This is a genomic window from Acinetobacter sp. AC1-2 (genome assembly GCF_016124155.1).
Classification (GTDB): Bacteria; Pseudomonadota; Gammaproteobacteria; order Pseudomonadales; family Moraxellaceae; genus Acinetobacter; species Acinetobacter calcoaceticus.
The window spans coordinates 1-45,174 of sequence record NZ_JABFFO010000010.1; the positions used below are offsets into that span (position 1 = coordinate 1).

General features: G+C 39.3%; 38 protein-coding genes and 1 pseudogene. 17 read left to right on the forward strand and 22 right to left on the reverse strand.

Annotated features, from left to right (window positions below; translation table 11 throughout):
- Nucleotides 1–1,252: 1,252 nt before the first annotated feature.
- The 5 genes and pseudogenes from HL290_RS18900 to HL290_RS17850 all read right to left on the reverse strand — a co-directional run.
- A pseudogene (locus HL290_RS18900) lies at nucleotides 1,253–2,212 on the reverse strand (BapA/Bap/LapF family prefix-like domain-containing protein); the annotation flags it as partial.
- A 378-nt stretch (nucleotides 2,213–2,590) separates the two neighbouring features.
- Nucleotides 2,591–3,787 carry an HlyD family type I secretion periplasmic adaptor subunit gene (locus tag HL290_RS17835; protein ID WP_198497160.1) on the reverse strand — a complete coding sequence of 399 codons (1,197 nt, stop codon included), beginning with the start codon at nucleotides 3,785–3,787 and terminating at the stop codon, nucleotides 2,591–2,593.
- Complete coding sequence (locus tag HL290_RS17840; RefSeq protein ID WP_198497161.1) at nucleotides 3,784–5,922, reverse strand: type I secretion system permease/ATPase; 2,139 nt, start codon at nucleotides 5,920–5,922, stop codon at nucleotides 3,784–3,786. The genes HL290_RS17835 and HL290_RS17840 overlap by 4 nt, the downstream gene beginning before the upstream one ends.
- Nucleotides 5,919–7,451, reverse strand: a complete 1,533-nt coding sequence (locus tag HL290_RS17845) for a TolC family outer membrane protein (RefSeq protein ID WP_198497162.1) — start codon at nucleotides 7,449–7,451, stop codon at nucleotides 5,919–5,921. Before HL290_RS17845 ends, HL290_RS17840 begins: the two co-directional genes overlap by 4 nt.
- Nucleotides 7,452–8,075: 624 nt before the next feature.
- Nucleotides 8,076–8,969 (reverse strand): PhzF family isomerase, encoded by an 894-nt coding sequence (locus HL290_RS17850; protein ID WP_198497163.1) that lies wholly within the window; start codon nucleotides 8,967–8,969, stop codon nucleotides 8,076–8,078.
- Nucleotides 8,970–9,194: 225 nt separating this feature from the next.
- Between HL290_RS17850 and HL290_RS17855 the strand changes: the two genes are divergently transcribed.
- On the forward strand, nucleotides 9,195–10,058 hold the full coding sequence (locus tag HL290_RS17855) for a LysR family transcriptional regulator (RefSeq protein ID WP_198497164.1): 864 nt from the start codon (nucleotides 9,195–9,197) through the stop codon (nucleotides 10,056–10,058).
- A 267-nt stretch (nucleotides 10,059–10,325) separates the two neighbouring features.
- Here HL290_RS17855 and HL290_RS17860 read toward each other — a convergent pair whose 3' ends face one another.
- On the reverse strand, nucleotides 10,326–10,760 hold the full coding sequence (locus HL290_RS17860; RefSeq protein WP_198497165.1) for an N-acetyltransferase: 435 nt from the start codon (nucleotides 10,758–10,760) through the stop codon (nucleotides 10,326–10,328).
- A 709-nt stretch (nucleotides 10,761–11,469) separates the two neighbouring features.
- Entirely contained in the window at nucleotides 11,470–12,069 is a 600-nt protein-coding gene (locus tag HL290_RS17865; RefSeq protein WP_198497166.1) for a TetR/AcrR family transcriptional regulator, read from the reverse strand.
- 121 nt (nucleotides 12,070–12,190) lie between these two features.
- On the opposite strand from HL290_RS17865, the gene HL290_RS17870 reads away from it, so the two are divergent.
- Nucleotides 12,191–12,520 carry a darcynin family protein gene (locus HL290_RS17870; protein WP_198497167.1) on the forward strand — a complete coding sequence of 110 codons (330 nt, stop codon included), beginning with the start codon at nucleotides 12,191–12,193 and terminating at the stop codon, nucleotides 12,518–12,520.
- 110 nt (nucleotides 12,521–12,630) lie between these two features.
- Here HL290_RS17870 and HL290_RS17875 read toward each other — a convergent pair whose 3' ends face one another.
- On the reverse strand, nucleotides 12,631–13,332 hold the full coding sequence (locus HL290_RS17875) for a hypothetical protein (RefSeq protein ID WP_198497168.1): 702 nt from the start codon (nucleotides 13,330–13,332) through the stop codon (nucleotides 12,631–12,633).
- Nucleotides 13,333–13,425: 93 nt separating this feature from the next.
- Here HL290_RS17875 and HL290_RS17880 point away from each other — a divergent pair, with 93 nt between their 5' ends.
- The 3 genes from HL290_RS17880 to HL290_RS17890 are packed head-to-tail and all read left to right on the forward strand — an operon-like array spanning nucleotide 13,426 to nucleotide 15,722.
- Nucleotides 13,426–14,112, forward strand: a complete 687-nt coding sequence (locus HL290_RS17880) for a type IV secretion protein Rhs (protein WP_198497169.1) — start codon at nucleotides 13,426–13,428, stop codon at nucleotides 14,110–14,112.
- A 33-nt stretch (nucleotides 14,113–14,145) separates the two neighbouring features.
- Nucleotides 14,146–14,925, forward strand: coding sequence for a hypothetical protein (locus HL290_RS17885; RefSeq protein WP_198497170.1), 780 nt, complete (start codon nucleotides 14,146–14,148; stop codon nucleotides 14,923–14,925).
- A gap of 17 nt (nucleotides 14,926–14,942) precedes the next feature.
- The gene (locus tag HL290_RS17890) at nucleotides 14,943–15,722 is read left to right on the forward strand and encodes a tetratricopeptide repeat protein (RefSeq protein ID WP_198497171.1); all 780 of its coding nucleotides are present in this window, start codon (nucleotides 14,943–14,945) and stop codon (nucleotides 15,720–15,722) included.
- Nucleotides 15,723–15,733: 11 nt separating this feature from the next.
- Here the strand turns inward: HL290_RS17890 and HL290_RS17895 are convergent, their stop codons facing one another.
- From HL290_RS17895 to HL290_RS17920, 6 genes are all read right to left on the reverse strand, one after another.
- The gene (locus HL290_RS17895; RefSeq protein ID WP_198497172.1) at nucleotides 15,734–16,261 is read right to left on the reverse strand and encodes a hypothetical protein; all 528 of its coding nucleotides are present in this window, start codon (nucleotides 16,259–16,261) and stop codon (nucleotides 15,734–15,736) included.
- A 171-nt stretch (nucleotides 16,262–16,432) separates the two neighbouring features.
- Nucleotides 16,433–16,987: a TetR/AcrR family transcriptional regulator gene (locus HL290_RS17900; RefSeq protein ID WP_198497173.1), complete on the reverse strand. Its 555-nt coding sequence runs from the start codon at nucleotides 16,985–16,987 to the stop codon at nucleotides 16,433–16,435.
- Nucleotides 16,988–17,669: 682 nt separating this feature from the next.
- Nucleotides 17,670–18,161 (reverse strand): flavin reductase, encoded by a 492-nt coding sequence (locus tag HL290_RS17905; RefSeq protein WP_017392354.1) that lies wholly within the window; start codon nucleotides 18,159–18,161, stop codon nucleotides 17,670–17,672.
- 187 nt (nucleotides 18,162–18,348) lie between these two features.
- Entirely contained in the window at nucleotides 18,349–19,392 is a 1,044-nt protein-coding gene (locus HL290_RS17910) for a methionine synthase (RefSeq protein ID WP_005048816.1), read from the reverse strand.
- A 21-nt stretch (nucleotides 19,393–19,413) separates the two neighbouring features.
- Nucleotides 19,414–20,400, reverse strand: coding sequence for a DUF1852 domain-containing protein (locus HL290_RS17915; protein WP_005042907.1), 987 nt, complete (start codon nucleotides 20,398–20,400; stop codon nucleotides 19,414–19,416).
- A gap of 367 nt (nucleotides 20,401–20,767) precedes the next feature.
- Nucleotides 20,768–21,640 (reverse strand): LysR family transcriptional regulator, encoded by an 873-nt coding sequence (locus tag HL290_RS17920; protein WP_198497174.1) that lies wholly within the window; start codon nucleotides 21,638–21,640, stop codon nucleotides 20,768–20,770.
- Between the two features lie 255 nt (nucleotides 21,641–21,895).
- Here HL290_RS17920 and HL290_RS17925 point away from each other — a divergent pair, with 255 nt between their 5' ends.
- A complete protein-coding gene (locus HL290_RS17925) occupies nucleotides 21,896–22,504 on the forward strand; it encodes a LysE family translocator (RefSeq protein ID WP_198497175.1) in 609 nt (202 codons plus the stop codon).
- 84 nt (nucleotides 22,505–22,588) lie between these two features.
- On the opposite strand, the gene HL290_RS17930 is transcribed toward HL290_RS17925, so the two are convergent.
- A complete protein-coding gene (locus tag HL290_RS17930) occupies nucleotides 22,589–23,614 on the reverse strand; it encodes a fatty acid desaturase (RefSeq protein WP_198497188.1) in 1,026 nt (341 codons plus the stop codon).
- 216 nt (nucleotides 23,615–23,830) lie between these two features.
- Between HL290_RS17930 and HL290_RS17935 the strand changes: the two genes are divergently transcribed.
- The gene (locus HL290_RS17935; protein ID WP_198497176.1) at nucleotides 23,831–24,838 is read left to right on the forward strand and encodes an AraC family transcriptional regulator; all 1,008 of its coding nucleotides are present in this window, start codon (nucleotides 23,831–23,833) and stop codon (nucleotides 24,836–24,838) included.
- A gap of 62 nt (nucleotides 24,839–24,900) precedes the next feature.
- On the opposite strand, the gene HL290_RS17940 is transcribed toward HL290_RS17935, so the two are convergent.
- Nucleotides 24,901–26,268 carry an amidohydrolase gene (locus HL290_RS17940; protein ID WP_198497177.1) on the reverse strand — a complete coding sequence of 456 codons (1,368 nt, stop codon included), beginning with the start codon at nucleotides 26,266–26,268 and terminating at the stop codon, nucleotides 24,901–24,903.
- A 33-nt stretch (nucleotides 26,269–26,301) separates the two neighbouring features.
- Nucleotides 26,302–27,687, reverse strand: a complete 1,386-nt coding sequence (locus tag HL290_RS17945) for a long-chain fatty acid transporter (protein ID WP_198497178.1) — start codon at nucleotides 27,685–27,687, stop codon at nucleotides 26,302–26,304.
- 298 nt (nucleotides 27,688–27,985) lie between these two features.
- Here HL290_RS17945 and HL290_RS17950 point away from each other — a divergent pair, with 298 nt between their 5' ends.
- The 6 genes from HL290_RS17950 to tcuB all read left to right on the forward strand — a co-directional run bounded on the left by HL290_RS17950 (nucleotide 27,986) and on the right by tcuB (nucleotide 35,078).
- Nucleotides 27,986–28,915 (forward strand): LysR family transcriptional regulator, encoded by a 930-nt coding sequence (locus tag HL290_RS17950; RefSeq protein ID WP_004641378.1) that lies wholly within the window; start codon nucleotides 27,986–27,988, stop codon nucleotides 28,913–28,915.
- 278 nt (nucleotides 28,916–29,193) lie between these two features.
- Nucleotides 29,194–30,504 (forward strand): MFS transporter, encoded by a 1,311-nt coding sequence (locus HL290_RS17955; RefSeq protein ID WP_132072173.1) that lies wholly within the window; start codon nucleotides 29,194–29,196, stop codon nucleotides 30,502–30,504.
- An 85-nt stretch (nucleotides 30,505–30,589) separates the two neighbouring features.
- On the forward strand, nucleotides 30,590–31,384 hold the full coding sequence (locus tag HL290_RS17960; RefSeq protein ID WP_017392363.1) for a substrate-binding domain-containing protein: 795 nt from the start codon (nucleotides 30,590–30,592) through the stop codon (nucleotides 31,382–31,384).
- A gap of 131 nt (nucleotides 31,385–31,515) precedes the next feature.
- Nucleotides 31,516–32,445, forward strand: coding sequence for a LysR family transcriptional regulator (locus HL290_RS17965; RefSeq protein ID WP_017392364.1), 930 nt, complete (start codon nucleotides 31,516–31,518; stop codon nucleotides 32,443–32,445).
- Nucleotides 32,446–32,548: 103 nt separating this feature from the next.
- Nucleotides 32,549–33,955, forward strand: coding sequence for an FAD-dependent tricarballylate dehydrogenase TcuA (tcuA, locus tag HL290_RS17970; protein ID WP_022575920.1), 1,407 nt, complete (start codon nucleotides 32,549–32,551; stop codon nucleotides 33,953–33,955).
- Nucleotides 33,945–35,078: a tricarballylate utilization 4Fe-4S protein TcuB gene (gene tcuB, locus HL290_RS17975; RefSeq protein ID WP_198497179.1), complete on the forward strand. Its 1,134-nt coding sequence runs from the start codon at nucleotides 33,945–33,947 to the stop codon at nucleotides 35,076–35,078. The genes tcuA and tcuB overlap by 11 nt, the downstream gene beginning before the upstream one ends.
- A gap of 78 nt (nucleotides 35,079–35,156) precedes the next feature.
- On the opposite strand, the gene HL290_RS17980 is transcribed toward tcuB, so the two are convergent.
- Complete coding sequence (locus HL290_RS17980) at nucleotides 35,157–35,690, reverse strand: HPP family protein (protein ID WP_198497180.1); 534 nt, start codon at nucleotides 35,688–35,690, stop codon at nucleotides 35,157–35,159.
- 99 nt (nucleotides 35,691–35,789) lie between these two features.
- Here HL290_RS17980 and HL290_RS17985 point away from each other — a divergent pair, with 99 nt between their 5' ends.
- A complete protein-coding gene (locus HL290_RS17985) occupies nucleotides 35,790–36,338 on the forward strand; it encodes a TetR/AcrR family transcriptional regulator (protein WP_080028156.1) in 549 nt (182 codons plus the stop codon).
- A gap of 14 nt (nucleotides 36,339–36,352) precedes the next feature.
- Complete coding sequence (locus HL290_RS17990) at nucleotides 36,353–37,012, forward strand: VOC family protein (RefSeq protein ID WP_198497181.1); 660 nt, start codon at nucleotides 36,353–36,355, stop codon at nucleotides 37,010–37,012.
- Nucleotides 37,013–37,099: 87 nt separating this feature from the next.
- Here the strand turns inward: HL290_RS17990 and HL290_RS17995 are convergent, their stop codons facing one another.
- From HL290_RS17995 to HL290_RS18005, 3 genes are all read right to left on the reverse strand, one after another.
- A complete protein-coding gene (locus tag HL290_RS17995) occupies nucleotides 37,100–38,329 on the reverse strand; it encodes a CaiB/BaiF CoA transferase family protein (RefSeq protein WP_198497182.1) in 1,230 nt (409 codons plus the stop codon).
- 52 nt (nucleotides 38,330–38,381) lie between these two features.
- Nucleotides 38,382–39,704, reverse strand: a complete 1,323-nt coding sequence (locus HL290_RS18000) for an MFS transporter (protein ID WP_198497183.1) — start codon at nucleotides 39,702–39,704, stop codon at nucleotides 38,382–38,384.
- A gap of 226 nt (nucleotides 39,705–39,930) precedes the next feature.
- Entirely contained in the window at nucleotides 39,931–41,151 is a 1,221-nt protein-coding gene (locus HL290_RS18005) for an acyl-CoA dehydrogenase (RefSeq protein ID WP_198497184.1), read from the reverse strand.
- A 245-nt stretch (nucleotides 41,152–41,396) separates the two neighbouring features.
- Between HL290_RS18005 and HL290_RS18010 the strand changes: the two genes are divergently transcribed.
- On the forward strand, nucleotides 41,397–42,344 hold the full coding sequence (locus HL290_RS18010; protein ID WP_198497185.1) for a LysR substrate-binding domain-containing protein: 948 nt from the start codon (nucleotides 41,397–41,399) through the stop codon (nucleotides 42,342–42,344).
- Nucleotides 42,345–42,448: 104 nt separating this feature from the next.
- Here HL290_RS18010 and HL290_RS18015 read toward each other — a convergent pair whose 3' ends face one another.
- A complete protein-coding gene (locus tag HL290_RS18015) occupies nucleotides 42,449–43,624 on the reverse strand; it encodes a zinc-binding dehydrogenase (protein WP_198497186.1) in 1,176 nt (391 codons plus the stop codon).
- A gap of 402 nt (nucleotides 43,625–44,026) precedes the next feature.
- Between HL290_RS18015 and add the strand changes: the two genes are divergently transcribed.
- On the forward strand, nucleotides 44,027–45,019 hold the full coding sequence (gene add / locus HL290_RS18020; RefSeq protein ID WP_198497187.1) for an adenosine deaminase: 993 nt from the start codon (nucleotides 44,027–44,029) through the stop codon (nucleotides 45,017–45,019).
- Nucleotides 45,020–45,174 lie beyond the last annotated feature (155 nt).

Genomic DNA, 45,174 nt, shown 5'->3' on the forward strand with positions numbered 1-45,174 from the left:
TCAGAGTCACTGTCAGAATCAGAGTCGCTGTCAGAATCAGAGTCACTGTCAGAGTCGATCGCTGTCAGAATCCGAATCGCTGTCCGAATCCGAGTCGCTGTCCGAATCCGAGTCGCTGTCAGAATCAGAGTCGCTGTCAGAATCAGAGTCCTGTCCAATCCGAATCACTGTCCGAATCAGAGTCGCTGTCAGAATCAGAGTCGCTGTCAGAATCAGAGTCACTGTCCGAATCAGAGTCGCTGTCAGAGTCAGAATCGCTGTCAGAATCAGAGTCACTGTCCGAATCAGAGTCGCTGTCACTATCCGAATCGCTGTCCGAATCAGAGTCGCTGTCAGAATCAGAGTCGCTGTCAGAGTCAGAGTCGCTGTCGCAATCCGAATCAGAGTCCGAATCAGAATCGCTGTCAGAATCAGAGTCACTGTCCGAATCAGAGTCGCTGTCCGAATCAGAGTCGCAGTCGCTGTCGCTATCCGAATCAGAGTCCGAATCAGAATCGCTGTCAGAATCAGAGTCGCTGTCAGAGTCAGAATCGCTGTCAGAGTCCGAGTCGCTGTCACAGTCCGAGTCACTGTCAGAGTCAGAGTCAGAATCGCTGTCAGAATCCGAGTCGCTGTCAGAGTCAGAGTCGCTGTCAGAATCAGAGTCACTGTCCGAATCAGAGTCGCTGTCAGAATCAGAGTCGCTGTCAGAATCAGAGTCGCTGTCAGAATCAGAGTCGCTGTCAGAGTCAGAGTCGCTGTCAGAGTCAGAATCGCTATCAGAGTCAGAATCGCTGTCCGAATCAGAGTCACTGTCAGAATCAGAGTCGCTGTCAGAGTCGGAGTCACTGTCAGAGTCGCTGTCAGAATCAGAGTCGCTGTCCGAATCAGAATCACTGTCAGAATCAGAGTCGCTGTCCGAATCCGAGTCACTGTCAGAGTCCGAATCAGAGTCAGAGTCGCTGTCAGAGTCAGATTCGCTGTCGGTATCCGAGTCGCTGTCAGAATCCGAGTCGCTGTCAGAATCCGAATCGCTGTCAGAGTCAGAATCACTGTCCGAATCCGAGTCACTGTCAGAATCAGAGTCACCGTCAGAATCCGAGTCACTGTCAGAGTCAGAGTCAGAGTCGCTGTCAGAATCAGAGTCGCTGTCAGAATCTGAATCGCTGTCAGAGTCAGAATCACTGTCCGAGTCAGAGTCGCTGTCGCTATCCGAGTCGCTGTCAGAGTCCGAGTCGCTGTCGCTGTCAGAATCCGAGTCACTGTCAGAGTCCGAGTCACTGTCAGAATCAGAGTCGGAGTCACTGTCAGAATCAGAGTCGCTGTCAGAGTCAGAGTCGCTGTCAGAGTCAGAATCACTGTCAGAATCCGAGTCACTGTCAGAGTCAGAGTCGCTGTCAGAATCAGAGTCGCTGTCAGAATCAGAGTCGCTGTCAGAATCAGAGTCGCTGTCAGAATCAGAGTCACTGTCAGAATCCGAATCGCTGTCAGAGTCAGAGTCACAGTCAGAGTCGCTGTCAGAGTCAGAATCGCTGTCCGAATCAGAGTCACTGTCCGAATCAGAGTCGCTATCAGAGTCCGAATCGCTGTCGCTGTCAGAGTCCGAATCGCTGTCAGAATCAGAGTCCGAGTCACTGTCAGAATCAGAGTCCGAGTCGCTGTCCGAATCAGAGTCGCTGTCAGAGTCAGAATCGCTGTCGCTGTCAGAGTCCGAGTCACTGTCAGAATCAGAGTCGCTGTCAGAATCAGAGTCGCTATCAGAGTCAGAGTCGCTGTCAGAGTCGTTATTTAAATTATTATTTTTATCGCTGTCATGTGCCCACCACAGAATTCCTGCTGCGGTTAGCGGTACAGATAACCATGCCCATGGAGATGCAGCTCCATCATGGTAAAGCAGCGGTTCTATACTATCGATATAACTATAAGTGATATGATCTAATAATACCCCATTACTGTCAGTAAACTGTACCCACAATAACTTATGATTATTATCTTCAAAAACCAAACTATTATCGGTTGAATAATTACTACCGTTAAAGAAATCAATTATTACTATTTGTTCACCATTTTTTAAAGTAATAATTGCATTTCTACCGTCCTGTCTAATTTCAGAAACATCATCTTTATTTACTTTTATTAAAATAACTGATGCTTCGGAAAGAGAGACTGTATCCTTAGTCGTAGTTTCTAAGGTTTCATGACTCTCCTTAGAAACTACCCTTATCTCAGACATATTTATTCCCCTTCGTAGGATTATTTAATTAAACCAATCCAATTTAGAGCTCTTAAATTTTATTAAATAAGAAGAGCCCAAATTAAGGAATAAATTAGATAAAACAAAGGTCAACCTCAACGCACAAAGTAATTGTAAACATGAATTGCATCACAAAAAATGCAGCAACAACTAGTTTATTTATTAATCAAATAAAACTCAAAAATAATAAATATTGTTTTTCAAAAACTTACTAACAAATAATACTTAAAATATGCTTTTAATATTTTTATGTTTTAAAACACAACTAATAAAAACCACACATTTAAAACAAAATCTTATCTTTATTAATATCTATATAGCTTTTAAATATTTAAAAGCTATATAGATATACATTTATTATCTTTCTCGTAATGCTTCTTTGGCTTTATTGAATGGTTTAAGTAAGTAATCCAGCACCGTCTTTTCACCCGTACGAATATCTACCGTTGCCACCATACCCGGTGTAATACTGTATGCCTTACCCTCTTTATTATAAAGTTTGTCTGAATCGGTTCGAATATAAACACGATAATAGAATTGATCTTGTTTAACTTCATCACGAATTGTGTCTGGGGAAATAACCGTAACCTTACCTTTTAACCCCCCATAAATTGAATAGTCATAGGCGGTAATCTTAACCAGTGCTTCTTGCCCCGGTCGAATAAACGCAATGTCACGCGGTAAAATACGCGCTTCAATAAGCAGCTGTTCATCAATCGGTACAATGGTCATCAACTTGCCATTTTGCGGAATAACACCGCCATGAGTTGTAACCGCAATTTCTTTTATGACACCACGTACTGGTGCTTTAAAGACTGCGCGATCCAAGCTGTCACTACGACCCAGTACGACTTGTTGTTGCGTTTCAATATCAGTATTGGCTTTAGATAACTCTTCACGAGCCTGCACAAAATACTGGTTCTGTACATCATTCATTTTATTTTGCAAATCATTTGCTTCACGACGTAATCGTAAAACCTCAACCTCACTGGCTGCACCTTTAGCAACTAACGGTTCAGTCATTGCCAGTTCTTGTTGTACCAGTTGCAAAGCCTGTCTAAAACCTGCAAGTGTTTGTTCTAGATTGGCTCTGCGGGACGCATATAATGCCGTTTCTTCATGTACAAGTTTTGGTTCTTTCAGCACAATTTCAGGAAAAGCCAATGGTGTGCCGTTTACCTCTGCACGTAAGCGTGCTGAAGTTGCCTGAGCAGAGATCAGTAAAGATCTTGATTCACCGACATTCGATGCAAAACGGGTTGGATCTAATTGCGCAAGAATTTCGCCCTTTTGAACAATATCGCCTTCTTGTACATTCAGCTTGGTTAAAATACCGCCTTCTAAGGACTGGATGACCTGCTCTTTAGACGATGGAACTACTTTACCCGTGCCGGTAGAGACTTCTTCAAGTTTAAATACCCATGCCCAGATAAAGAAAATAACTAAACCAATCCCCACAATCCAGATCACTAAGCTGGCACGTGGTAATGGTGGTTCAGTATAAGAGACATTCATTGAACGGGTGAGTTCTTGTTCTTGTTTTGGTTCGCTCATGAATTACCCCCTTGCACTTGTCTTTGTTGGGCTGTTGATTGATTAAGGACCTGATCTCTTGGACCATCCATCACGATTTTGCCATCGTTAACGACAATGATACGGTCCACCAGTTCTAAAACAGCGCGGCGGTGAGTCGCAACCACCAAGGTTCGATGGGCCAGCCATCCTTTTAAATGATCAATCAATTGTTTCTCTGCCACATCATCAATCGCTGCTGTTGGTTCATCGAGTAATAAAATATTAGGTTGACGAATCAATAGACGAGCCAATAACAACGCTTGTTTCTGACCACCAGAGAAACCAACCCCACCTTCTAAAATTAGGTGGTCTAGTCCTTCTTTTTTCTCTTGGACAAAAGGTAATGCACCTGTCACCACTAAAGCTCGAAGAATCTCTTCATCAGTTGCAAGCGGTGCACCCAAAGTGAGGTTCTCGCGAATCGTACCGTAGAAAAGATGTGCGTTCTGGTTAAGTAAACCCATATCACGACGTACATCAGATGGGTCAATTAAAGAAAGATCTAAGCCATCTAAATGCACTGAACCTTGAATAGGAAATTGCATGCCAGATAGGAGCTGAAGCAATGTCGATTTACCTGCTCCATTACGCCCTAAAATTGCGACTCGTTCGCCCGCACGAATTTTTAAGTGCCGAATTGCAAGGCTTGGACGTGGTTCATCTTCACTGTATTGGAACAAGACATTTTTTAATTCGTAGTCGCCATTTAAAGCAGCCTTATGTACCAGATGCGAACGCTCTGGCTGATCGATTGGGCGTTGCATGAGTTCATCCAGACTTTGTTTGGCAACTTTCGCCTGCTGTAAACGTCCTAAAACACCCGTAATTTGTGCAATCGGTGCCAACATGCGTGAAGATAAAATTGAACAGGCCACTAATGCACCCGTAGTCATTTCACCATCCATCACCGCAAAACATCCCACCAAAACCACAAATGCGTAGGTCAAGCCTTGAATCTTTTGAGTCCATGCCATTAAGGTACCGACAATTTTACGTTGTTTCATACCGATATCGGCTGAAACTTCATTCATGTGGTTCCACTGGTTCTGAAAACGCGATTCAGCACGCAACAACTTGATATCTTCAATACCCTGCACCGCTTCAACCAGAATAGCATTACGGATTGAAGATTCTCTCATACCCTCTTGTGCGAGTTGCGCTAGCTTCTTCTGTACCAGAATACCCGGCAAAATCATAAGCGGTACAACCAGCAACATCACCCAAAACAGTTTCCCGCCAATAATGGCAAAGATGGTCAGGAACAGGAAAAAGAATGGAAAATCGGCAATTGCACTAATGGTGGTAGAGGTCACCAGTTCACGAACACCTTCGAGCTCACGAATCTGCGAAATAAAACTACCTGTAGATTTTGAACGATCTTTATTTTTGATTCTTAAGGCATGACCAAATACACGGTCAGAGACAAGTAAATCTGCTCGTTTACCAATAATATCGGATAGATAAACTCGGGACACACGTAAGATAAACTCAAAAATAGCAGCAATAAGCACACCACCAGCCAGCACCCATAAGGTTGGAACAGACTGTGAAGGCACAACGCGGTCATAGACCTGCATTGAGAAAACAATAGTTGCCAGTGCCAAAATATTGGCAATGAGTGAGGCAAACATAATATCAACGTAGCGCTTCCAGTCTCTTAGAACAATTGACCAGAACCAGCTTGCTTCATAGGGTTTGATATATTCATCAATACGCGCATCGGGAATAGAGCTTTCAGGACGCAGGATATAGACATTCTTAATGGTATTTTTTAAGACATCTAGGCTTAAATTTTGAGAAAGTCCCTGATCCCCACTAAACTGGATACTGACATTTCCTTGAGTATCGGCTTTATCGACAACACCGACCTGCCCGTCATGAAACTCGACCAGAACAGGTAAACGCCACGGATTAAGTAAATCTAATGAAAAAGGCACCTTACGCAGATTTAGCCCAACCTGACGTGTCATTAACTGTAAAACATCATCAAGGTTTTGATTCTGGTTCCAGTCAAGTTGTAAACGGATTCTTTCTTCGGAAGGCTCAATTCGATAATGTTTAGCAATCGTTAAGACCGCCTGTAACCAGGGCTGGTAATTTATTTTTGTCATCATGGTTGTACTTCGAACCCCTGAATTGAAATATTATTTAAGCCATAGGCTTGGCGGGAACGTCCTGTTGCCGAGATGTATTGCACAATACTGTTGTAGATGTCATAACGTGCGGTTTCGAGTTCTGAATTGGCACTATGAATAGCCTGCTCTGCATTTAATAAATCGACCAATGAGCGTGTACCAAGTTTGTACTGCTCTTGATAAAGTTCACGTGTACGAACAGTCGTGGCCTGACGATTGGTCAGTACCTGCATTTGGCGTTGTTTATTTTCAATTTGCTCACGGCTGGTTCTAATCTGATCAAGAACATCCATATAAACTGAATTGACCTGAGATTTAGCTGCTTCTTCTGCATAGCTTGCCATTTTGACCTGAGAAGAAACTGCCCCACCTTGATAAAACTGGCTGGTTGCTTCAAGCATGACAGAACTATATAAGCCGTCATCTTTATCATTATTTGGGTTTCTGCCATTAATGGCCTGACTTAAAGAACCTTTGACCGCCAAAGTCGGATAACGTGTTAAACGAGTCTGTTCCTTTTGTGCTTTAGCAACTTCAACACCCGCTTGCGCTGCAATCATTTTTGGAATGGTATTAAACTCAGGCTCATTATAGAGACCAGATTGCTTTACCAAATCATCAGGAATGACCCATACCTTATTAAAAACATCTACTCCTACCAGAGTTCTTAGATGTTGCTGGTACTGACGTAATAAAGATTGTTGAGCAATGAGTGTCGACTGTGCAGATTCTAAATATGTTTGTGCCTGAACTGGGTCAGCTTGGCTACTAATACCGGCATTTGCACGTAAATTGGCAATTTCCTGAATTCGCTGAATCCCGGCAATTTGCTGTTCGGCAATCTTATTTAATTGAAGGTAACGCTGAATATTGACAATCGACTGCGCCACATCAAGTGCAATATCATCAATGCTGACCAGCACATTGGCCTGCTCGACTTGTACTTTGGCACGCTGAACCGATACACCTGATTTTACTTTGCCAAAATCAAAAAGCATTTGAGTCGCAGATAACGTGAGTAACTGTCTCCCCCGCTCACCACTACCCAAATCACCTGTCGTTATTCCACCTGAAAGCTGGGGATAATAACCCGCCTTGGCATAATCAATACCTGCGTTTTGGCCAGCTAAAGTTGAAATGGCTTGAGAAATATTAGGGTTTCGTTGAACCGCATATTGAATCGCATCAATTAAACTGACTTGATTGCTCCACATCGCAGTAGACGTCGGTAAATAGTTCCCATCATTTCCTAGTCGTTGAAATTGGCTCTGATCAAACCCTAAATTGCTTAATTTTTGGAAATCGACAGATCGGTAGCTTTCATCTGGCGTGGGTTTAAAGAGTTGAGAAACTTTTTTTGTTAAGCTTTTTCCCGAGTTAACAGACGCGGTCTCTGCCTTTGTAATTGATATTGATACACTAGAAGCAATACAAAAATATAAAAAAAACTTCGTACCTGATCTGATTATAAGTTGGAAATCATTGTGGGAAAAAGGCAATTTACTCATTAGAAGATCTAATCTCTTGAAATATTGTAAAACAATCCAAAACTCAGTTAAAAATTATCAAAAATATTAAATTCCATACTTTAAATAAATAATTTTCAGAATAATTTTCTTTGCGAAAAAATAAAGTAAAAAATGATTAATTTTTAGAACCAGCAACTAAATATCTAATTTATTTATAGTTTAAATTATAAAAATGAGTTTTAAACACATATATTTAAAACCAATTAAACACCTACAAAAACTATAAAATTCAATTATTAGAATAAATAATTCCCATAAAAAAAACCTACCTCTTGGGGAAGTGGTAGGCTATAAACTCTAAAAAATCATATTATTAAAAATATATTATTTATTTAAATTCATCAATAATGATTTATTTAAAATAAAATTAAAACACATGATTAAAAGCATATTAAATGCATAAAATATTTTCTATTTATATTAGAGCACAACACATTTACTTTAAAAACGTTGCCAATAGTAGCCCTTTTACATTTACATCTTTATAAAAATATATGATCTTTATGTGAGATCCAAATAAGCAAATACAGCCTTTTCAACTCGCTGCTGTAAAGAAAAGAACTTCTTTTAAACTAGCAAGATGTCATAATTTCTTAAATATAATCAACCTTTTCCCGAGTACAAAACTGAGCCAACTAAAACCGCTTGTCCTGCAATGCTGACATGTAATATTGAATCTGTTTTCTCAACTGTCACTAGAACTCGTCCCGGTTTTTTTATTGCGAGACCTTGATACCCCCAATAACTTACTTTCTGGTCACATTCGATTAAATCGTGATGAACAAGGTACGCTCCTGCTGGACCATTTGCATTACCAGTTACAGGATCTTCATTAATACCGATTGCAGGTGCGAACATTCGACCATAGGTAATAGGTTCTTGCTTACTACCTTCCAAGGCAAATGGGAAAAAACCATTGCAACCTATTTCAGCGCTAATAGCTTTCAGTTTTTCATTGTTAGGAATTAATTCATCAAGCTTACTTCTGCTCAGCATTGGCACCATCACCTTGGAATGCCCCGTCGTGACAACTTGTATTGGCAAGTCCGCAAAATCGCTCTCGCTTACACCCAGTGCGCTTGCAAGTTCAGCCCTTTGATTCGCATTAAAAGGTGGTAAAAACTCTACGCGACCTTGAGTCATTTTCACCAATAATGCTTCTGGACTTCCAAATATTGAAACGGGTAAATGACCTGCCCCCGTTTTTGCGATTAATGGATAGTCTGATTGGTGGCCTGTAGTTGCACGTAAAAAATGAGTAGCGATCGTCGCATGTCCACATATTGGGACTTCATTTGTTGGCGTAAAATATCGAACATGTATGGCATGGCTTTGATCTTTAGGTAACAAAACAAAGGCTGTTTCTGAATACCCTACGAATGCAGCAATATCTTGCATCTCTTGAGTTGTAAGATGGTCAGCGTCTAGCACAACCCCCGCTCGATTTCCTGTATTTGGTTTGGTGGTAAATGCATCAACTACATAAATGGTCGTCATAGCAGAACTCCTCTGTTGTTAACATTGTGATCTCAGAAATAGCTCCCGCCATAACCAGAAAATCTTATTTAATTGCAGCAAAACATGTCATAGCTCTAAAAGGTTTATAGTCGTCTCATATCATTAGTTTTTGAGTCTCTGTAGTGGTTATTTGAATTGTATAAATCTAAACATCGGGGATACTATAGTTTTTATTGCAAACGCATTTTCTAAATATGGAAAGGTATGAACTGGGACGATACTAAAATTTTGTTAGCTATTGGGCGAACTGGCGGGTTGAGCCGCAGTGCAAAATTGCTTGGTATTAGTGTTTCTACCGTACATCGCAGAGCTGTTGAACTGGAGAAAAGTCTCAATGCGATTCTTTTTTCTCGAGACAGTGATGGCTATACACTCACCCACGTTGGAAAACATTTTTTTGCTTTGGCTGAAAAAGCAGAAGAGCATTTAATAGCGATGGAGCGTTACAACGATCAAGGTCAACAATCATTGTTCCGCATTGCTTTACCTGAGTTAATCGGGCAACAGTTGCTCCAATCAAAGCTAACAGCATTGCAACTGAAGCACCCAGATTTACAATTAGAAATCTCAACGAGTGTCGTTCCTGTTGATTTTTCCCGACGGGAAGCTGACATTATTCTTCGACTTGTTCGACCAGAAAGCGGGCGTTACATTATTCGGCGACTTGGCCAACTGGAGTATGGACTTTATTGTAGTAAGGATTATCTCGCCAGTTTCGCAGAGCATGCTGAAGCGGCTGATGATTTACTGAATCATCGTATAATCGGTTGGGACCGAAGCCTTCAATATACTTTCTTAGCACAATGGATGCGTGAACTCACTCAAGATGCAGCACCTGCCTTGTCTTTTGATAACATGCACTCGCAACTTCGAGCAGTCATTGAAGGACAAGGAATTACAGCCCTGCCTTGTTTTGTTGCAAAAGCTTCAGGTTTAATGCAAATACTACCTGAGCAAACTTTAAAACAAGAAGTGTGGTTAATGCGTCATTTAGATACGAAGGATAGTGACTATTCAACGTTGATTAGTGAAACGATTGAAAAAGAACTACAAGAATATCTGTCGTGATAAAAATTAGCTTTTATTCTAATTTTGAATTCGAAAAAGAAATTTTATGTTAAACCGAGTTAGGTCTCGCTCAAGTTGTACAGAGTGATTTTTAGTCAAAATGATTGGCGATAACTATCAAATCTGCTCATAAAAAAGCCGATTTGTGTCAAAATCAGAATTTTGCTTTTTTTGTAGTAGATAAAAATTCTTACCACTATGATTTTAAATTTTTTTTTAAATATGGTTTCAGATAACGGCCATTATGTTAAATAGGTTTCAAAACGATCATTCCCATCGCATTAAAAACTCTTTTGATTCAGTTTCTTCATCTAAGGTTTCTTCTAAAACTTTAAAACCAACAGACTCATAAAATCTGACGCTGTTAGTATTTTGTTGATATACATTTAATTCTAGATTGTTTCTAATTCCCTTAGCATGATTAATTAGTAGTTTACCTATCCCTTTACCTTGCTGCTCGGGAGATACGAAAATTGCAGCTATCGTATTTTCTACTAAAGCGATAAATCCATAAATGTTAGTTGTATCTTCTACAAGGTAAACCTCTGACATTGGAAGATAGATATTTTGCATTTGTACTTTATTATTTTCCCAATATATTTCCGGAATAAAATTATGAGCTTTAACTGATGCATTAAACCATATCTCTGTTAACCCACTAAAATCATTAGTATTTGCCTGTCTAATAGTTATTGAGCTCATAACGTTTTACTCTTAAATTTATTAAAATTATTATAATACACCTTATGCGAAATCTAAAATGGGAGCTATATACCATATTTAAAACGAGTCACAATCATATCTGCGACCGATACGGAGTGCATACTTGAATCAGAGGTTGTGCACAGTAAGGCATATAAACTTGATCAGACCAACTCTTAATTTCATCCCAATCCATTGAGATACTTTTATGTGTTTGAGGAATGGGTTTTCCTTGACAATCTTGAATTAAGTTATCCTGTAACATCACAACAACTCCATGTTATGAAAATAACATTCTTCTAAGTTTCTTTAGGTCGTTACTTTTGCACTAATATAAACTATTTAGTTTAGTGTTTCTAAAATTAACATAATACAGCTTATGCGAAATGTATTTTTTTCTAATATAAATCATAGTTTTATTTTTTAAAAAAGCCCGACTCATAGTACTTGGGCTTTTTTAATGATTTGTCACCTTTCAGGATTACTTATTGATCAACTCTCCACAATTTCATGTAATCTCTATTAATTCTAAAGCACACACATATTCAATGTTCTAAATAGTTATAAGATGACTCACTGCCCTTATCGTACACACATAAGCTTAAGTAATTCGAGTATCTAAAAGCATCTTCCAAAGAGTTTATAACATCTATATGCTCTTTCTTCATAATGACATGGGTTGTGCCGCTGTAACCATGGCTTATGTCCGCTAGCTCAAACCCAAATAACCAAATACAGCCTTTTCAACTCGCTGCTGTAAATAATTTAAATTATTTTCCTCTGCTATGCCTGCCGCGTTAATCATTCCTTTGCTTAAAGCAATCACATCTTGTGCGGCTGTCTGTGCATGTGAAATGCCAGAACGTATAAACAGATCCGAAATTATGGTCTCAAGCTCGTGTTGAAGTTCACTTTCTTCAATGTCTTTTCCAATGAGTTCGGAAGCAAACTCTAGAGTTCGTGCCAACTGCGGACGGCTCAATTGATGTTGCACAGCAGCCTGTATGATCAGTTTTAGTTTATCTTTTAAGTCTGCGGCGTCATGTTGCTGAATGTCTTCAACAATACGACTTGAAAGCTTGGCACGCTCACGTCGAATTAACTCGACGATTAAGGCATCTTTAGATGGAAAGTATTGATATAGGCTACCAATGCTTACACCAGCAAGTTCAGCCACGGCATTTGTGTTAAATCCAGCAAAGCCTAAAGACTCTAAAATGCGAGCAGCCGCCTCTAGAATTGCTTCAAAGGTAGCCACTGAGCGTGCTTGGCGCGGGCGTTTACGTGGGTCTGGAAGTATTTCTGACATGAGGCGAAATGCGAGTATGTAATATGAGTAATCACTCATATAATGACTGAGTCATGTTGATATGACAAGCAAATGATGTTTTTTCAGTTGAACTACAACTCGGCTCAGTCATGGAGTGGTTATGTCTAGAACCTATACTTTTTTTATTCATTTAAGAGCTTTGCCTGCTTGGTTGGCATTACCTCGTGAAAAGCGGGCTGAGTTTAGTGCACAGAAGCTTGAGCCTATTTTTGAGAAGTACCCGACTGTAAAAGTTCGATGGTATGACGTTGAAGCGTTTAGCACTAAAGCCAGTGATATTGCTGTGTTTGAGACGAAATCTCTGCAAGATTATTATTTTGTGATTGATGCAATTCGAGACTCTGAATTCTGTACAGTACCCTACTTTGAGTTTGTAGAGATTATTCCTGCAATTGAAGATGGGTATGTGGAATATGAAAGTTCTTTATAAAATACGTGTAACTTTTTATCAAACCAGTGATGCTTTAAGCCAGTAATTTTATGGCTATGCCTAAGGTAATAGCCATCGTAAAATCTAGCTTTATTTCGATTTTTTTATATCTATTTAATATAGCTATTCTTTTTAAAAACTTGTTGAAAACTTAAAGGAATATTTTGTGTATTAGGTATATGTCCAAACAAATGCTCATCTTTTGTTTGAAAAAAGATATCAAAGCTTTGACTCATAAATGGATCGATTTCACTTTGTTTTTGATAAATTGGTGTAAGCCTATTGATATAATAATTGATCCAATCAACTTGTGTTGAAAATAGAGAATAATCTCTGAGATCAGAATAGAGCCTCTTCAAATTATCTGCAATCAAGTCTACATTTGGGTGAAACAACCAAATAATAATCTCCATGGGAGAAACTTTTTTCAGTGTATGCTGAGATGTTTTATCAAATCTTTCAATTTTATATAATTGCGCGCCAGATTGACTATAACTAGAACAAAGTAGTTTTCCATTATGAACTTGATCAAGGTCTTGACCTAATTCTAAGGTACGTATTCTCTTAGAAATATCTAGACATTCAGGTAAAGTTATTAATTTAGATTTTGCTATATTTTTAAATATATCAACTGATTGCTGAACCACTCTTGATTCGCCAGTACCAGTAATAATACCTTGCTCCCAAGCGTATAACTTCGAGTAATGTGTAGTAGAAAGCTCCACATCTAAGGTTTCATTTACAGTTACTCTTTTATTGTCAACTGCAACAATAATGCTATCGTTTAATTGAATAGCTAAGATGAAAGTCATATTTTACGTAAAATAACGAGACATTTGATATACATTTATTTTAGGCTATATCAGTGCAAAATTCTGAATATTTTTATAAAATTGAGGTTATTAATGGCTGGTGGTTCTCAAATCATTATTAATAAAGATGGTATTACCCTGATTACACCAGGAAAATTTGAGCCGAAAGCTGGACAACACCTTTTTAAAAGTGGTGAAAAGGCTAATTTTTCTTTGCCAGAAATCCCTAATGTTCAATCTCCTTTTAGTAATAAATTAGATGTTTATAATCTATTTAAGGAAACATCTAATATTAAATATTCTGTTTTACATTCAAATGGACAAGTAAAAACTGGCTTCCTTGACCAGTATGGTAGGACTGGACGTATCAGATCACAGGAACAGGAAAAAGTTAAAGTTTTGATTGGTGGCGATGAATGGCACTATTATATTAGCCGTTTCGGTGGAACTATTGAGGATAATACTTATATTAAATTCCTAGATTTTGTAGGAGATCCTATACCAAATTTAGAATTTAACTTAAGCGATGATAATAATAAAACTCTTATGGAATGTAGAACAAATAATGATGGTGAAGCAGTATTTGTATGTCCTAAAGATGACTTTCCAATCCTATCCGTTAAAAGTTTAATTACTAATGAATTTAAGCCAATACTAAGAATAGAAAATAACTTAGTAAGAGAGATAATTTTAGTAAGCCCTAAAATTTTGAAAGAAATTGATTTATTACAAGAAACAGATGAGAAAGGCGATTATTTAAGAAGTAACTATCATAAATAATTGAATATTCAAAAAGTATTGTGAGTGATAAAGATGGCAAATGAACAGAAAGATTTACAACAGAAAGTAAATCAAAATGGAAGACCTGTTTCAGTTTTTACTAAAGAACATCTTGAAACTGCGGGTAATGTAGCTGCAAAAACTTCAGATGTATTAGGTTATTTAAAAGATGGAACATCAGTTGTAGACAATTACAATTTTAGATGGGGTCTTGTTCATTCAAAAAATACGCCTTTGTTTAGTAAAGAAAGGTTGGAAAAAGCTAAGGAATTCCGATTTTATAAAGAAAATCCCCAGACAGGACGAATTTTCAAAGGTAATCAGCATACAAAAGTATTTGATACTAAAAAATTCGGTAGCAAGGTTGATAAATTAGGATCAAAAGCAGGAAATTTTGCAGATGGAGTAGAGTTAACATTAGCTATAGTTGACAGAAACCCAGAAGCACTTGCAACAAAATCTTCTACATTAGTTTTATCTAAAGCTGGTGAAAAGACAGGTGAAATAGCTGGGCTTGCTGCTGTAGGGAAATGTACTAAAGTAGCAATAAAACGGCTTGATCCTAGAAAAGCTACAGTTGTTGGTCTCACCTGTGCTGGTGCAGCAATAGGTGTGAAATACTGGTTAAAAGGCAAAGGAGAAGAGTTAGGAAATACGGTTGGAAAAACAAATACTGCCATCCAGACAGCTCAAGGCGTTCTTGATGCAATAGATATGGTAGATGAACTTGAAACAAAAGCAGCTGAAAAAGAAAAGCAAGAGGCGATCAAAAGAGATCCAATGCTAGAATGGCATATAGTTGGAGCAGATTAATTTAAAAGAGATATATTATGAATTTAAAGTATTTAATGATTTCTAGCCTCATAAGTATATTTTTATTAGGTAGTGCAGGCTGCTCAGAACCTATTCCCCCACAAAATAAGACTCAAAGTGAAGCAAGCCAATTATATGAACAAGGCGGTAAATATTTCTTAGGTAAAGATGCTCCTAAAGATTATCAAAAAGCTTTTTCTTATTTCCAAATGGCAGCTGAAAAAGGCTTACCTATTGCACAAAATGATTTAGCAGGAATGTATTCCAAAGGAATAGGCACCCCGAAAAATGAAGAAAAAGCTTACTATTGGTATGAGAAAGCTACTAAAAACAACTTTCCGGAAGCTCAATATAATTTGGGTTTGATGTACGATAATGGCTATTATGTAAATAAAGATAGATCAAAAGCTTTAGAATTTTATAAATTATCTTCTGATCAAGGATATGCTAAAGCTCAATATAATTTAGCAAATGCTTATCTTTCAGGAAATGGAATAAAAAAAGATATTAATTTAGCTTTGGAATTATATAAAAAAGCTGCTGATCAAAATTTTTCTGAAGCTCAATATAATTTAGCAAATATCTATTCTGATGGCAGTCTGGTTAAACAAGATAATGCAAAAGCTCTAGAGTTATATACAAAAGTAGCAGAAAAAGGCATACCTGAGGCTCAAAATAATCTAGCCTATATGTATGCTAATGTTTACTCAGATTATGAAAAAGCTAAATATTGGTTCAAAAAAGCTGCCGACAATGGATATGAGCCAGCAAAAGAAGCTTTAGAACAGTTCCAATAGTTCTAAGTAATTTACTTCTTAGAAGTCACTATCAAATATATAATTAATCCAATTAAGACCAAGAATATTAACTGAATTTCTAAAAAAAGGTTTATCATCCATGAGTTTCTAAATGATAAACCTTTTTTTGTTATTAATATTTTCGATTTTTTTGTGTCTGGTGAAATAAAAACTTTTATTTCATTATTTTTCTTTATTTCATTAAATATAGATATATTTTGGTCCTTCATATCATTACAATTTTCAAAAATTTTTAATCTATATAAAACTAAAAAATCTTCTTTTTCTGATGTATATGCACTATTTTGATATGTATATTGATACTTTATATCTCCACGAGCATTCCTATCCATTCCTCGTCGCCAAGGTTTACTTGAGCAGTAAACCTTGTAATCTAAAATTTTATAATCTTTTACTTCAACCCAGTCAGGATTAAATAATTTAAAAATTTTTGATTGCAGATTAAACGATGAAGTTATAAATAAGAGAATAAGAAAAATAACTGCTAAAGATAAAATAATTTTTATAAATAATTTCATTATCAAAATAACCTTACTAAAATCATATAATCCAAATAGTGACAGTCACATTAACCCATCAAATACTATTTAAATATAATTTATATTTAACATATCCTTAGCATACAAATACTAGCATAAAAACAAAATTTTATTGAATAACCTTAAGTATAGTCACCGTATACTATTTTATTATTTCCCCCTCCCCCAAAACCGCTCCAACACCACATCCCGTTCATCCAAACTGTTAGAGCTTAAAACCTGTAGCATCAAGCCATCAATTAAGTTTAAAACCATGTTGGCATCGGGTTTGAATGCGCTGGTTTCTAGACTAAAAACCAAATCAAAAAGCTCTCGAAGTAGCCATTTTCGATATTCAACGGCCATGCGGTAGGCCCTTGGATAAAACTGTTTTATTTCAAAAATGGCTTTAAACAAAAGGTGGTAAAGGCTATTTACATCGACATGTAAACGCACAATTTCTTTAAGTTTATCGGTTTGGCTTGCGTAACGGTGTGAGTAGACAATTGCCAGCACTTCTTCTTTCAGTCGGCTTTTTTGAAAGCTTATGCATGTTTCTATGAGGCTTTCTTTGGAGTGAAAGTAGTTATAAAGCGTGGCTTTTGGAATTTTAGTTTCTTTGGCAATCAGGTCTACGCCCGTATTGTGAAATCCATAGAGATTAAATAGATCTACTGCGCTATGGATAACTTTTAATTTTTTTGAAGTCGTTTCTAAAGTTGGCATAGTTTTACCGTTTAAATTCTTGTTGTTTCTAAATGAGATAAAAAGCCTGTGCCCTTTCTGGGAGAAAAAAAGGCACAGCAAAGCCGTAAGACGGTGCTTGGCACATCTCAAGTTTTATTGTTGATATAAGTTTTTAGCCGTAATGACTTAAAGTCTGAAAAGCGGTTAAGCCGTCAAACTTTTTAAAGATAAATTAAGTGGTGTCGTTATAGCTTTTGGCACTGAGGGCCAAGAAATAATGGATGTGCATAGCCAACTCCTGATTTTGGGAGTTCTGCCAAAGCATTCATTTGGAATTATGGTGGCAGAACGAAAGAGGGTTGACAGACTGGCCTTAAGATCCCAGCACACCCGAGGGTGTCCCCCTTCCGTCCTACCGCTACAAAAAGGGGGACGAGTGAGTCTACATCAAAAAAATGAATTTTTTCAATGCTCTTAAGGACGGCCTGTCAAAGCCGGCTGGCAATGTAGGCCAGCACGCAAAGCATAATCTTAGAGTTTAGGGGTGTCAATGTAGCTTTTATGACAAGTATTTAAATTTATTATTATTTTTCATTAGATTAACTTAATTATTGTTTTAGATATTATATTTAATTATATTTTTAAATTAAATGAAGCGATCCATGCTTATTTATTTCTATCTTTTAACTTTTAATGTGAGAGTACACAGCAGAACTTCGGTTTAGACAATCTCGGTCTGCCCCACTTGGTGATAAGCACGATTAAAATAAACCAAACTTTGGTCATGCTCGCTTTGTTTAATCGCCACAATCGGACAAATAAGAATAGTGTGTGTGCCGACTTGTTGAATTTGATCAATCTCGCAATCGAAACTTACCAAAGCATCATCTAACACAGGTGAACCTGTTTCTAACTCAATCCATGCGCCATGTTTAAAGCGCTCTTCTGGTGTGAGCTTAGACGAAAATGCTTTTGAAATATGTTCGTGGTGTGCGCCTAAAACATTCACAGTTAAGATTTTGTTATCTAGGAAATGTGCATGTGAACTCGCAGATTGGTTCATACACACCAATAATGTCGGAGGTGTGTCAGTCACACTACAAACAGCAGAGGCAGTAAATCCAAAACGACCAGACATGCCTGCCGTAGTCACAACACTAACCGCACTTGTGAGTAAAGACATTGCATTTCTAAAGTCTGTTGCTTGAACCATGACATTATTCCTAAATTGAACCGTACCTTGTCCTGAGTGTTTGCTATACCGCCCAACTCCATCAGGAAGGTACTTTATCGACATGCGTTCTGCGTAGAACGACATGTAGTAAGTAAAATGAGGGTTACTTGTTTGATTATCAACTGCCATCAAAAAAGTAACCCTTTATACCACTTATTGGTAAAGATTAAGCAGAGAGTTCAAAACCCGTAAGTTCTCTACGAACAATTTCTGCACCAGCACTTAAAGCATTTAACTTGCCACGTGCCACTTCACGTGAAAGAGGCGCCATGCCACAGTTTGTGCAAGGGTAAAGTTTGTCGGCATCTACGAACTGAAGCGCTTTACGAAGTGTGTTAGCTACTTCTTCTGGAGTTTCAATCTGGTTAGATGCGACATCAATTGCGCCAACCATGACTTTTTTACCGCGAATGAGTTCGAGTAAATCGATAGGCACATGTGAGTTGTGACATTCTAACGAAATGATATCGATATTAGATTTTTGCAGTTTCGGGAAAGCTTCTTCGTACTGACGCCATTCCGAACCTAATGTCTTTTTCCAGTCAGTATTGGCTTTAATGCCGTAACCATAGCAAATGTGGACCGCAGTTTCACATTTTAGACCTTCAATTGCACGCTCTAAAGTCGCAACACCCCAGTCATTTACTTCATCAAAGAATACGTTAAATGCAGGTTCGTCAAACTGAATGATGTCTACACCAGCAGCTTCTAATTCACGCGCCTCTTGGTTCAAAATTTTAGCAAATTCCCAAGCAAGTTTTTCACGGCTCTTGTAATGACCATCGTAAAGCGTATCAATCATAGTCATTGGGCCAGGTAATGCCCACTTAATTGGTTGATTAGTTTGCTGACGTAAAAACTTAGCATCTTCAACAAACACAGGCTTTTGACGAGACACAGCACCCACGACAGACGGTACGCTTGCATCGTAACGGTCACGAATTCGAACGGTTTCGCGCTTCTCAAAATCTACGCCATTTAAGTGTTCAATAAACGTAGTCACAAAGTGTTGGCGGGTTTGTTCGCCATCGCTCACAATGTCGATGCCAGCAAGTTGTTGTTCGTGCAACGCCAAACGTAACGCGTCTTTTTTACCTTCAATCAGGCCTTCGTTTTCGAGTTTCCAAGGCGACCAAAGCTTTTCAGGTTCTGCAAGCCAAGACGGTTTAGGTAAGCTGCCAGCAGTTGAAGTTGGTAATAATTTTTTCATGATCAATGACCCGTATGTTGATTAATTAGGAGCGTAATTAGCAGACCACTGCTCAAGAATCGCTTGGTATGGTTTGATAAATTGCTCTTCAACAAACTTCCCCTGCTCAATAGCCAAACGGCTACGTTCTTCTCGGTCATACACAATTCGAGTAAGTGAGTAATCTTCATTTTTCAAGCTTGGCTGATAAGATTTTCCAGCAACTGAATTTGCATTGTAAATTTCAGGGCGGTAAATCTTTTGGAACGATTCCATGGTGCTGATGGTGCTGATCAACTCAAGGTTGGTGTAATCACTCAACAAATCACCAGTAAAATAGAACGCCAAAGGTGCAGCACTGTTTTTCGGCATGAAATAGCGAACTTTTAAGCCCATTTTTTGGAAATATTCATCAGTTAATGAATAGTCTTCTTGCTTATATTCCACACCCAAAACTGGATGTTCGTTTTCAGTGCGGTGATACACTTTAGTTGTCGAAACGCTTAAGCAAATCACTGGCGCTTTTTTAAAGTTTGCTCTGTAAGTTTCAGAGTTAATAAAGCTCTTAAACAAGTTACCGTGCAATTCGCCAAATTTCTCTGGTGTGCTAAAAGTAGACTGATTTTTATTGTGGTCTAACAAAAGCACACTAAAGTCATAGTCACGTACATAAGACGAGAAGTTATTACCCACAATGCCTTCAATGCGTTCATTGGTCTTTTTATCAACAATATTGGTTTTCAATATTTCGATTAAAGGAAGCGCACTGTTATGGCTTGCAGCATCAACATTCATTTCAACTGAAATGATTTCAAGTTCAACCGCATAGCGATCGCCTTTAGGGTTGTCCCAATGAGCTAAGGTATTAAAACGATTGTCGATCATCTGTAATGTGTTGCGCAGATTCTCTTGACGGCTCATCCCTCTCGCTAAGTTAGCAAAGTTGGTTGTAATACGCGTATTGTCTGCTGGACGATAGTTTTCATCGAAACAAATACTCTTAATCGTAAATGTAAATTCTTTACTCATTTTGATCAGTACCCTAATTTCTGAGATAAACCTAAAAATATTTCGAGCTCTTTTTAAAACTTTCCAGCCTTGTCAGATTTGTGCCTTTTGGTCTTATCAAAACTGAATTACCAGAACGCTTCAGAGCGTGAATAGATTTATACCGCAATCACAACATGAATAAAAATGATTTAGTCTCATTCAAAACTGAGTGAAATTCATGTTTAGAGTTTAATAAAGAAGTATGAAGTTAAATATTTTTCATCTTTGGGGATTTTAGACAGTAGAAATTCAATATACGACGGACGTGTAAAGCCCTTACCAATTTTAAAATTTATTATTATTTTCAATATATTAATCCATAAAAACTTAGGGAGAATGGCTAGACCTAAAGTAATTTATACTGACTCTCGCTCATCTCTGTTTTTAGCCATTCTAGAAATATGGTTTTGCGTGAATCTTCCTCGAAAGTGCTATGAGAAAGTAAAAAATAGGCTGAACCGTCTTGTACGACTGGTGAAATTTTTTGCAGTAAGTTCCACTCTAGCTCTTTTTCAATCATATAAATTGAGATCACGGTTGCGCCGAGTCCAGCTAAGCAGCCTTCTAAACATAGATAAAAATGTTCGAGTTCGACTTTAGCGTAGCCTTTTAAACTCTGCTTTAACTCAGCAATGCGGCTAACGCTTTTGAAAAAATTCGGTCTAGAGGTCGAAATGAGTAAGTCGTTTGTTTCAGATGGCTTGGTTGCTTGAATCATTGCGATGTATTCATCGGCAATTTTTTCGCTAAAGATATGCTCTCCCCAAACAAAATCATTTCTGCGAATCGCGATATCAATATTATCTTTTTCAAAGTCGACCACCCCACCTGCTGTGAGTAACACCACCTCAAAATCATGACCAAGCTTTTTAAATTTTGAGAGCCGTGGAATGAGCCATTTCATGGAAAGAGTCGGTTCACAGGACAAGACCAGTTGTTTATTGTGAGTTTTAGGCTGGCTTAGTTGTATTAAACATTCATCGAGTTGACCAAAAACCTGATGGCAACAACTCAATAAAATTTCGCCCTGCTCAGTCATCACAAGTGTTTTATTTTTTCGGTCGAACAAAGTCGTATTTAAAGCTTCTTCTAAGTTATAAATCTGTTTACTGACCGCACTTTGCGTCACAAATAATTTCTTTGCAGCTAAAGTGACGCTGCCATACTTCGCCACAAAATAGAAAAATTTTAATGAATTCAGCGATATTCTTTCGATCATTCCAAAAACTCATAAGTGGTTAGTCGTTTTTATCGATTTTTATTTCTAGGTTTTTGTTCAAAATAAAAATCATCTTTATTAAACCCTATTTTAGATGATAAAAAACATATTGAATATCGATATCTATCTGCACAACCATATCGATACGACTTCTTATTCTGAAAAAATAGCTGCTTTGGGTAATGCTTTCACCTTTTTAAATACATTCCAAAAAGTACAGATTAGCTCCCTTATTTTCAGTGATGGGACAAGATAATGGCAGAGTTTATTGCGGTTATTCTCATTACGATTTTGGCGGTGGTTAGCCCCGGCGCTGACTTCGCGATCGTGACCAAAAATAGTTATCTGTACGGCAGAAAAATAGGTGTGTTCACTTCACTTGGAATATCGCTTGGGGTGTTGGTGCATGTGACCTATACATTAATTGCTGTTGCGTTTGTGATGACTTATACGCCGCAAATTTTGAATATTGTTAAGTATATTGGTGCGATTTACCTAATCTATATTGGCTATAAAACCTTTACTCAAAAACCAGTTTTAGACACTGCCGCTTTAACTTCTATAGGTACTTTTCAAGCCATAAAATACGGCTTCTTTACCAACGCCCTCAACCCGAAAACTACGCTATTTGTGATCAGTACTTATACCCAAATTGTAAGTTTAACCACGCCTAAAACCGTTCTTTTAGCTTATGGCTTTTTTATGTCATTTGCCCATTTTGTCTGGTTTTCACTAGTGGCTGTGCTTTTTTCATCAATGCTGTTAAGGCAAAAAATGTTAGCCAAGCAAGTGCAAATTAATAAGGTGATTGGTTCAATTTTATGTGCATTAGGCGTTATTCTTCTTTTTACTCAGTTTCAATAGAGCCAATGAATTTTAAGAAATAGAGTGTGGACTGAGTCCTATCTGTAGAATTCAGTCCATTCAAGCGAGTTAAGAATCTATTTTTTAAGTATTCGATTCAGATAAATCATTTACATTCCAACGATTCGCTCTTTTAAAGGTGCCGACATCGTTAAATCGAACACCCATATCACGCATGACTTTATGCGCAACGGGTGCAGTCATTTGTCGAATGTAGAATGGTTCTTTCACCACAAAATGATGGATGGCATGCGTCGAACCAAAGTTAAAGCAAAAGAGTTGGAACGGCATCATCCACCACGGTGTTAACACTTGCGTTTGTTGAATCACATTGCCTAATTCAACATCACCATAGTAATGCATATTGCTTGTCACAAAGTGCAGGCAGAAAGTACGCAGCACATTTGGCGCAATCCACACCACAGTCAGAATATTAATCACATGCATAACATTTAGGGTTGTATCTGACCATGCGATCGGTGCATTTGCCAAGCTTGAAACCATATCAACTGCATGGAACCCTAAGAAGATATACCAAAGAGACCAATGAATAATTCCAAGTGGAAAATAAGCTAAGAACGCACGTTTAAAAATAACTTTTCTAACAGTCCAATTACTTGCAGCAATAATGCGTAGCAAAACTGCAAAGCCATTATCACCAATCGCGACGAGTCGGCGTATGCTCCACTGCTCTCCATTGGTGAGCGCTCTTTCTTCTAAATCAACTTCAGTGCCTGAATTTTTATGGTGATTAAAATGAAGCTCACGGCGTTTCCACGGGTTAATGGTACTTGGGCGAGCTAACCACACTAAGCCCATCATTAAATGATGTGCCCATGGTTTTTTTCTAAAATACATCCAGTGAATGAGGTCGTGTTCTAACTCATGGGTAAGAGATGCAAAAAACGCAATAATTGGAATTGCGAACCACGCTGAAAGCTGATGATTAATATAGAGTACAGCCGTAGCAATCATTCCAACGAGCGAAACAAATAGAATCATCGCTCCTATTGCGTTTTGATGGTTCAAAATCGGATGGTGCTTGCGTAAAGCCACACCTTCCGCTGTAACTACTTTTTTAATGTGTTCCGTTTTCTCGCTATCACTCATTCCAGCAGGATTTTTATATATGTAGGTCATCCGTTATTCCTCAGTTTTCTCATATCCCTACTTTATTTATATCTATCTTTGTACGCTTAGCTCGAAACGCCAATCTATTGGCTATGGATGCCAAAATAGTAAGATTCAAAACAAACAAAAGATTTTTTAGTTTTGAATCTTTTATACTGCTCACAGGAATATGAATCACAAGTTATAGGACATAACATGCCACAGACAGCAACGGCACTGGCTAGCTGGGTTAAAGCGATTCAAAAAGCGCTTGAGAAAGCAGGTGTGGATAGCCAACCTTTATTAAAACAAGCAGGTTTAGATGTTCAGGCCCTAAATGATCCAGATGCACGCTATTCATTAAAAAACACAGCAACTTTATGGAAATTAGCCGTTCAAGCGACTCAAGACTCGTGCTTTGGCCTTAAAGTTGCCAGCCAAGTCAATCAAAATACATTTCATGTGTTGGGCCATTCACTCATTACCAGCACCACACTAAAAGAAATGTTTTTAAGAATTATTCGTTACTTCCGCATAGTGACCGACATTCCTGAACTCGAGTTTTATGGCGAGGGAAAAAATCATTATTTCGTTATTCATGTTCCCGACGAAGTTCAACCCGAATCTATCGATGCTTTTATCTCTGTTTTTATTCGTTCAAGTCGTGCGTTACAAGGTTCTGTTTTTTCGCCCTTACGCATTGAACTAAGACGCTCAGAGCCAGAAGATTTAGAAACTTTTCAGAGTATTTTAAAAGCCCCGATTGCGTTTAATGCACCCAAAGACATGATTGTGTTTGACACAGCAACCATAGAGCAGCCTTTAGATGGTGGGAATCCGTCCCTCACCCAAGAATATGATGAGATTATTAATCGTTATCTCGCAAGATTTGATAAAGAAAATATATTGGCTCGTGTGAAAGTAAAACTCATTGAAAAATTATCTACAGGTGACTTTCAACAACAAGACGTTGCAAAAAGTTTAGGCTTAAGTATACGCAGTCTGCAACGCAAGCTTTCGGCAGAAAATACCTCTTATAGCGAGCTACTCGACAATACACGGCACGAACTCGCTTTGTCGTATATCAAAAATTCAAGCCACAATATTACCGAAATTGCCTATATTCTTGGCTTTACCGATGTGAGTAGTTTTACCCGTGCTTTTCGACGCTGGACAGATTTATCACCGCTACACTATCGGGAAAAACATCTGTCTTTCTCTTAAATTTCTAGAAATTTTAGATAAAAAAAAGATGCATTCATGTGCATCTTTTTTTTATGAATATCTTATTTTTTATTTAACAGTTCGAGCATAGACACTGTGGTGACTTTAGCTCCGACTGGCAAGGCTTTTAAATCTACAACATAGTTCGGACTGTGCGGAATATAAGGTGCGGGTTTGCCTTGCTTTACTGCATTTGCAAACACAACCGGATCTGCCACGCCAATGAACATAAAGTTAAACGGAATGTCTTTTTGATCACCTAACAAATGATGAACATCTTCAGAACCCATAACGGCGGGATATTCAGTTAGAACATGTTTGTCGCCTAGCAAAGCTTTTAGTGGTCCATTTAAACGCGCAGAGAATTCTTTATTATTGACTACAGGCGTACTTGAACCCTTAAAGGTAAAAGTAGGCAATTGATCTTTACCCATGCCCTGCATTTGCGCAGCACCTTCGCTCATAAGCTTTATGTTATTTAACATGGTTTCGCGTACTTTTGGATCAAACCAACGTAAATTCATTTTGACCAGTGCAGTAGAAGGAATCACATTATTCGAATTTCCAGCTTGGATTGAGCCAATCGATAAAACTGCTGCTTGTTGAGGGTCGACTGCGTTACCCATAATAGTTTGATATTGAGTTACTGCATTTGCCGCCATGCTAATCGGGTTCTTGGTTAAATATGGGAGTGAACCATGCCCACCAACACCTTTAAATAAAATATCAAGTTGATCTGTTCCCGCCATGCGTGGTCCCGGTGCATTGATTACCGTTCCAACAGGTGCAGGTGTGGTATGAACTGCAAAGAAATAATCGGGTTTTGGTAAGTTGTATTTTGTCCACAAACCGTCAGTCACCATGGCTTTAGCACCCGTTACAGGCTCTTCAGCAGGTTGTGCGACTAAAATCATGGTTCCGCTCCATTCCTTTTTTAGAGCTACCATGGTTTTTGCCATACTCAGCATCCATGTCACATGTGCATCATGACCACACATATGTGCAACAGGCGTTTCGGTTCCATCGTCGAGTTTTACCCGCACTTTACTTGCATAAGGTAAGCCAGTCGCTTCTTGAACCGTATTGGCATCCATGTCGGCACGGTACATGACCGTTGGCCCATCACCGTTTTTTAAAATTCCAACCACACCTGTCTTGGCTATGCCAGTTTTAACATCAAACCCTAATGACTTAAGCTCTTTGGCAACAATGGCAGAGGTACGCGTTTCCATAAATCCCAATTCTGGGTGTTCATGAATATCTTTATAAACCTTACTTAACCACTGTGTTTGGCCGTCAATAATGGTTAACGCTTTTTGTGAGACAGTAGGTAAATTAGATGGGTTTACTTCGGCATGGAGGACAGTTCCATAACCTGCAATCAAAGTCGATAACCCTAAAAATATGCCGTTTTTGATGATTTTATTCATGTAATTAAAACCTTATAAATGAATGATTTAATTTTAAAATTTATATCCTATTTTTAAGCCATAGCTTATAGAGTGGTTGTCCTTAAACTCACCCACGTAATAGTCACTACCCGCCTGTGCGCCAAGCTGACCTTTTGCATCGCCTAACCAGTAATATTTCACACCACCAGAAATAAAGTATTGGGATGTTGGGCTATATTGAGCACCGATTCCTAAATTGTAATATCCCTTGGTTGGGCCACCCGTTGAGACTTTATCACCTGCACCAGAGTCCCAACCCACTGACACAGAGCCTAACCATTTAGGTGAAAAACGTTGCCCTACTCCCAAATTTAAAGTCCATTGGTCATCGTCATAACGAACCAAATTAAACCCTTCTGGACGGCTCGGTGTTGATAGCACCCCGACAACTTTTGAAATTTCACCAAAACGGTAAGGTTGTAGCGCCAAATCACTCCAATTTACCCAACGCAAGCTACCGAACAATAAAGTTCCCTGACGTAAACCCGTTTGAAACTCCAAATTCACTGAGTCTGGAGATTTAAATTTGGTTGTGCCAGACCCTTCGCCATTAGGTAACTCTGAAATAATGTGATTTAAATAGTTTTTCTTTTGCTCGGTCATCTGCCCGATAGAAATCATATAGTCGAGATGTTGGCTAACTAAATCGCGTCCTTGCTGAGTCGTTAACATATCAATTAACGGCGCATTTTCAGTTGCGTTTACTTTGTGGGTAATGGCTGAACGATAGGCAAGCGAAACTTTAACGGCCTTTTCAGGAATTTGATAAGCCAGCCCAGCTAACCAACCCCAATCGCCCACAGTTTTAGTTTGAAAGTCATAGCCATTATAAAGACTAAATACATTGCCTCTTAAATTGACCTGACTTTTGAAGGTTTGATAAACCGGCCCTGCAAAAATATTCCAGTTTTTATTAGGCTGATATCCAGCAATGAGGCTGAAACTTTGAATATCAAATTCTGATTTTGCATTTCCTGTGGGAACTTGACCAGAAGTAGCATTTGCAAGGCTTGTAGTCGTAATACCGGGAAGCATAACTGTGTCTTTCGGGGTTGCGACAAAGCCATTTACACCTGAATATTCGGTGTCAGCCCCAAAAGGCTGATCGTAAAGCAATCCAAATGAATACTGCGGTGCAAGCTGAAATTTTAAAGCTGCAGTCGGCCGATAATCTGTATTGGCAATATCGGAAATTGACTGATGTGAAGGGTTAGTACCAGATTCCACTCCTTTTAAATCAGTATCTGTCACACCTAAACTGGCTTCAAAATAATTTCCCGGTTGTAAAAATGCTGATACGGATTGGCCTGTTTTATCAAATGCAGCAGCCTGTAATGCACTTGTACAAATTGAAGCGATTCCCAATACTAATGTTCTATTTCTTACTACAAAAATCATGGATCCATCCTGGATTTTTTTATTTTGATTGTTCACTTTATTTAGATTTTGAGTGGTGCGCTTAGCCCCAAACGCCAATTCGTTGACTGTGGATGCCATATTTAAAAATTATAAAATTGCCTCTCTGAAATGAGATAAGTTCCTTTGAACTCAAGATTAAAGACGACAAAGATTTAAAACTTTCAGATAATTTTTTAAGAAACTTTTGTATTTATTGCTGTTAATATTAAAGCGCATGATAGATTTCCCAATCCTTCATATCTCTATAAATCAAGGATGATGAGCAAATACATTTATTATGGAAATCAAGCAAATAAAATATTTTTTGACGGTGGTTGAAGCAGGCAGTATTGGTAAAGCTGCTCAAAAACTCGATGTCGGTGCGTCAGCAATCAGTCAACAAATTAGTAAGCTAGAGCAAGAGCTAAGCATTCGCCTATTACAGCGTAATGCTTTTGGTGTGACCCCAACTCCCGCAGGCCTCGCCTTTTTAAAACATTCTCAACTCATTTTACGTCAGATTAACTTTGCGGTAGATGCTGCCCATTCGGCACGGCTTTCAGGCCATGTGAGTCTTGGTTTTCCACCTACCATTACCGCTTTAATTGGCATCCCTTTAATGAAACTAATGTCTGAACGCTATCCAGACATTCGCCTAGAAATTGTGGAAACGCTGTCGGGCAACCTGATTCAGTCGATTAATTCACGTCAGCTTGATATTGCCATTATTTTTACCAATGAAATTGACAAGCAATGGTCGATACAACCGCTAGTACGTGAGCAAATGTATTTAATGGCACGAAAAGAAGTGCTCGAAAAATATGGTCTTGCTGAGTGCATCAAAAGCGGCATTATTCGGTCTCAACAAATTGGTGATATTCCTTTAGTGTTGCCACGTCAGCGTCATAGCTTAAGAAAACTGCTTGAGCATAAGATTGGACAACTCAATGTCGTCTATGAAATTGATGGCCTGCACTTGCTGATGGATAGCCTGATTCACCTCGACCTTGCCAGCGTCCGCCCCGGAAGTGCTTGTCTACAAGAGTACAAACATAAGCTTCAACTACTAAAATTGATCGATCCTGAAGTTGAGCGAATCAATTACTTAGTCAGCCTTGCCGAAGAAGAATTATCACCTGCTGCACTCGCTGCAAAATCGGCAATTAAAGCGTGTGTGAAAGAGTTGATTCAAAACCAAATTTGGCCATGTTCTGAAATTATTTTATAAAGGGTCATTAATTTTATTAAATACCCAATTAATTTTGCCCTCTCACTCCCTCCTGCTGTTTGAGATTACATTTTCATCTGAATGATAAGTGAATTTCTGTTTATCGAATTATAGATGTGTAGTTTGAACTGGAAACAAGGCATCACATTTTCTACGAAGGACACCTTTAAATCTCATCTCTAACCCATTTGCTATTTAGGTTTATTGAATGAGTCGATTTAAGGCCCTCCATTGAAGATCGTGAATGTTTCCATTTTGTCAGGCCAAGGAGGTCTCCAATGGATGTCGTGAATAACCGTAGGGCTACTTTTAAAAAAATATTAAATGTAACGAGTGGCAACTTTTTAGAACAGTACGATTTTTTTCTTTTTGGTTTCTATGCCACTTATATCGCAGCAAAATTTTTCCACTCTGAAAATGAATATGTCTCTTTAATGATGACATTTACCGTGTTTGCTGCGGGCTTTCTTATGCGTCCTCTCGGCGCTATTTTCTTGGGCGCTTATGTCGACAGAGTTGGTCGACGTAAAGGTCTTATTGTGACTTTAAGCCTTATGGCAATCGGAACCATCTTAATTACCTTTGTACCGGGTTATGAAACCATTGGTATTATTGCGCCAATTTTGGTGGTGATTGGACGTCTATTACAAGGCTTCTCGGCAGGTGTTGAATCTGGCGGTGTATCGATTTATCTAGCTGAAATTGCAACAGATAAAAACCGTGGATTTATCACAAGCTGGCAATCTGGCAGCCAACAAATTGCGGTTGTGTTTGCAGCATTACTTGGCTACTGGCTCAACACCATTTTAACTCATGCTCAAGTGGGTGAATGGGGCTGGCGTATTCCGTTCTTAATTGGTTGTTTGATTATTCCTTTAATCTTCTTGTTCCGCCGTACTTTAGAAGAAACTGAAGACTTTAAAGCTCAAAAAACTCATCCATCGACCAAAGAAATTTTCAGCACGCTTGCGAGCAACTGGCGCATCGTACTTGCGGGCATGATGATGAGTGCGATGACCACAACCACTTTCTATTTCATTACGGTTTACACCACGGTGTATGCAAAACGTACTTTAGAAATGTCGGTAACAGATAGCCTTTTAGCGACTGTGTTTGTAGGTTTATCGAATTTCTTCTGGTTGCCAATGGGTGGCTTACTATCAGACAAAATTGGTCGTCGTCCTGTTTTAGTCGGTATTACGACACTTGCCATCTTTACAACTTATCCAGTTTTAAGCTGGTTGGTGAGTGACATTAGTTTCACCAATCTAATTATTACGCTTGCTTACTTCTCGTTCTTCTTTGGTCTGTACAACGGCACCATGGTAGCAACACTTGCCGAAGTGATGCCAAAGCGTGTACGTACAGTCGGCTTCTCTTTAGCTTTTAGTCTTGCAGCAGCTATTTTTGGTGGCATGACTCCAATTGCATGTACATATCTCGTTGAGCATACAGGTAACGCAAGTACACCAGCATTCTGGCTGATGTTAGCTGCGGTATGTAGCCTAATCTCAAGCTTATATCTATGCCGTGGTTCTAAACAGAAAAATACTGACGCAATTGCTGAACCTGTGAAGGTTAGCGCTTAAAACAACAACTTAACCTGAAATTTTAATGAACAGTACGGCGCATTTGCAGCCGTACTGTGCTCTCCTATCATTAAATCGAGATACTATGAAAAAGTCCCCTATCTTCATGACCATTTGCCTAGCTGGTGCAGGCTTAGGCTCGACCCTTGCTAACGCAGATACACTCGAAGTGATTAGCTCAGGCGGTTTTTATTCATCTATGGAAAAACTCATTCCAATATTTGAAAAGCAAACTGGCCATAACGTTCATCTCTCGTCTGGTTCATCCATGGGTGCATCGCCAACGGCGATTCCAAACCGACTCGATCGCGGTGAACATTTTGATGTCGTAGTATTAGCTGCTCCTGAACTGAACAAGCTAGCAGAAAAGGGTTATGTAGATCCAAATTCGCAGAGTGCTTTAGTTAATTCAAGCATTGGCATGGCTGTACCTAAGGGTGCACCAAAACCAGATATTAGCTCTGCGGCAAAATTCGAAAAGGTTTTATTAAATGCCAAGCACATTGGTTATTCAGCAAGTGCGAGCGGTACGCATCTTGAAAAAGATGTTTTCCCAAGCTTCCCACCTGTCGAGTACAAAGTGATTTCTGGTAAAGCAGAAAAAGTGGTCGGTGACCGTGTTGCAAAACGTATTGCTGAAGGACAGTTTGATATTGGTTTCCAGCAAATTAGTGAAATCAAACCTTTTACTGGTCAATATGGTCAGGTTGATTTAGTGGGTCCAATTCCTGCGCCTTATCAAAAAGTCACCGTGTTTGCGGCTGGCATTGGTAAAAACTCTGAACATGAAAAAGTCGCAAAAGAGCTCATCAAATTTGTGAAATCGCCTCAAGCAACACAAATTATTGAAGAACAGGGTCTTGAGCAGGTTAAACAATAAAAGCTCTAAAAGGCAACATCTTGAGGTGATGTTGCCTTTACTCTTTTGGTAGTTTACTCAGCGTAATAGAACAAAATGTATAGCAATAAACCAGTGTAGAATAATCAATAAAGGTCAATGTAGTATTTGCCGTGGAACTCAAACAATTAAAGTATTTTATTGCAGTGATCGAGTCAGGAAGCTTGGGTAAAGCTGCAAAAAATCTCGATATTGGAACGTCTGCATTAAGTCAGCAAATCTCAAAATTAGAAAGCGAACTTTCTATTCGCCTTTTACAACGTACCGCTTTGGGTACAGTTCCCACCCCTGCGGGTTTAGCTTTTTTTCAACAGGTTCAACTGGCGCTTAGGCATCTAGATCATGCCGTAGACTCTGCGCATTCTTCACGTTTAAGTGGACATGTTACCGTCGGTTTTTCTCCGAGTGTTGCAGCGGTTATTGGTACGCATTTTTTAAAACTCATGAGAAATCGTTACCCCGACATTAAAGTCCGTTTAATTGAAGGCTTATCGGGTGATCTCAAAGCCTTGGTTAATGCAAGACAGCTCGATGTTGCTATCATCTTTAGTGACGATGTAGACCCACAATGGGCGATACAGCCTTTAGTCAAAGAACAGATGTTTTTAATTTCGCCTAAAGAAGTGCTGAGCCAGTACCACCTTGAAAGCTGTATCGACACTCAAACTATTACTCATTCACAACTAAAAGAACTTCCACTGATTTTACCGAGCCAACGACATGGGCTGCGTTTGTTGCTCGAACAAAAAATTCATCAGCTTAAAGTGGCCTATGAAATTGATGGGCTACATTTGCTAATGGAAAGCATTAGCCAACTTGAAATGGCAACCATCCAACCTGCGGGTGCAGCATTAAACTCTCGGCAAGACTTATGTTTACTGCGCGTTGTAGAACCTGCAATTGAACGTATTAACTATTTAATTAGTTTATCTGAAGAAGAAATCTCACCTGCCACTTTAGCTACTAAAGTGGTGATTCGTGCCTGTGTAACCAACCTGATTAATGAAAAACGCTGGCCTGGTGCGGAGATAATAAACACTTAAGCCATTAGTGTTTATTTTTACTAAACACCCATTCAAGCCCAGCCTCTCACTTCACATTCCCTTTTAAAGCTACATTAGCCCTAGCTGAGAAAGGGAGAAATCCATGCATGATGTGATTGTAATTGGTGGTGGGAATGCCGCACTGTGTGCCGCGCTCACGGCAAAAGAAAGTGGCGCGTCTGTGCTAGTAATAGAAGCAGCACCTAAAGAATGGCGTGGTGGTAACTCACAACACACTCGTAACCTTCGCTGCATGCATGATGCTCCTCAAGATGTATTGGTTGATGCCTATCCCGAAGAAGAATATTGGCAAGACCTGCTTAAAGTCACTGCCGGAAAAACCAATGAGCACTTAGCCCGTCTGGTCATTCGTAGCACAGCAACCTGCCGCGACTGGATGCGTAAACATGGTGTGAATTTTCAGCCGCCACTATCAGGTGCTTTGCATGTTGCACGTACCAACGCATTTTTTATGGGTGGCGGCAAAGCCCTCATTAATGCGTATTACCGAAGTGCCCAAGAACTTGGTATTGAGATTTTATACAACACAAAAATTAAAGATTTAAAGTTAAACCAAGGACATTTTGAAGCTGCAATTGCTGAAGATGGTCGTGTGTTTAAAGCGAAAAGCTGTGTATTGGCCGCAGGTGGTTTTGAGTCAAATCTGGAATGGTTAAGAGAAGCATGGGGACAAAATGAAAACGGCGAATGGCCTGCCGATAATTTCATTATTCGTGGAACCCGCTTTAATCAGGGCAATTTGCTCAAATTTATGATAGATCAAGGCGCCGATATTATTGGTGACCCATCGCAATCACATTGCGTCGCTGTAGATGCACGAGCACCATTATATGACGGCGGCATCTGCACCCGTATTGACTGCGTTTCACTAGGAATTGTGGTCAATAACAAAGCCGAACGTTTTTACGATGAAGGCGAAGACTTCTGGCCAAAACGTTATGCGATTTGGGGACGTCTTGTTGCCAAACAACCTCAGCAAATTGCCTATTCTATTATCGACTCAAAAGCCATTGGCCGCTTTATGCCACCTGTGTTTGCGGGTGTAAAAGCAAATAGCATTCAAGAACTGGCCGAAAAAATCGGGCTGGATGCAAAAACCTTATGTCATACCGTAGAAGAATTTAATCAAGCCTGTGTGCAAGGCACCTTTAACCATACCGTTTTAGATGACTGCACCACCGAAAATATTGTTCCCAACAAAACCCATTGGGCTGTTCCTCTCGACCAGCCCCCCTTCTATGCTTACGCCCTCAAACCTGGCATTACCTTTACCTATTTAGGTTTAAAAGTCGAAGACGATGCTGCGGTACGTTTTAACAATAAAGCTAGCCGCAACCTGTTTGTTGCAGGTGAAATGATGGCAGGTAATGTACTCGGTCAGGGTTATACCGCAGGAGTCGGCATGTCGATTGGAACGACATTTGGACGCATTGCCGGAAAAAATGCAGCCCATTATGCACTTTCACAAGGAGTTGAACATGAATGCTAGTACTAAAGCCCTAATTCCAGTTGTTCAGCTCTCTGACCATGAGCAGGAAGTTCAAAGGGCGCTACAGATTTGTAATGCTTGTCGCTACTGCGAGTCATTTTGTGCTGTATTTGCGGCGATGACTAAGCGCCTTGAGTTTAACCAAGCCGATATTCATTACTTAGCAAACCTGTGCCATAACTGTGGTGCATGTTTACATGCTTGCCAATACGCCCCGCCGCATGAGTTTGGTGTAAATATTCCACAAGCAATGGCACAAGTACGTTTAGAAACTTACCAAGAGTTTGCTACACCTCAGCCTTTAGGTCGACTTTATAAGTCTGTGGGTATTCCTTTTGTCTCGGCGTTAACACTTATTTTCTTTTTATGTATGTTAGCTGTGGTGTGGTACAAAGGCACAGACCTATTTGCAGGCTATCAAGGTAATTTCTATGCGATTTTCCCGCATAACTTTTTAGCTCTACTTTTTGGAGCGACCTTTACAGTTGCCATTGTTCTGCTCGGCATTGGAATTAGTAAGTTCTGGCGACAAACCTCTAAAGTCATTCATGACAAAGTTGAAAAACCTGACCTTGTTCAAGCCACTCAAAATGTATTAACACTTAAATATTTAGATGGTGGGCATGGCAAAGGCTGTAATGAGCAAGATGACCGTTACACGCAAATCCGCCGTGTGTTCCATCACCTCACCTTTTATGGCTTTATGCTCTGCTTTGCAGCTACAGGCGTAGCGACGTTATATCACTATTTCCTTAACCTGCATGCACCTTATCCTATCTTTAGCTTGCCTGTTATTTTGGGTACGTTGGGTGGATTGGGCTTAGTGATTGGACCATCTGGCTTGCTCTATTTAAACCTTAAACGCCATCCATTACATGGTGACCGCGAGCAAAAACCTGTAGATCGAGGCTTTATTTTCCTTCTACTTATCGTTAGTGCTTCAGGGTTAGCCCTCATGGCATTTCGCAATACCCCTTACATGGCACTTTTGCTGATTTTCCATTTAGCTACGGTCATGACCTTCTTTATTACCATGCCATTTGGAAAGTTTGCACATGGTTTTTACCGCAGTGCTTCTTTACTCAAATTTGCCATCGAAGAGCGTATTTCGAAGAAGTCATAATTTCACTCAAAAGTATTCACTATCTTGGCATAGTGAATACTTTTATTATTTTTCAGCTCAAAACACTTCATGCCTTCCCTACTTTTTACTATTTAAAATTCCCAAGCCATACATCGGCCACTTGGTGCTCGCTTTAATATTATTAATCAGCATCGCAACAAAAACTAAAGACACTGCACCGACCAAAACAGGGAAAATTAAGAAGCTCCACTCGTAATGTATGCTGCTCGCGGTAAGCAAAATAACCAAAGGATTGGCCCCAGCAGGTGGATGAACACACTTAAACACTTGCATGAGTGCAATGGCACAGCCCACTGAAAAAGCAATTGTAAAAATGGAAACACCAACAAATTTTAGAAAAAACAAACCCACAAAAGCCGAGATAAGATGCCCAAATATGATATTTCTCGGCTGTGCCAAAGGTGACTGCGACACGGTATAAAGCAGTACACAAGTCGCACCAAACGGCGCCATGATAAAAATATTGTGTGTGAGCTTACTCAACCACAAAAGTATAAAGATGCTCAATGTTCCACCAATAAGACTTCTTAAAATATCAACTTTAGTGGGCGATGGAGCTAGTTTTTCTTTGCCATAAAAGATCGAGAACATGGGTTTTATTCCTCAAACAAAAAGTTGCTTTTTAAAAAGCATATAGATAAAATCCCAAATAGTACAGATCTGTACTATTTTATTTTTTGGAAAAGTTTTATGTCAAAATCTGCCTTAAAAATATTAGATACAGCCGAGAAGTTATTTAATGAAAATAGTTTTGTCGGGGTTGGCGTAGACTTGATTCGCGATGAATCTGGTTGTTCAAAAACCACCATGTACACTTACTATAAAAATAAAAATCAACTGGTTCAGTCTGTTCTGATTGCTCGTGATGAACGATTCAAGCAAAGTCTTTTAGGCTATGTGGGAGATGCAACAGGGTTAGAGGCCATCAATAAAATTCTGGATTGGCATACCAATTGGTTTAGGCAAGATTTTTTTAAAGGCTGTTTATTTGTAAGAGCGGTCGCTGAATCTAACCAAGATGATCAAGACATTATTTCTATTTCTAAAGCCCATAAACAATGGATTAAAGTATTGATTGCACAAAACTGCAATATACCAAATGGTGAAGCTTTATCTGAGCTGATCTATACGGTGATTGAAGGCTTAATTAGCCGCTTTTTAGTCGATGGTTTCGATGAAACACTTGCGATAAATATGAAAAATTCTATTAATCAATTATTTAATATTCATCAACATTAGCATGAGAACTTAAAATGGAAGTGGACCATATTTTTATTTGTGTACAATCAGGCGCTCCCGAAGCTGAAACTTTAAAAAAATTTGGTCTAACAGAAGGCTCATCCAATAAGCATCCGGGTCAAGGTACCGAAAATAGACGCTTTTTCTTTAAAAATAGCTTTATCGAATTAATCTTTTTAAATAATCCAGAAGAAGCCTCAAGTGATCTCACAAAACCCACCCTGCTTTTTGAACGACTCAGTGCTCAAAATAATATCGCGTCCCCTTTCGGTATTTGTTTTCGTCCTAAAAATAAAGATGATAACAGTGCAAAATTTCCTAATTGGGTTTACAAGCCAAGCTATTTACCAGCCAGCTTAGAAGTAAATGTTGCCAAAGATTCTATGGTATCTGAACCGATGTGGTTCTTCCTTTCATTTGCTTCACGGCCAGATCTCGCTGTGAAAGAAAAACAACAACCTCTTGTACATAGCAAAGATTTATCAGAAATCACCGCGATCAAGGTTTCTATTCCAAACCTCGAACAGCACCCTACTTCGTTACTGTTCAACACGCTCGATCATTTTGAAGTGAGAGATGGATCAGAGCATTTAATGGAACTCAGTTTTGATCATGAGCCTCAAGGAATGATTCATGATTTTAGACCAGAGCTGCCGCTCATTTTTAAATATTAAAACTCTTATTTTCTAATAATAAAAACTGTGATTTATTTCAAATCACAGTTTTTATTTAAATTGAATCACATTAAAAACGGCAATAGCTTAAGCAATTTTCCCATCAATAATGCCTTTTTCTTTTAACGTAGCCAGCTCTTCTACTGTTTTAAATCTCGATAAGATTTGAGCAGTATGTTCACCAAGCTCTGGCGGCGCATGATGGTATTCAACCGGAGTATCAGACAGCTTCATTGGTGAACCAATGGTTTGAAAATTTTCATTTAAACGATGAGGAATATTGACCACCAAATTACGATGGACGATTTGTGGTTCAGCCAAAGCATCTTCAATAGAGTTGATGACACCTACAGGTACTTTAAGCGCATGAATCATCTCGACCCATTCTTTAGCGGTTTTCTGCAAAAAGTGCTTCGACAATAAAGGAATCAGTTCATTTCGATACTTTACGCGGTCTTGATTACGCACAAACTTTTCATTTTCGAGCAGCTCTGGGTAACCAATCGCAATACACAAATCTTTAAACTGCTTGTCGTTACCACACGCAATAATAAATTCTTTATCTTTGGCCTTAAAAGTTTGATACGGCACAATACTTGGATGTTGATTGCCCATACGCTGTGGTGCTTTACCCGAAGCTAAATAATTCATTCCCTGATTTGCTAGTGCCGCAACCTGCACATCAAGTAGTGACATATCAATATATTGACCACGCCCTGTGTGCGAACGTGCAATCAAGGCCGCTTGAATGGCAATGGTGGAATACAATCCGGTTTGAATATCTACAACAGCCACACCAACCTTTTGTGCACCACCACCTGCCACATCATCAGGTTCACCGGTAATACTCATTAAGCCAGACATACCCTGAATAATAAAATCATAGCCGGGCTCTTCTGCACGTGGGCCATCTTGCCCAAAACCAGTAATCGAACAATAAACAATATTTGGGTTGAGCTCACTTAATGAAGCGTAGTCCAAACCATATTTTGCCAAAGACCCTGTCTTATAATTTTCAATTACTACGTCGGCAGTCTTGGCAATTTCATAAATTAAGGCCTGACCTTCTGATGTTGTAATGTCCACAGCAACAGAATATTTATTGCGGTTGGTACACTGAAAATAGCCAGATTCACGGGTCATGTTTCCATCTTGATCGGGCATCCATGGCGGTCCCCACATGCGGGTGTCATCACCGACTCGAGGACGTTCAATTTTAATCACTTCTGCGCCAAGGTCTGCCAAGATTTGTCCACACCACGGGCCCGCAAGCACACGACTTAAATCTAAAACCCGAATTCCTTGTAATGCACCCATAACGATACCCTTATCTTTTTAGAAGGTACTCAACGCACCTTCCTGTCATTGTTTATGATTGTTTTTGCGGATCGTACTGACGATCTTTAATAAATAAGCCCGGCAATACACCCGCAACAAAATATGCAGCACCCATCACAATAAATGCCATGGTAAACGTACCGCCCGATGCCAAGAAACCAATAGTAGCTGGTGCAATCGCAGCACCAACACGACCAATGTTATAGGCACCGCCAATGGCGGTTCCACGCACATCAGTTGAAAAACTTTCAGCCATATACGTCGCGTTCACACCGTATGGAATGCCATATAGGAAGCCAAAGGTGATCAATAAATACAAAATATTGTCAGGCGTATTAAAGAAAATAATGATTGGCAAGAACACGGCACTAGCAATTGTTCCAAACACAAAAACAGCACGGCGGTTAAATTTGTCAGCAAGATAACCCGCTAAAATTTTTCCTAGAATCATTGCTGTATATGAACCCACCATATAACTGGTTAAGTTTTTAAAGTTCATATGCACTTCTGTTTCTAAATAACTTGGCATCCAGTTGTTAATGCCGTAATAACCAAACTGTAAGAAGAATGCTGTAGTCATCCACAACAGAAACATTTTACGGTGCTTAAAGTTATTAAAAATTTGCTTATAGATACTGCCACTTTTGGGTTTCTCAGTCGCTACAATTTCTTTAGGCTGTCTATTGCCTTGTAAACTTTCAATTTTGGTGAGCTGCCAAGATTTTGGCTCTGGCACAAATCGTTGTAGAAAAATATTAACGAAAGCAGGCACCACGGTTAGGAAGAATAAAACACGCCAGCCATGATCTGGAATAATCGCGCCTGCTAATAACGTCGCAGCAATATAACCTACGGTCTGACCAGTCTGTAGCGTGCCCAATACTGTTGTACGGTAAATTGTTGGCACATATTCAGCCATTAAGGTATTACAGGCCATATAGAGTGCTCCGATTCCTAAAGCACCAATAAAGCGTAAAGCCATAAATTGCTCGAAGCTTTGCGTAAAACCTAATAAACAAGTCGCTACCGAAAAGAAGGTCACCGAGTTGGCAATGGTTCTTACACGACCAAACTTGTCACATGCCCAACCACCTAAAATACCGCCAACGCCCATTCCTGCCAACGACGCACTACCCAATGCGCCCGCTTGAAAGGTACTTAAACCAAACTCTGTCTTTAAACTGGTTAAGCTATAAGACAGCAGCATAATATCAATGCCATCGACCACCATCGCAAAATAGGCAAATAACAACGCCCATTTCCATGTATTAGGTCCAATCTTTTCATATGTTCCAAGATTACTTGGAAATGTATTTCTTAACTCTTTCGATATTACTTGAACGTCATTGTTCATCTTTAGTTCCTCATTTTCCCAAATGAGTCATCGATGGCCTACTTATGTTTTCTGTATGACTTAATCTTCTATACTTTTCATCATCTTATATTCAATTTTAAGTACACAGAGGTACATCTTCACATGAGTATCCTTGCGATGAATCTTGTCATTATCCATAAATTTTTGCGTACAAAACCCTAAAGGTGCTCTTGAAAGAACACCTCTATTTTTAAAAATGAATGAGTTAGTTACTAAATGCCGCGATGCCTGTTTGCGCACGGCCTAAAATCAGGGCATGAACGTCATGTGTACCTTCATAAGTATTCACAACTTCAAGATTGACCAAATGACGTGCCACACCAAACTCATCGCTAATACCGTTTCCACCCATCATGTCACGTGCCATGCGAGCAATATCAAGCGCCTTTCCACAGTTGTTACGCTTAATTAAAGATGTGCCTTCAACTGACGCTATACCTTCATCTTTCATACGGCCAAAACGTAAAGCTATTTGCAAACCTAATGCAATTTCAGTTTGCATATCTGCCAGTTTCTTTTGAATCAACTGATTTGCAGCCAACGGACGACCAAACTGTTTACGGTCCATTGTATATCGATGCGCAGTATGCCAACAGAACTCGGCAGCTCCCATTGCACCCCATGCAATCCCATAACGGGCACTATTTAGGCAAGTGAACGGACCACGTAATCCTCGAATTTCAGGGAATGCATTTTCTTCAGGCACAAAAACGTTATCCATCACAATTTCACCCGTAATCGATGCACGTAAACCGACCTTGCCATGAATGGCAGGTGCAGATAGCCCTTCCCAGCCCTTTTCTAAAATAAAGCCTCGAATATCACCAACATTACCTTCAGCAGAAACTTCTTTTGCCCACACTACAAACACATCAGCAATTGGGCTATTGGTAATCCACATTTTTGCGCCAGTTAAACGGTAACCACCGTCAACTTTTTTAGCACGTGTAATCATACTGCCCGGGTCTGAGCCATGGTCAGGTTCGGTCAAACCAAAACAGCCAATGTATTCACCAGTGGCAAGTTTAGGTAAGTACTTCTGCTTTTGCTCTTCGGTACCAAATTCATGAATCGGAACCATCACCAATGAGCTTTGTACACTCGCCATAGAGCGATAGCCCGAATCGACATATTCAATTTCACGTGCGACCAAACCATAACTCACATAGTTCAAACCTGCACCGCCATATTGCTCAGGAATAGTTGGTCCCAATAAGCCAAGCTCTCCCATTTCACGAAAAATAGACGGATCTGTTGTTTCATGGCGGAATTGTTCAAGTACACGTGGTTGCAAGCGTTCTTGGCAATAAGCATGAGCCGCATCACGAATCATGCGCTCATCTTCGGTAAGCTGTTGCTCAATTAAAAATGGGTCTTGCCAGTTAAATTGAACTTTTGCTTTTTTTGTTGTCACCATGTGATTCATCGCATCCTCTGCTTGATTTGATCTTCTTTATTTAACTCGATGTTATGCGTGAAAAATGCAGTAATCAAACGATAAATCTTCATGCAGATATGCGACTTACGCATATCTAAAATGAGTCGCGTTAAATTTAGATATTTAATTGGTTGTATTTCATTAAAAATGGCTTATTTTTAGACTAAACTCCGATATCTGCATTTAGGTCATATGCTGTTTTGAAATATGACGACAAATAAAAGGATTTATTTATGCGAAGAAGTATCCCGTCAATTCAGGGCCTGATTTGCTTTGAAAGTGCAGCAAAACATTTAAGTTATACCTATGCTGCGCAAGAGTTATGTATTACCCAAAGTGCGGTATCTCGCCAAATTCAGCAGTTAGAAGATTTCTTGGGAGTTGAATTATTTATACGTACTCGGCACGGCGTTGAACTCACCATCGCAGGACAACAATATTTTAAAAGCATTAAGCCTTACTTGTTAGGGCTAGAGAAATGTACGGCTGATGTGATTTCTCATAAAGGTTTAGGTGGAACATTAAAGTTAGGTGTTGTTCCTACATTTGCAACGCGCTGGTTATTACCCAAGCTCCATCTTTTAAATCAAAAATACCCTGAAATTACGGTTCACTTAGAGACCAGTACCAAACCTTTTTTATTTAATGACAATATTTTTGACGCTGCTATTTTTGCAGGCACACAGCAGCAAATTGACCACTGGCCCGGCATACAAGCGCATTATTTAATGGATGAAGAAATTGTACCTGTATGCTCCCCAAGGCTGATCGAAAAGTATTTTCCAGATGCCATGATGATCAATGAAAATACCTATGATTTAAGCTCCGAAGATTTACTAAAAATTCCCCTGCTGCAACAAACCACTCGGCCTAGTATTTGGCAAGAATGGTTTCTGACTCATCACATGCAACATCCAAAACCCTTTGATGGACAACGCCATGAGTTATTTTCGATGCTTGCTGTTGCTGCCAATCATGACATGGGAATGGCCTTAATTCCGCAAATGTTGATTGAGTCTGAACTACAAAAAAAAGAACTGGTGATTGTTTCCAATAAAAAATTAAAAGGCAGCCGAAAGTACTACCTGATTCACTCGAGCCAAGACATCACACCGACCATTCAGAAATTTGTCGACTGGATTTACAAAGAACTAGAACAACTAAAGAGTAATACAAATTAGCTCAGCAGTTTTTATTTATGCCCAATATTGCAATCAATACTCATAAAAAAAGATTGTGATTAATGAGATCACAATCTTTTTAGTTAAGCGCAAATGACTTTGAATTAATGACTCATCAATTGAATATCTGAACCACTACGTTTCGGGTCAATCAAAATTTTGGCATGCTGTTCAGGGTCGCGTAACGCTTCAAATGCACTCGCAACACCCTCTAAACCGACAACACCGGTAATCAGTGGTGAGCAGTTCACTTTACCTTCTGCAATCATGTGTAGCGCATCTCGAAACTCAAGCGGTGTATAGCCCAACACGAACTGAATTTCTAATTCTTTATTAATTGCAAGTGCTGGTTCTATTTTGTCACTTTGCATGCACACGCCCACCCCGACAATTCGGGAAAACAAAGGTGCACCTTCAATAATTTGCTGTAAAACACCCGGTACGCCCACACACTCAAAAATAACAGGACGTTTTGGCAAAGCGCCTAACTTATCAATCATGCGCCACCCATGCCACCATGGTAAGCGTGTCGCTTGTAACTTATCAAACAGCCCCATGCCCATGTTAATTGCATCAGATACATTGCCCAGCAAACCAAACTCTTTCCAGTTAGCAAATGGCGATGTCTCTTTAGGATCTACCACAATATCTGCACCGCATTGCTCGGCAAGCTTACGGCGGTTTGGTGAAAAGTCGCTGGCAACCACGGTTTTAACCCCAGCTGCTTTAAGCATTAATATAACGCCTAGCCCAACAGGTCCGCAGCCAATCACAATCGCAGGTTCACCAGTTTTCACACGGCTACGGCGGACAGCATGTAATGCAACCGCCATAGGTTCAGTCATGGCAGCACTATCTGCATCTAGACCATTCGGTACCTCAAACATCAAGCTCGACTGAGCCAATACTTGCTCGGCATAGCCACCCGAAGCATTTGGTGAAAGCCCTGTAGACAAATAACCATGCTGATCTACATTTAAAAGCGGCATTGCACAAACAAGTGTATCGGCTTTAAATTTATGACGTGTTTTTGGACCATAGTCTAAAACCTTGCCGCAAAATTCATGTCCAAGTACAAATGGGTCTGTAGACTTGGCTAAACCATGAAACCCGACACGTGCAGCCAAATCATGCATGTGATCACAGTGATGCTGCATATGTAAATCAGAGCCACAGATCCCACATCGCACCACTTCCAATAACACCTGTCCTTTTGCAGGCGTTAATTTCGGTTGGTCCACCACTTCTAATTTTGCTTGATGACAAAGTACCGACTTCATTTGAACGCTTCCTATTTCTTCTTTTCATTTACTTGCCAGAAATAGATTTCTACAGATAAATTAATCGCCTTATCAGTTTGGTCTTTGGCAAGCCTTCACTCATATTTACAAGTAACAGATGAAATACCAATGACCATTTTTTAGCCAATCCATTGTTAAAGAGTCAACAGTAGACAGGCTCAGCGAGATTAAAAACAATAAAAATCTTAGTGCTTGTATCTTACACAGACTGCGTTATCTTCTTAGGCCAGAACAATGTCATCAAAATTAAAACTTAAACGAATATCTTAAGTTCAAAAAACTCAACTAAACCCCTTTTCACAAAAACATAGCAAATCCAAACTTTTATCATCAGCCCTAAACAGGCATGATGAATTGATACGAACAGATAAGAAGAAACCTATGATTACAAAAACACTTCCCCTTACAGATATTCATCGCCATCTTGATGGCAACATCCGTATTCAAACTATTTTAGAGTTAGGGCAACAATACCATTTAGATTTGCCTGCCTACGACATTGAATCTTTACGTCCACACGTACAAGTGATTGACAACCAACCTGACTTATTAAGTTTTTTATCGAAGTTGGATTGGGGGGTAAAAGTATTAGCGAGTTTAGATGCCTGTAAACGAATTGCATTTGAAAATATGCAAGATGCTGCACAACAAGGCCTAGACTATGTAGAACTTCGTTTTTCGCCGGGTTACATGGGCATGACCCATCAACTACCGCTTGAAGGCGTTGTTGAAGCGGTTATTGCGGGTGTGAAAGAAGGCAGTCAGACTTACGGGGTAAAAGCGAATTTAATTGGCATTATGAGTCGTACTTTTGGCCAAGAAGCCTGCGAAAAAGAATTAAATGCTCTACTTGCCCATAAAAATGATATTAAAGCGTTGGATCTTGCTGGAGACGAACTTGGTTTTCCGGGCAATTTATTTATAGATCACTTTAAAAAAGCACGTGATGCAGGTTGGCACATTACGGTACATGCTGGTGAAGCTGCCGGCCCAGAAAGTATTTGGCAAGCCATTGAAGAATTAGGTGCTGAACGAATTGGACATGGGGTTAAAGCGGTTCAAGATTTGAAGCTTTTAGATTATTTAACTAAACATCAGATTGGTATTGAGTCTTGCCTGACTTCGAACATTCAAACCAACACAGTACCTTCATTGGCACAACATCCATTAAAGACTTTTTTAGAGCATGGCGTTCTTGCGACTATTAATACGGATGACCCTGCTGTAGAAGGCATTGAGATACAACATGAATATTTAAATGCTGCCCCATTGGCAGGATTAACCCCTGAACAAATTTATACAGCTCAGGAAAATGGACTTAAAATCGCATTTTTATCAGATAAAGAAAAAGATGAGTTAAGACAAAAATATTAGGAACAGAGAACAGAGAACAGAGAACAGAGAACAGAGAACAGAGAACAGAGAACAGAGAACAGAGAACAGAGAACAGAGAACAGAGAACAGAGAACAGAGAACAGAGAACAGAGAACAGAGAACAGAGAACAGAGAACAGAGAACAGAGAACAGAG

Excerpts from the sequence above, each read along its gene's own strand:
- HL290_RS17835 (WP_198497160.1), bottom strand. The coding sequence starts at position 3,787 with ATGAGCGAACCAAAACAAGAACAAGAACTCACCCGTTCAATGAATGTC.
- HL290_RS17840 (WP_198497161.1), bottom strand. The coding sequence starts at position 5,922 with ATGATGACAAAAATAAATTACCAGCCCTGGTTACAGGCGGTCTTAACG.
- HL290_RS17845 (WP_198497162.1), bottom strand. The coding sequence starts at position 7,451 with ATGAGTAAATTGCCTTTTTCCCACAATGATTTCCAACTTATAATCAGA.
- HL290_RS17850 (WP_198497163.1), bottom strand. The coding sequence starts at position 8,969 with ATGACGACCATTTATGTAGTTGATGCATTTACCACCAAACCAAATACA.
- HL290_RS17855 (WP_198497164.1), top strand. The coding sequence starts at position 9,195 with ATGAACTGGGACGATACTAAAATTTTGTTAGCTATTGGGCGAACTGGC.
- HL290_RS17860 (WP_198497165.1), bottom strand. The coding sequence starts at position 10,760 with ATGAGCTCAATAACTATTAGACAGGCAAATACTAATGATTTTAGTGGG.
- HL290_RS17865 (WP_198497166.1), bottom strand. The coding sequence starts at position 12,069 with ATGTCAGAAATACTTCCAGACCCACGTAAACGCCCGCGCCAAGCACGC.
- HL290_RS17870 (WP_198497167.1), top strand. The coding sequence starts at position 12,191 with ATGTCTAGAACCTATACTTTTTTTATTCATTTAAGAGCTTTGCCTGCT.
- HL290_RS17875 (WP_198497168.1), bottom strand. The coding sequence starts at position 13,332 with ATGACTTTCATCTTAGCTATTCAATTAAACGATAGCATTATTGTTGCA.
- HL290_RS17880 (WP_198497169.1), top strand. The coding sequence starts at position 13,426 with ATGGCTGGTGGTTCTCAAATCATTATTAATAAAGATGGTATTACCCTG.
- HL290_RS17885 (WP_198497170.1), top strand. The coding sequence starts at position 14,146 with ATGGCAAATGAACAGAAAGATTTACAACAGAAAGTAAATCAAAATGGA.
- HL290_RS17890 (WP_198497171.1), top strand. The coding sequence starts at position 14,943 with ATGAATTTAAAGTATTTAATGATTTCTAGCCTCATAAGTATATTTTTA.
- HL290_RS17895 (WP_198497172.1), bottom strand. The coding sequence starts at position 16,261 with ATGAAATTATTTATAAAAATTATTTTATCTTTAGCAGTTATTTTTCTT.
- HL290_RS17900 (WP_198497173.1), bottom strand. The coding sequence starts at position 16,987 with ATGCCAACTTTAGAAACGACTTCAAAAAAATTAAAAGTTATCCATAGC.
- HL290_RS17905 (WP_017392354.1), bottom strand. The coding sequence starts at position 18,161 with ATGGTTCAAGCAACAGACTTTAGAAATGCAATGTCTTTACTCACAAGT.
- HL290_RS17910 (WP_005048816.1), bottom strand. The coding sequence starts at position 19,392 with ATGAAAAAATTATTACCAACTTCAACTGCTGGCAGCTTACCTAAACCG.
- HL290_RS17915 (WP_005042907.1), bottom strand. The coding sequence starts at position 20,400 with ATGAGTAAAGAATTTACATTTACGATTAAGAGTATTTGTTTCGATGAA.
- HL290_RS17920 (WP_198497174.1), bottom strand. The coding sequence starts at position 21,640 with ATGATCGAAAGAATATCGCTGAATTCATTAAAATTTTTCTATTTTGTG.
- HL290_RS17925 (WP_198497175.1), top strand. The coding sequence starts at position 21,896 with ATGGCAGAGTTTATTGCGGTTATTCTCATTACGATTTTGGCGGTGGTT.
- HL290_RS17930 (WP_198497188.1), bottom strand. The coding sequence starts at position 23,614 with ATGAGTGATAGCGAGAAAACGGAACACATTAAAAAAGTAGTTACAGCG.
- HL290_RS17935 (WP_198497176.1), top strand. The coding sequence starts at position 23,831 with ATGCCACAGACAGCAACGGCACTGGCTAGCTGGGTTAAAGCGATTCAA.
- HL290_RS17940 (WP_198497177.1), bottom strand. The coding sequence starts at position 26,268 with ATGAATAAAATCATCAAAAACGGCATATTTTTAGGGTTATCGACTTTG.
- HL290_RS17945 (WP_198497178.1), bottom strand. The coding sequence starts at position 27,687 with ATGATTTTTGTAGTAAGAAATAGAACATTAGTATTGGGAATCGCTTCA.
- HL290_RS17950 (WP_004641378.1), top strand. The coding sequence starts at position 27,986 with ATGGAAATCAAGCAAATAAAATATTTTTTGACGGTGGTTGAAGCAGGC.
- HL290_RS17955 (WP_132072173.1), top strand. The coding sequence starts at position 29,194 with ATGGATGTCGTGAATAACCGTAGGGCTACTTTTAAAAAAATATTAAAT.
- HL290_RS17960 (WP_017392363.1), top strand. The coding sequence starts at position 30,590 with ATGAAAAAGTCCCCTATCTTCATGACCATTTGCCTAGCTGGTGCAGGC.
- tcuA (WP_022575920.1), top strand. The coding sequence starts at position 32,549 with ATGCATGATGTGATTGTAATTGGTGGTGGGAATGCCGCACTGTGTGCC.
- tcuB (WP_198497179.1), top strand. The coding sequence starts at position 33,945 with ATGAATGCTAGTACTAAAGCCCTAATTCCAGTTGTTCAGCTCTCTGAC.
- HL290_RS17980 (WP_198497180.1), bottom strand. The coding sequence starts at position 35,690 with ATGTTCTCGATCTTTTATGGCAAAGAAAAACTAGCTCCATCGCCCACT.
- HL290_RS17985 (WP_080028156.1), top strand. The coding sequence starts at position 35,790 with ATGTCAAAATCTGCCTTAAAAATATTAGATACAGCCGAGAAGTTATTT.
- HL290_RS17990 (WP_198497181.1), top strand. The coding sequence starts at position 36,353 with ATGGAAGTGGACCATATTTTTATTTGTGTACAATCAGGCGCTCCCGAA.
- HL290_RS17995 (WP_198497182.1), bottom strand. The coding sequence starts at position 38,329 with ATGGGTGCATTACAAGGAATTCGGGTTTTAGATTTAAGTCGTGTGCTT.
- HL290_RS18000 (WP_198497183.1), bottom strand. The coding sequence starts at position 39,704 with ATGAACAATGACGTTCAAGTAATATCGAAAGAGTTAAGAAATACATTT.
- HL290_RS18005 (WP_198497184.1), bottom strand. The coding sequence starts at position 41,151 with ATGAATCACATGGTGACAACAAAAAAAGCAAAAGTTCAATTTAACTGG.
- HL290_RS18010 (WP_198497185.1), top strand. The coding sequence starts at position 41,397 with ATGCGAAGAAGTATCCCGTCAATTCAGGGCCTGATTTGCTTTGAAAGT.
- HL290_RS18015 (WP_198497186.1), bottom strand. The coding sequence starts at position 43,624 with ATGAAGTCGGTACTTTGTCATCAAGCAAAATTAGAAGTGGTGGACCAA.
- add (WP_198497187.1), top strand. The coding sequence starts at position 44,027 with ATGATTACAAAAACACTTCCCCTTACAGATATTCATCGCCATCTTGAT.